At 71.4% G+C, this 56,409-nt stretch carries 49 protein-coding genes and 2 pseudogenes (1 of these 51 only partly in view); 18 read left to right on the forward strand and 33 right to left on the reverse strand.

Features of this window, described 5'->3' with window-relative positions:
• Positions 1–349: 349 nt before the first annotated feature.
• A complete protein-coding gene (locus ACF1BN_RS20745; protein WP_392333037.1) occupies positions 350–664 on the reverse strand; it encodes a glycosyltransferase in 315 nt (104 codons plus the stop codon).
• Positions 665–944: 280 nt separating this feature from the next.
• On the opposite strand from ACF1BN_RS20745, the gene ACF1BN_RS20750 reads away from it, so the two are divergent.
• The gene (locus ACF1BN_RS20750; protein WP_392333038.1) at positions 945–1,295 is read left to right on the forward strand and encodes a hypothetical protein; all 351 of its coding nucleotides are present in this window, start codon (positions 945–947) and stop codon (positions 1,293–1,295) included.
• 432 nt (positions 1,296–1,727) lie between these two features.
• Entirely contained in the window at positions 1,728–2,849 is a 1,122-nt protein-coding gene (locus ACF1BN_RS20755; protein ID WP_392333039.1) for a hypothetical protein, read from the forward strand.
• A gap of 4 nt (positions 2,850–2,853) precedes the next feature.
• Here ACF1BN_RS20755 and ACF1BN_RS20760 read toward each other — a convergent pair whose 3' ends face one another.
• The 6 genes from ACF1BN_RS20760 to ACF1BN_RS20785 all read right to left on the reverse strand — a co-directional run bounded on the left by ACF1BN_RS20760 (position 2,854) and on the right by ACF1BN_RS20785 (position 8,089).
• Positions 2,854–3,069: a hypothetical protein gene (locus tag ACF1BN_RS20760; RefSeq protein ID WP_392333040.1), complete on the reverse strand. Its 216-nt coding sequence runs from the start codon at positions 3,067–3,069 to the stop codon at positions 2,854–2,856.
• Complete coding sequence (locus ACF1BN_RS20765) at positions 3,066–4,559, reverse strand: glycosyltransferase (protein ID WP_392333041.1); 1,494 nt, start codon at positions 4,557–4,559, stop codon at positions 3,066–3,068. Before ACF1BN_RS20765 ends, ACF1BN_RS20760 begins: the two co-directional genes overlap by 4 nt.
• Positions 4,547–5,320, reverse strand: coding sequence for a PHP domain-containing protein (locus ACF1BN_RS20770; RefSeq protein WP_392333042.1), 774 nt, complete (start codon positions 5,318–5,320; stop codon positions 4,547–4,549). Before ACF1BN_RS20770 ends, ACF1BN_RS20765 begins: the two co-directional genes overlap by 13 nt.
• The gene (locus ACF1BN_RS20775) at positions 5,317–6,390 is read right to left on the reverse strand and encodes an ATP-grasp domain-containing protein (protein ID WP_392333043.1); all 1,074 of its coding nucleotides are present in this window, start codon (positions 6,388–6,390) and stop codon (positions 5,317–5,319) included. Before ACF1BN_RS20775 ends, ACF1BN_RS20770 begins: the two co-directional genes overlap by 4 nt.
• Positions 6,365–7,438 carry a PIG-L family deacetylase gene (locus ACF1BN_RS20780; RefSeq protein WP_392333044.1) on the reverse strand — a complete coding sequence of 358 codons (1,074 nt, stop codon included), beginning with the start codon at positions 7,436–7,438 and terminating at the stop codon, positions 6,365–6,367. The genes ACF1BN_RS20775 and ACF1BN_RS20780 overlap by 26 nt, the downstream gene beginning before the upstream one ends.
• A gap of 330 nt (positions 7,439–7,768) precedes the next feature.
• Positions 7,769–8,089 carry a YkvA family protein gene (locus ACF1BN_RS20785; protein ID WP_392333045.1) on the reverse strand — a complete coding sequence of 107 codons (321 nt, stop codon included), beginning with the start codon at positions 8,087–8,089 and terminating at the stop codon, positions 7,769–7,771.
• 221 nt (positions 8,090–8,310) lie between these two features.
• Here ACF1BN_RS20785 and ACF1BN_RS20790 point away from each other — a divergent pair, with 221 nt between their 5' ends.
• Genes ACF1BN_RS20790 through ACF1BN_RS20805 form a run of 4 tightly spaced genes read left to right on the forward strand, consistent with a single transcriptional unit; the run spans position 8,311 to position 10,968 of the window.
• Positions 8,311–8,817, forward strand: a complete 507-nt coding sequence (locus ACF1BN_RS20790; protein ID WP_392333046.1) for a hypothetical protein — start codon at positions 8,311–8,313, stop codon at positions 8,815–8,817.
• Positions 8,814–9,158 carry a transcriptional regulator gene (locus ACF1BN_RS20795; RefSeq protein ID WP_387269897.1) on the forward strand — a complete coding sequence of 115 codons (345 nt, stop codon included), beginning with the start codon at positions 8,814–8,816 and terminating at the stop codon, positions 9,156–9,158. Before ACF1BN_RS20790 ends, ACF1BN_RS20795 begins: the two co-directional genes overlap by 4 nt.
• A complete protein-coding gene (locus tag ACF1BN_RS20800; RefSeq protein WP_392333047.1) occupies positions 9,155–10,111 on the forward strand; it encodes an ABC transporter ATP-binding protein in 957 nt (318 codons plus the stop codon). The genes ACF1BN_RS20795 and ACF1BN_RS20800 overlap by 4 nt, the downstream gene beginning before the upstream one ends.
• Positions 10,108–10,968, forward strand: coding sequence for an ABC transporter permease (locus ACF1BN_RS20805; RefSeq protein ID WP_392333048.1), 861 nt, complete (start codon positions 10,108–10,110; stop codon positions 10,966–10,968). Before ACF1BN_RS20800 ends, ACF1BN_RS20805 begins: the two co-directional genes overlap by 4 nt.
• Before the next feature lie 121 nt (positions 10,969–11,089).
• Here ACF1BN_RS20805 and ACF1BN_RS20810 read toward each other — a convergent pair whose 3' ends face one another.
• The 11 genes from ACF1BN_RS20810 to ACF1BN_RS20860 all read right to left on the reverse strand — a co-directional run bounded on the left by ACF1BN_RS20810 (position 11,090) and on the right by ACF1BN_RS20860 (position 23,179).
• Positions 11,090–11,758, reverse strand: coding sequence for a DUF6445 family protein (locus tag ACF1BN_RS20810; protein ID WP_392333049.1), 669 nt, complete (start codon positions 11,756–11,758; stop codon positions 11,090–11,092).
• Positions 11,755–13,581, reverse strand: a complete 1,827-nt coding sequence (locus ACF1BN_RS20815) for an alpha/beta hydrolase family protein (RefSeq protein WP_392333050.1) — start codon at positions 13,579–13,581, stop codon at positions 11,755–11,757. Before ACF1BN_RS20815 ends, ACF1BN_RS20810 begins: the two co-directional genes overlap by 4 nt.
• Positions 13,582–13,586: 5 nt before the next feature.
• Positions 13,587–14,342: an ABC transporter permease gene (locus ACF1BN_RS20820; protein ID WP_392333051.1), complete on the reverse strand. Its 756-nt coding sequence runs from the start codon at positions 14,340–14,342 to the stop codon at positions 13,587–13,589.
• Positions 14,339–15,262 (reverse strand): ABC transporter ATP-binding protein, encoded by a 924-nt coding sequence (locus ACF1BN_RS20825; protein ID WP_392333052.1) that lies wholly within the window; start codon positions 15,260–15,262, stop codon positions 14,339–14,341. Before ACF1BN_RS20825 ends, ACF1BN_RS20820 begins: the two co-directional genes overlap by 4 nt.
• Entirely contained in the window at positions 15,255–16,136 is an 882-nt protein-coding gene (locus tag ACF1BN_RS20830; RefSeq protein WP_392333053.1) for a hypothetical protein, read from the reverse strand. The genes ACF1BN_RS20825 and ACF1BN_RS20830 overlap by 8 nt, the downstream gene beginning before the upstream one ends.
• Positions 16,126–16,953 (reverse strand): hypothetical protein, encoded by an 828-nt coding sequence (locus ACF1BN_RS20835; protein ID WP_392333054.1) that lies wholly within the window; start codon positions 16,951–16,953, stop codon positions 16,126–16,128. Before ACF1BN_RS20835 ends, ACF1BN_RS20830 begins: the two co-directional genes overlap by 11 nt.
• A complete protein-coding gene (locus ACF1BN_RS20840) occupies positions 16,946–18,499 on the reverse strand; it encodes a B12-binding domain-containing radical SAM protein (RefSeq protein ID WP_392333055.1) in 1,554 nt (517 codons plus the stop codon). The genes ACF1BN_RS20835 and ACF1BN_RS20840 overlap by 8 nt, the downstream gene beginning before the upstream one ends.
• Positions 18,500–18,605: 106 nt before the next feature.
• Complete coding sequence (locus ACF1BN_RS20845; RefSeq protein ID WP_262414099.1) at positions 18,606–18,731, reverse strand: hypothetical protein; 126 nt, start codon at positions 18,729–18,731, stop codon at positions 18,606–18,608.
• Between the two features lie 5 nt (positions 18,732–18,736).
• Complete coding sequence (locus ACF1BN_RS20850; RefSeq protein WP_392333056.1) at positions 18,737–21,127, reverse strand: B12-binding domain-containing radical SAM protein; 2,391 nt, start codon at positions 21,125–21,127, stop codon at positions 18,737–18,739.
• 56 nt (positions 21,128–21,183) lie between these two features.
• Positions 21,184–21,957 carry a hypothetical protein gene (locus ACF1BN_RS20855; RefSeq protein WP_392333057.1) on the reverse strand — a complete coding sequence of 258 codons (774 nt, stop codon included), beginning with the start codon at positions 21,955–21,957 and terminating at the stop codon, positions 21,184–21,186.
• Between the two features lie 574 nt (positions 21,958–22,531).
• Positions 22,532–23,179: a helix-turn-helix domain-containing protein gene (locus ACF1BN_RS20860; RefSeq protein ID WP_392333058.1), complete on the reverse strand. Its 648-nt coding sequence runs from the start codon at positions 23,177–23,179 to the stop codon at positions 22,532–22,534.
• A 144-nt stretch (positions 23,180–23,323) separates the two neighbouring features.
• Between ACF1BN_RS20860 and ACF1BN_RS20865 the strand changes: the two genes are divergently transcribed.
• Positions 23,324–24,310 carry an alpha/beta fold hydrolase gene (locus ACF1BN_RS20865; RefSeq protein WP_392333059.1) on the forward strand — a complete coding sequence of 329 codons (987 nt, stop codon included), beginning with the start codon at positions 23,324–23,326 and terminating at the stop codon, positions 24,308–24,310.
• Between the two features lie 45 nt (positions 24,311–24,355).
• On the opposite strand, the gene ACF1BN_RS20870 is transcribed toward ACF1BN_RS20865, so the two are convergent.
• Complete coding sequence (locus tag ACF1BN_RS20870) at positions 24,356–25,678, reverse strand: MFS transporter (RefSeq protein WP_392333060.1); 1,323 nt, start codon at positions 25,676–25,678, stop codon at positions 24,356–24,358.
• Positions 25,675–26,262, reverse strand: coding sequence for a helix-turn-helix domain-containing protein (locus tag ACF1BN_RS20875; RefSeq protein ID WP_392333061.1), 588 nt, complete (start codon positions 26,260–26,262; stop codon positions 25,675–25,677). Before ACF1BN_RS20875 ends, ACF1BN_RS20870 begins: the two co-directional genes overlap by 4 nt.
• Positions 26,263–26,567: 305 nt before the next feature.
• Between ACF1BN_RS20875 and ACF1BN_RS20880 the strand changes: the two genes are divergently transcribed.
• Complete coding sequence (locus ACF1BN_RS20880; RefSeq protein WP_319007504.1) at positions 26,568–26,738, forward strand: hypothetical protein; 171 nt, start codon at positions 26,568–26,570, stop codon at positions 26,736–26,738.
• Positions 26,739–26,764: 26 nt separating this feature from the next.
• Positions 26,765–27,211 carry a hypothetical protein gene (locus tag ACF1BN_RS20885; protein WP_392333062.1) on the forward strand — a complete coding sequence of 149 codons (447 nt, stop codon included), beginning with the start codon at positions 26,765–26,767 and terminating at the stop codon, positions 27,209–27,211.
• A gap of 131 nt (positions 27,212–27,342) precedes the next feature.
• On the opposite strand, the gene ACF1BN_RS20890 is transcribed toward ACF1BN_RS20885, so the two are convergent.
• Entirely contained in the window at positions 27,343–31,248 is a 3,906-nt protein-coding gene (locus ACF1BN_RS20890; protein ID WP_392333063.1) for a hypothetical protein, read from the reverse strand.
• A gap of 102 nt (positions 31,249–31,350) precedes the next feature.
• On the opposite strand from ACF1BN_RS20890, the gene ACF1BN_RS20895 reads away from it, so the two are divergent.
• Positions 31,351–31,668 carry a hypothetical protein gene (locus tag ACF1BN_RS20895; protein WP_392333064.1) on the forward strand — a complete coding sequence of 106 codons (318 nt, stop codon included), beginning with the start codon at positions 31,351–31,353 and terminating at the stop codon, positions 31,666–31,668.
• Positions 31,669–32,608: 940 nt separating this feature from the next.
• Positions 32,609–33,202 carry a DUF6879 family protein gene (locus tag ACF1BN_RS20900; RefSeq protein WP_392333065.1) on the forward strand — a complete coding sequence of 198 codons (594 nt, stop codon included), beginning with the start codon at positions 32,609–32,611 and terminating at the stop codon, positions 33,200–33,202.
• Between the two features lie 280 nt (positions 33,203–33,482).
• On the opposite strand, the gene ACF1BN_RS20905 is transcribed toward ACF1BN_RS20900, so the two are convergent.
• On the reverse strand, positions 33,483–34,523 hold the full coding sequence (locus ACF1BN_RS20905) for an NAD(P)-dependent alcohol dehydrogenase (protein ID WP_392333066.1): 1,041 nt from the start codon (positions 34,521–34,523) through the stop codon (positions 33,483–33,485).
• A 181-nt stretch (positions 34,524–34,704) separates the two neighbouring features.
• Here ACF1BN_RS20905 and ACF1BN_RS20910 point away from each other — a divergent pair, with 181 nt between their 5' ends.
• Positions 34,705–35,619 (forward strand): helix-turn-helix domain-containing protein, encoded by a 915-nt coding sequence (locus ACF1BN_RS20910; RefSeq protein ID WP_392333067.1) that lies wholly within the window; start codon positions 34,705–34,707, stop codon positions 35,617–35,619.
• Positions 35,620–36,363: 744 nt separating this feature from the next.
• Entirely contained in the window at positions 36,364–36,678 is a 315-nt protein-coding gene (locus tag ACF1BN_RS20915; RefSeq protein ID WP_392333099.1) for a hypothetical protein, read from the forward strand.
• Between the two features lie 100 nt (positions 36,679–36,778).
• Here ACF1BN_RS20915 and ACF1BN_RS20920 read toward each other — a convergent pair.
• A pseudogene (locus ACF1BN_RS20920) lies at positions 36,779–37,253 on the reverse strand (transposase); the annotation flags it as partial.
• 99 nt (positions 37,254–37,352) lie between these two features.
• On the reverse strand, positions 37,353–37,859 hold the full coding sequence (locus ACF1BN_RS20925; RefSeq protein WP_392333068.1) for a hypothetical protein: 507 nt from the start codon (positions 37,857–37,859) through the stop codon (positions 37,353–37,355).
• Between the two features lie 182 nt (positions 37,860–38,041).
• Here ACF1BN_RS20925 and ACF1BN_RS20930 point away from each other — a divergent pair, with 182 nt between their 5' ends.
• Positions 38,042–38,575 (forward strand): hypothetical protein, encoded by a 534-nt coding sequence (locus ACF1BN_RS20930; RefSeq protein ID WP_392333069.1) that lies wholly within the window; start codon positions 38,042–38,044, stop codon positions 38,573–38,575.
• A gap of 442 nt (positions 38,576–39,017) precedes the next feature.
• Here the strand turns inward: ACF1BN_RS20930 and ACF1BN_RS20935 are convergent, their stop codons facing one another.
• On the reverse strand, positions 39,018–39,482 hold the full coding sequence (locus tag ACF1BN_RS20935; RefSeq protein WP_392333070.1) for a hypothetical protein: 465 nt from the start codon (positions 39,480–39,482) through the stop codon (positions 39,018–39,020).
• A 124-nt stretch (positions 39,483–39,606) separates the two neighbouring features.
• Here ACF1BN_RS20935 and ACF1BN_RS20940 point away from each other — a divergent pair, with 124 nt between their 5' ends.
• Positions 39,607–41,109: a helix-turn-helix domain-containing protein gene (locus ACF1BN_RS20940; RefSeq protein ID WP_392333071.1), complete on the forward strand. Its 1,503-nt coding sequence runs from the start codon at positions 39,607–39,609 to the stop codon at positions 41,107–41,109.
• A gap of 206 nt (positions 41,110–41,315) precedes the next feature.
• On the opposite strand, the gene ACF1BN_RS20945 is transcribed toward ACF1BN_RS20940, so the two are convergent.
• On the reverse strand, positions 41,316–42,236 hold the full coding sequence (locus ACF1BN_RS20945; protein WP_392333072.1) for a LysR family transcriptional regulator: 921 nt from the start codon (positions 42,234–42,236) through the stop codon (positions 41,316–41,318).
• Between the two features lie 244 nt (positions 42,237–42,480).
• On the reverse strand, positions 42,481–42,915 hold the full coding sequence (locus tag ACF1BN_RS20950) for a MarR family transcriptional regulator (RefSeq protein ID WP_392333073.1): 435 nt from the start codon (positions 42,913–42,915) through the stop codon (positions 42,481–42,483).
• A 461-nt stretch (positions 42,916–43,376) separates the two neighbouring features.
• Between ACF1BN_RS20950 and ACF1BN_RS20955 the strand changes: the two genes are divergently transcribed.
• On the forward strand, positions 43,377–43,973 hold the full coding sequence (locus tag ACF1BN_RS20955; protein WP_392333074.1) for a hypothetical protein: 597 nt from the start codon (positions 43,377–43,379) through the stop codon (positions 43,971–43,973).
• A gap of 237 nt (positions 43,974–44,210) precedes the next feature.
• Here ACF1BN_RS20955 and ACF1BN_RS20960 read toward each other — a convergent pair whose 3' ends face one another.
• Together ACF1BN_RS20960 and ACF1BN_RS20965 are read right to left on the reverse strand one after the other, a co-directional pair.
• A complete protein-coding gene (locus ACF1BN_RS20960) occupies positions 44,211–45,689 on the reverse strand; it encodes an insulinase family protein (protein WP_392333075.1) in 1,479 nt (492 codons plus the stop codon).
• 315 nt (positions 45,690–46,004) lie between these two features.
• Entirely contained in the window at positions 46,005–46,382 is a 378-nt protein-coding gene (locus ACF1BN_RS20965; RefSeq protein ID WP_392333076.1) for a hypothetical protein, read from the reverse strand.
• A gap of 636 nt (positions 46,383–47,018) precedes the next feature.
• On the opposite strand from ACF1BN_RS20965, the pseudogene ACF1BN_RS20970 reads away from it, so the two are divergent.
• Together ACF1BN_RS20970 and ACF1BN_RS20975 are read left to right on the forward strand one after the other, a co-directional pair.
• Positions 47,019–47,258: pseudogene (locus tag ACF1BN_RS20970) on the forward strand (aldo/keto reductase); the annotation flags it as partial.
• A gap of 749 nt (positions 47,259–48,007) precedes the next feature.
• The gene (locus ACF1BN_RS20975; protein WP_392333077.1) at positions 48,008–51,835 is read left to right on the forward strand and encodes an FG-GAP-like repeat-containing protein; all 3,828 of its coding nucleotides are present in this window, start codon (positions 48,008–48,010) and stop codon (positions 51,833–51,835) included.
• Between the two features lie 231 nt (positions 51,836–52,066).
• Here the strand turns inward: ACF1BN_RS20975 and ACF1BN_RS20980 are convergent, their stop codons facing one another.
• The 4 genes from ACF1BN_RS20980 to ACF1BN_RS20995 all read right to left on the reverse strand — a co-directional run.
• A complete protein-coding gene (locus ACF1BN_RS20980) occupies positions 52,067–53,152 on the reverse strand; it encodes a glycoside hydrolase family 19 protein (protein ID WP_392333078.1) in 1,086 nt (361 codons plus the stop codon).
• Positions 53,153–53,285: 133 nt separating this feature from the next.
• Positions 53,286–54,140 carry an SGNH/GDSL hydrolase family protein gene (locus ACF1BN_RS20985; RefSeq protein WP_392333079.1) on the reverse strand — a complete coding sequence of 285 codons (855 nt, stop codon included), beginning with the start codon at positions 54,138–54,140 and terminating at the stop codon, positions 53,286–53,288.
• A 424-nt stretch (positions 54,141–54,564) separates the two neighbouring features.
• Complete coding sequence (locus ACF1BN_RS20990) at positions 54,565–55,749, reverse strand: PucR family transcriptional regulator (RefSeq protein ID WP_392333080.1); 1,185 nt, start codon at positions 55,747–55,749, stop codon at positions 54,565–54,567.
• A gap of 92 nt (positions 55,750–55,841) precedes the next feature.
• Positions 55,842–56,409, reverse strand: the 3' portion of a protein-coding gene (locus ACF1BN_RS20995) for an MFS transporter (RefSeq protein ID WP_392333081.1). It continues 752 nt past the right edge of the window; 568 of the gene's 1,320 nt are visible here — the last part of the coding sequence; the start codon falls outside the window, past its right edge — the gene reads right to left on this strand; its stop codon occupies positions 55,842–55,844.

Consider the following 56,409-nt stretch of genomic DNA (forward strand, 5'->3'; position numbering starts at 1 on the left):
GTGACGGCGTCGGGGAGATCGCGGCCCAGCCACAGGAACCGGCGACCGGCGCCGTGGCGTCTTCCGGATCCTGCTACGCGGGCTCTCCGAGGTGCCGCCGACCGCCCCGGCCGGTCGCGAGGAACCCGAAGAGGGACGGGCGCCACCACGACCGGGCGCCGCTCTTCACCGACCACGTCACCGCCGACGACGGAACCGGCTGACGGTGCCACCACGTCGGGCGACAGCGCGGTGGCCCGGTCCGGCGCGGGCGCGGACCGTGAAGCGCGGGCGCTGCCGCCTCGCCGTGGCGACCGGGCCGGGGTTGCAGCACAGTGGCGGCACCCGGACCCGGTGCCACGCGGATGCGTCAGATCTGGACGACGGCCTCGACCCGCATCCAGCCCCGGCGGTCGGCGGCCGCGTCGGTGGTGACCAGGACGTAGCCGTACTCGTTGTAGCCGGCGCCCTCGCAGGTCGACGCGCCCACTATGTCCCCGGCGTGCTTGATCTTGACGACCACGCTGTTCGGGTTCGGGTTCTCGTACACACCGGCGGTCGGCCACACGACTTTGTACTGGCAGCCGGACGTGGCGGCGGCCCCGGCCGTGGGACCGGCGGCCAGGACACCGGCGCAGCCGAGCGCGGTGGCCAGGAGTGTGGTGGTGAGACGGTTCATGCGCATGAGCGGTGATGCCCTTCAAAGTCCGACGATCTGTCAGCGCACAGAATCGCAGGACCCTCGCCAGGTTGTCGCCCGCCCCTCGTCCTCACCGGGTGCACACCGGCCCCCGGCCTGACGCGCTCCGCCCACCCCGGGTGGCCCGGCCGCCCGCTGCGGTACGGGCAGTGGAGCCTTCGGACCCTGGAACGTTATAGGCACGCAGGCGCAGCGGGGCTCTCCATACTGGGTGCACGTGCCACGAAACGAGTACGGACGCTCGTACCGAAACGGGGAGTTGCATATGACAGCGGTAAAGCGCATTGCTGCTGTGGCGGGGACCATCGTCCTGGCCACGACCGGTCTGACCGCGCTGACCGCCACGTCGGCCACCGCGGCAGGCATCTGTGTGAAAGCCCTGACGAAGGAAGTCCCCGGCGCAAAGATCACGTACAGCAGGTGCGTCAACGGAGACGGTGAAACCCTGGTTCGAGGAGCCCTCACCGACACCAACAGCAAGGACAGGAAGGCAGCCTACGGCTCGATCAAGATCGGATCTTGGACATCCCCGACGCTGGGAACGCCCAGCAGTGAGACCTACTCCACTGGATGGCACAAGTCCGGCACGGTCAGCGCAGCCGTCTGGGCCGGGTAGGCGTTTCTGAGCGTGGAAGGGGCTGACTCTCCAGAGTCAGCCCCTTTCGTGTTCGAGCCGCGGTCCCACGAGCCGACGAGCCGATCGGAAGGGCCGTGACGCCCGTACGGTCTCCGCGTCGGCGCTCCCGACGGCGGTATCGGTTCCGGCGCGCGTTGCTCTGTGGGCGCGGGCGTTCCCGGCGCCACCCGACCGGCTGCGGGCTTCCTCCGGGCCCGCCCCGCGATCGGCACCTGCCGCATGTCCCGCGTGTCCGTGCTCAGGAAGGGAACAGAATGGCTTATGTGGTGATCCATGTACTTTTCGAAGAATCGGCGCGGAGCGGTGAGCCGGCGCGTGTTCACGGCGGCGGTCATGGGTGGCGCGGCGGCGGCGATGCTCGGTGGCTGCTCGTCGGGCGCGGCGGGGCCGTCGGGGACGGAGGGTGGCGGCGTGGATGAGAAGGAGGCGTCGGCACGCGCGTACACCTTCCTCGACCGCCGGGTCGACGAGGCCGCGGGCGGCATCCGGCAGGGGCTGCCGCGCAGTTACACCGGGGGCTGGATGGAGACCCACCACTCCACCGTGGCCTTCACCTACGACGTGGCGCTCACCGTGATCGCCTACTGCGCGCGCGGGACGGACGCCGACCTGGAGCGGGCCGGCGCCCTCGCGGGGACCCTGCTCGCCCTCCAGGAGGGCGATGCCGCCGGCGACGGCCGGATCCGCCAGTCGTACGCCTCGGGGAAGGTCACCGCGGCGGACGGGCTGCCGGCCGTCGCCGCCGCCGACTCCTTCACGGGCGCTCAGGCGTGGGCCGGACTGGCCCTCCTGCACGTCCACCGGGTGACGAACGGCACCGCCTACCGGGCCGGCGCGCTGCGGCTCGCCGAGTGGATCCAGGACCACGCGGCCTCGACGACCGGTACCCCGGGGTACACCGGCGGCATCCCCGCCTCCGGGGCCCCGCTCGGCTGGAAGTCCACCGAGCACAACATCGACGTCGCCGCCTTCTTCCGCGGTCTCGCGGACGTCACCGGCGACCGGGGGTGGGCCGACCGCTCGGCGGTGGCGACCGGGTTCCTCGACGCCCTGTGGGACGCGGACGGCGGCGCCTTCTGGACCGGCACCGGCACCGACGGCTCCACCGTCAACCGCTCGCCGATCCCGGAGGACCCGCAGAGCTGGTCCTTCCTGGCGACCGGCGACGCCCGGCACGCCGGGTCCCTGGACTGGGCTCTCAGCCGTCTGGCCGCGGAGGACGGCGGGTTCAGCGGGGTGTCGGTCAGCGACGCCGACACCTCCAAGGTGTGGTTCGAGGGCACCGCCCACATGGCCGCGGCCCTCCGCCGCCGCGGCGGCGACGATGACGCCGAGCGGGCCGACGCGTTCCTCGCCACCCTTCGCGAGGCTCAGGCCCACGCCCCGAACGCCGACGGGTACGGCATCGTCGCCGCTTCCTCGGACGGGCTGCGCACCGGTGAGGGCGACACCCTGTACGCCAGTCTCCACACCGGTACGACGGCGTGGTTCGCACTCGCCGCCCTGGAGGCCGACCCGTTCCTCCTGCACTGAGGGGTCAGGTCAACCAGAGCTCACGGGCCGCGAGGGCGGCGGCCACGAGCAGGACCACCAGCAGTTCGGTCCAGAAGAGGCGCCGGTCGCGGCGCCGGTCGTCGCCGGTCAGCTCCTCGACGTACCGACGCAGCTCCTCGTCGGGACCGGAACCGGAACCGGGACCGGAACCGGGACCGGGACCGGAACCGGCCGGCGGGGCAGGGTCCCTGTGCGTCATCGTCCCGCCGCCACCTTCCCGGTCTTCTCGGTCTTGTCCCACTTCAGCTCCTTCTTCCTGCGCTCCTGGACCCAGGCCGCGACCAGGCAGGCGGCGAGCAGCGAGCCGTACCCGACCAGGTGCAGCAGCACGGGGGCGAGGAAGCGGAGCCGGGTGCCGGTGAGGAGCTTGGCGAGCCAGGCGAGCGGGAGGGACAGCCCCAGCCAGGCGTAGACCACGATCATCAGCAGGTGGGGCGAGCCGTCCTCGGCGAGCCACCCCTGCCGTTCGAGGAGCGGCAGGAAGCGGCCGGGGAGGGCGGTGAACACGAGGATCAGGGTGGAGACGATCCCGGGGTAGATCAGCGCCTCGCGCCAGCAGCGCCGGAAGGTGCTTCCGTCGACGGCCGCCGCCATCAGGATGATCAGGAGGTAGCACACGAGGTTGATGACCCACAGCCAGCGGAAGAGCTCCCACGAGCGGTCCGAGTCGGTGAAGTACAGGTAGAGCAAGGACGCCGAACAGGCCGTCAGCAGCACCGGCGTCGCGAGCAGCGAGTACCAGATCAGGCCGAAGAGGACCGAGCCGAGCCGGTCTCCCTCCCGTCGCTTCCAGGGGCGGAACCACAGGTGGCGGTAGCGGCGGGTCACCTGGAGGTTGCCGCGCGCCCAGCGCAGCCGCTGCTTCCACAGCCCGGCCAGGTCGCCCGGCTCCTCGGCGAGCACGGTGGCGTACCCGTCGAAGACGACCCGGCGGCCGGCCAGCTGCGTCTCGAAGGTGGTGACGGTGTCCTCGGCCAGCGTCGAGGTGTCGATCCGGCCGCCGATCGCCTCCAGGCTCGCCCGGGTGTGCAGCTGGGCCCCGCCCGCCAGACAGGCGACGACGCCGAGGACGTTCTGCGCGCGCCGGGCGGCGGCCTGGGCGGTGATGTACTCGAAGGCGATGTAGCGGGTCAGGTAGTTGCCCTGCTTCCCGCTGCCCTCCTTGATGTACGCGGTGACGGCGCCGACCCCGGGGTCGGCGAGGTGACGGGTCATCCGCAGCAGGGCGTCACGGTCGAAGACGACATCGGCGTCCATCACCAGCACGGCCTCGGCCCAGTCGTCGCCGAGGACGTGCGCGAGGCCGTGGTTGAGGGTGTGGGCCTTGCCCTGGCCGCCGTCCTCCCGGCGCAGGTGCGTCACCTGCCCGGGGTGGCGGGCCATCAGCTCCCGCATCACTTCCGGTGTCGCGTCGGTGCTGGCGTCGTCGACGACCACGACGCGGATGCGGTCCGGCGGGTAGCGCATGGCGAGCAGGCCCTCGACGGACGAGGTGAGCACCGGTGCCTCGTTCCAGGCCGGGATCAGGACGGCGGTGCGGGGCAGGCACGGCGGCCGGTCCTCGTACAGGTGCCGGAAGCGCTGGAGGCCGACCAGCAGGAACTGGAGGACGGCGGCGACCAGCGGCACCGCCCCGAGGAGGACGACGACGGTCGCCACGACGTGCAGGATCTGGTTCAGGACGTGCACCGTTCCTCCGTCGTCGCGTCGGCCAGCGCCTCCGTGACCCAGGGGAAGCGGCCCACGTCCTGTGCCCGGTGGGCGTCGCTGCCGGCCCCGAGCCGGACCCCGGCGCGGTGCAGCAGCCGGGCCGTGCGCACGGAGGGGCAGCGCCACTTCTCGTTCAGCTCGACCGCCGCGTCCCGCTCCCGGCAGGCCCGTGCCAGCGGCTCCAGCAGCGCCGCGTCGACGCCCTCCTCGTCGAGCCCGGCCTTGGGCAGCACGCTGAACAGGTGCGCCACATGGGTGGTGAGGCCCTCCGGGACCCGTTCCACCGCCCGTGCCGTGGCGAGCACGAGAAGCCTCAGCGCCTCGTCCGGCGCGAGCCGTCCCTCGTCGAGCAGGGCCCGTACGGAGTCGGGGTGGGCGGGCCCGTCGGGCAGCGGGAACCGGTGGTCGGCCAGGGCGACGTGCTCGATGCCCGGGAGGTCCGCCGGGAGGTCGATCCGGCCCTCGGTGTCGAGGATCTTCGCCTCCACCCCGCAGACGAGGTCGAGCGGCGTGTCGGCGCGGGCCGCACGGACGGCGTCGGCGTAGCCCGGCAGGTAGGTGGTGTCCACGCGCACGTGGTCGGTGAGCACGAGCGTACGGAGTCCGGCGTCGTCCGCCGCCGCGACGACGGCACCGAGGGAGTCGTGCCCGTCGGAAGAGAAGTCGGTGTGGGTGTGCAGGTCGGTACGGAGCGGGTCGCGGCCCGGGAGCGGCCGGTCCCGGGCCGCCTCGCCGGTCACGCCGCGGCCTCCCGGGTCCCCGCGGCGTCCGGCGGGGCGGCCTCGGTGGCGTCGCCCATGGCGCCGAGCTCGCGCGGCGCGAGGACGACGTCCTGCCAGTGGCGTACGACCGCGGTCTCGCGGTGTGCGATCCGGTCGGGCAGTTCCGTGCCGAGGAGCGAGGCGACCGCCCACCTCGGCATGTCCACCCCGGCTGCCACCGTGAGCGACATGCCGCCCGGCGGGCGGGGGTTGACCTCCAGGAGGGCGGCCTTTCCGGCCCGGTCCTCGCGGACCTGGACGTTGAGGACGCCGCGCAGCCCGAGGGTGCGGACGGTGTCCTCGGCGATCCCGGACAGTTCCGGCAGGTCGAGGACGCGGCCGGCCACGACGATGCCCGAGTCCGTCTTGTCCCGCGCCCGGGGTACGGCGGCCACCACTCGCCCGGCGGCGTCCGTGAGCACGTCGACCGAGTACTCGGTGCCGGGCAGGAACTCCTGGAGCAGGTAGGAGCCGTCCGCGGGCAGTCCGGCCAGCTCCTCGGCGGAGCGGACGAGGACGATGCCCCGGGAGCCGGAGCCGGTACGCGGCTTGGCGATCGCCGGGAAGCCGCCGCCGGCCTCCGCCGTGCCCGGGGGTCCGACGAGCCGGGTGTCCGGCAGCCGCACCGCGCCCTGGCAGGCCTCGGCGAGCCGCCACTTGTCCAGGCAGGTCTCCAGCGCCTCGGCGGAGGAGACCAGCAGCCGGACTCCCGCGGCGGCGAAGGCGTCGGCCGCGCGGGCGAGCGCCACCAGTTCGGCGTCGACGGTCGGCACCAGGACGTCGATCTCGTGCCGCGCGCACAGCCGCAGCAGCGCCTCGGCGTAGCCGGGGGCCGCGCCGGGCGGCACCAGCATCCGGTAGGCGCGAGGGACGAGGTAGAGGCCGGCGCCGTTGGGGTCGACGTCCGCCGCGTACCGCTCGGCCGCGCCGTCCAGGGCGCGCAGGAAGCACACTCCGGAGGGCCCGCCCGCGCCGGTGACCAGGACCCGGGGCGGTCTGCCGAGGGGCAGTGAGAGGTCGGGCTCAGAGGAGGAGGGGGTTGCGCTCATGGACGAGCTCCAGGGGTTCGGCGTAGCGGGTCTGGGAGAAGCGGCCCCAGTAGCGGGCGGTGGAGCGCAGCAGGTCCTCGTCGAGGTACCAGCGGTTCGCGGCCTGCGAGTGGTGCGCGGCGATCGCGGCGAGCTTGGCCTGCACGTCGACCTCGCTGAGTTCGATGAAGCGGTTCGGCCGGTAGGCCGCGGTAGCGGAGGGGGACTGGTAGCAGGCGAGCCGCGCCACCTTGCGGCAGGCCACGAGTGTGGCGCGGTGCACGGCCCGGTGGTCCTGGTGGGTGTCGCTCTCGGAGTGGACGACGACGACGTCCGGCGAGGCCTCGGCGACCGCCCGTTCGACGGCCTCCACGGTGATCCGGTCGTCAGCCATGGAACCGTCGGGAAGGTCCTCCATGACGAGGCGGGCGCCCAGCACCTCGGCGGCGCGGTGCGCTTCCTCCCGGCGCCGCACGGGGTCGCCGCCGTTCCCTCCGCCGGACATGGTGAGGACGGTGACGTCCCAGCCGCTGTGCGCGCGGCGGTGGATGGTGCCGCCCATGCCGATCTCGACGTCGTCGGGGTGGGCGCCGACGACCAGCATGCGCAGCGATCCCTGTCCGGCTCCCTCGACGCCGAGCGGGTCCGCCCGTTCCGCGACGGCCCGGGCGACGGCCGCCGCGAGCCCCTCCGGGTCGGAGCGCTCGACCAGGTCGGCGGCACGGCCGCGCAGCGCGGCGACCGCCAGCCGGGCGCTGGGCGCGTCGTCGGTCACGACCACGGGGATCCCCGGGTGCTGTGCCCGCCATTTCTCCAGGAACCGGCCCAGCGAGCCGTCGTCCCCGCCGAACCCGGTGTGCCACACGGCCGCGTCCCAGAACCGTACGGGGGCGGGCGGGGCGGCGCCGGCGTGCAGGAACGCCTCCGGCGAGTCGACGGCGAGCACCGAGGACGCGCCGTGCTCGCGCAGGGCCCGGGTGGAGCGGGCGGCGGTCTCCGCGTCCCGTTCGCCGAGGAGGATGTGCGTTCCGGCGAGGGGGGAGGGCCCTGCGCCGCTGCGGTCGGCCACATCCGAAGGATCGATTATTTCGGACATATGGTGCACATTACCGTGTGAGATCGATCTCTCCACCGGGACGAGAGCCCTGACCGGCGCGAGCCGCCGGCGCCTGGCTGCGCGACGGCGACCGCGCCCGCCCCTTCGACGGCGGTGCGGGTGGGGATACCGACCGGGCCCCACGGCGCCTCGACGACCCGGGGCGCTTACCGCAACCCGTCACCCACCGCCCACCTGGAATCCGGCGCCGCGGATGGATCCGGCGCCGCGAAGCACGTCGGCGGCCGGGAGAACAGGCCGCCTCCCCCGCCCCAGGACGACTGGCGCCCCTCCGGCAGGCCGTCAGCGACGCCGCTTGCCGAGGAGGTCCGTCTCCGTCGGGGCGTCCGGCAGCGCACCGCTCCTCGCGGCGGCCGTGTGCAGTGCCCGCAGGGCGACCAGGAGGACGCCGATGTCGTCCAGGTAGACCGGGTCAGGAACGAGGTCGAGCGGAGAGATCGTGTAGACCACCGCCGCCCAGAACAGCGCCTTGGACCTCAGCGGGACACCGGCGTCCAGGAGCATCTTGCGGGCGCGGAACACGCGTACGAGCAGAACGGCCGCGATGCCCGCCGCCGCCACCGCGAGCACCACCGCCACGGTGAGCCAGAGGGAGTTGTCCATCCCCCTCTCCTACCCCGTGAGGTGCGGCCCGCGCCGATCCGCGGCCGCCGAAAGCCCTGCGGCCGCACGGAGGGCCGGACCCGAAGAGTCGCGGGGGTCCGCCGCATCCGCCGGCCGACCGTGCCCGCCTCGCCGCATCCTGCCCCCCATTGACTTGCCTACTGGGAAAGTCGGAGTTACTTTCCTTGCAGGAAAGTGATCGGGGACGGAAGGGTGGGATCGTGAACGCGTCAGTGGACGCCGAGCAGGCGTGGAAGGACCTCCAGCGCATCCGGGTGCCGCAGGAGCGGGTGTACGACGAGTTCGAACGCTCCGCGGTCGGCAGGCGCGGTACGACGTACGCCACGGCCGGCCTCATGTGGGTCTTCCTCGCCGGTGTCGGCATGGATCTGCCCCGGTGGGGCGTCGGCCTGTTCGTGGCAGCCTACGTCGGCCTGCTGGGCGGGGTGATCGCGGTGAACAGCCGCAGGAGCCGTATGCAACTCCACCACACCCGCTTCCCCGGGCGCATGTGGGCCGCGTTCGGCGCCATGGCGGTCCTCGTCGCCGGCACGATCGTGCTGGCGGACCGTCTCACCGCGTCGCTCGCACCCGTGTACTCCGGCCTCGTGCAGGCCACGGCCGGAGTGGCCGTGTACCTGGCCTTCATGGCGGCGGCCGACCGCTGGACGGCCGACTCCGTGCGGAGCGGCGGCGGGTCCCCGGCCGGCGAGGAGGGCGGCCGATGAGCACTCCCGCCGGCTTCGACGAGCTGATCCACCCCGCCACCCGCCTGTCGGTGGTCGCGCTGCTCGCCGTCACCGAGTGGGCGGACTTCTCGTTCGTCCGCGACAGCCTCTCGCTGAGCGACTCAGCACTCTCCAAGCAGCTGCACACCCTTGAGGGAGCGGGGTATCTGGAGATCCACAAGGAGGGCGGCGGCCGCAACCGCCGGACGAAGGTGCGGCTGACGGATCGCGGGCGCGCCGCGTTCGAAGGCCATGTGGCGGCCCTGCGGGCCATCGTGGACAGCGCCGCACCCGTCACCGGGGCGGCACGGCAGCCGTCCCACGCGGAGCCGGGCCGATGACGGGCGCCGGCCGCACCGACGCCGCCCCCGTCGTCCTGGCACGCGGTCTGACCATGGCGTACGGCGAGGTCGACGTCCTGCGCGGCGTGGACCTGGACGTCCGTCGCGGCGAGGTCTTCGCCCTGCTCGGCCCCAACGGCGCCGGAAAGACCACCACCGTCGAGATCCTGGAGGGATTCCGGAGGCGCTCCGGCGGGGAGGTGAGCGTCCTCGGGACGGACCCCGGACGCGGCGGGGAGGCGTGGCGAGCCCGGATCGGCCTGGTGCTGCAGTCCTGGCGCGACCACCGCCGCTGGCGGGTCGCCGAACTGCTGACCCATTTCGCGACCTACTACCCCGACCCGCGCGACCCCGTCGAACTGCTCTCCCTGGTCGGCCTCACCGAGCAGGCAGGCCGCCAGGTGGACAGGCTGTCCGGCGGCCAGCGCCGGCGCCTCGACGTCGCGCTCGGCATCGTCGGCCGCCCCGAACTCCTCTTCCTGGACGAGCCCACCACCGGCTTCGACCCCCAGGCCCGGCACGACTTCCACGTCCTGGTCGAACGGCTGGCCCGCGACGAGGGAGTCACCGTCCTGCTCACCACCCACGACCTGGCGGAGGCCGAGCGGCTCGCCGACCGGATCGCCGTGCTGGTCGGGGGCCGGATCCGGGCCTGCGGAACACCGGCGGAGCTGGCTCGGCGAGCCGCCGCCCAGGCCGAGGTCCGCTGGACGTCCGACGACGGGACGCCCCGCCGCGAACGCACGGACGACCCCTCGCGGCTGGTCTGGGAGCTCCACCGGCGGGCGGACGGCCCGATCGCCGACCTGGAGGTCCGCCGCCCGACGCTGGAGGACACCTACCTGCACATGGTGCACCGACAGGCCGACGGGACCCGGACCATCGGCACCGAGAACAGCGCGGACGCGCACCCGGGCGGGAAGACACCGGCTGCACGAGGGGGGCACCTGTGACGAACGGGACGAACAGCTGGCGTGCCGGACTCCAGCGCGGCGGGATCGAGCTCCGACACCTCCTGCGCAACGGCAAGGAGATGTCCGGTCACCTGACCAACGTGGCGGTCGCGTTGCTCGTCGCCTCCTATCTCGGGGACGACGTGCCGGGGACCGGGACGCCGATGACCCATCTGGTGCTGGCGGGCTTCGCCGCCTACCTGCTGTTCCAGGTCGGACTGATCAACCTCCCGCAGATCCTCGTGACCGAGCGGGAGGAGGGCACCCTGCTCCGGCTGCGTGCCACGCCCGGCGGCATCACGGCCTACCTCGTCGCCAAGAGCCTGCTGGTGGTCGTCCTGGCGGTCGGCACCCTGGCCCTGCTCCTGGCCGCCGGGGCGCTGCTGGTGGACGGGCCGGTGCCGCAGGGGCCGGCGAACTGGCTGACGCTGCTGTGGGTCACCGCCCTCGGACTGCTGGCCGTCGTGCCTCTCGGCGCGGCCATCGGCGCCGTCCTGCCCAACCCCCGCGAGGCCCTGGCACTGATCATGCTGCCGACGATGGGGCTCCTCATCATCTCGGGGACGGTGTTCCCGATCACCTCGCTGCCCGTGCCGGTCCAGCAGATCGCCGCTGTCTTCCCGCTCAAGTGGATGGCGCAGGGGCTGCGTTCGGCCCTGCTCCCCGACTCGGCGCGGGCCGCCGAGGCGGCCGGCTCCTGGGAACTCCCCACGGTCGCCCTGGTCCTCACGGCCTGGGCGGTCCTCGGGTTCCTCCTCGCGGTACCGCTCCTGCGCCGCGCCGCCCGCCGTGAGTCCGGTTCACGGCTGACCGCCCGCCAGCGCGAGGCGGCCCGCAGCGGCGCGCCGGCCACGTAGGCGGTCTCGGAAACCGCCGAGGCTCGGGCGGCGCGGGGCAGCCCCACCTGGGGAGTCCGGAAAACGGGTTCTTCAGAGGGGGCGGCGGGCTCCGGCCTGTGGCGCCCGCCCGCCGGAGACGTCACCCGTCCACGGTTCGGCCTCTCGCACCCGCCGCGTCGGCGCCGTCCCGGTCGGGGTCGAAGTGGGCCGGGATGTGCCGGAAGAAGAAGTTGTGGATCAGCCGGGCCGAGGTTTTGCTGTCCCCGAAGTACTCCTGGGCCTGGTGGAACTGGCCGGGGTCGAACAGCACGAGCCGGTTCGGCACCATCGCCAGCGACACCAGCTCCTGCCAATGGGCGACATCACCGCCGTCCGCGAGGATCTCCTGGGCGTCGGGGCGGCCCCGCAGCTCGAAGAAGTGCCGGACGCCTGTGCGCCGGTGGGCGTAGAGGGAGGTGCCGCCGCGGCACTGCTCCGCCGTGTTGAGATACAGCACTCCGGCCCAGCGGGCCTCGTCCACGTGAATGCGGGCGCCTCGGTGCAGGTTGACCTTCCAGTCCATGGCCGAGGACATGTGCAGGTGGTTGGCGATCAGTTCCTCCCGGGTCCCGGGGCCGAGCACGTCGCAGATCCGGCCGATGGCCTCCTCCTCCATCCAGCGGGGTGCCGAGGCGGTGCGGTAGGCGAAGGCGCTGTCCGTACGGGGGGTGAAGGCGCGGCCCAGTGCGGCGGCCCGGGCGCGTTCGAAGTCGGCGTACACGTCGTCCACGACGACGAGGGAGGCGTGGTCGATGCCGGTGACGGTCACTGCGAGGCTCCTTCCAGGTCACGGACGACGGCCGGGCAACCGCGGATGAAGGCCGTGACCTCCGCCACGGCCCGGCGGGAGGCGGCCTGGCAGAACCGCTCCACATGGCCGACCGGGTAACTGCTGTGGGTCACGGGCGCCCGCTCGCGCAGCCGCTCGGCCAGCCGCGTGCCGTGCCGGGCGTCGGCCCGGGTGTCGTACGTTCCGGTCTGGATGAGGACGGGCGGCAACGGGCCGGCGGGCAGCGGCATGTGCAGGGGGGACAGTGCGGTCAGGGCCTTCAGCTGGTCGGCGCGGGACGGGTCTCCGAGCATCCCCGTCCAGTGCCGGCCGATACCCAGCCGGGGAAAGCCGACCAGATCGGTGACCGGGAAGCGCAGGATCCAGCCGTCGAAGAGTCCTGGCTCCAGCAGCACCGCGCGGGCGGCGCCGACCGCTCCCATGCTGTGCCCGAGGACCAGGAGCGGGCGCTGCGGGCCCAGCTCCCCGCGCAGCAGGCGGGCCGCGTGGAGGAGGTCGTTGTAGCCGCGTTCCCCGCCGGGCACGCGGTGGGCGGGCACGAGCGACCGCGTCACCGCCCGGGCGAGCGTCAGTTGCCCGGCACGGGCCAGTTCCTCCAGGGCGCGTTCCAGGGGCGCGTTGGCGAGCGCGGTCAGCCCGCCGTGCTCCAGCAGCACGACGGGGCCCGCGGTGCCGGCCAGCTGTACGGGGAGCCGGTTGCCGTCGCCCGCCGTGGCGTACCGGGTGGTGCGGGGCAGGTGAGCGGGCCAGGCGGTCGCGCTCAGCGGGCGCGGGCGGTGCTCGCCGTCCAGCAGCAGCTCCATCCGGCCGGTCGAGGTGCCGTCCGGCCGCCGGGAGACGCGCAGCCACAGGGCGCTGTCCGCGGCGGGCGAGGCGGTCACCTCCGGGAACGAGTCGCCGGGCCCTCCCCCGGCCACGAGACGCGCCTCGGCCGTGTCGCCGTCGACCCGGTACAGGGCCTCGGCGCTGTTCGCCCCGCGCCCGGCGACCGTACGGACCAGCAGTCCGCGCCGCGTGCCCCAGGCCCAGGCCAGTGCCGTCCCTTCGGGAAAGACGACGGTCGTGCCGGCGTCCCCGTCCCCGCCCCCAGGCGGCCCGACGCGCAGTACGGCCCTGGGTGTGCCCAGCGCCTCCGCGTGCCACCAGTGGTCCGTGCCCGGCAGCAGGCGGTCACGCGGGGTCTTCGCCGCCGGCAGCGCGGTGAGGTCGGGGCGGCCCGTCGCCGGGTCCAGGCGCAGCAGGCGCTGGGTGGTGAGGCCGTGGGCGGTCGAGCGGACCAGTACGGCTCCAGGATCGCCCGTCGCTTCCACGATCACCAGGGCGAGAGGGTCGTCGTCCAGGTCCACGGCGCGGTCGTACGCGAAGGGTTCACCGCAGCGGTGCACCGCCACCCTGAGCCCGTCGGCCGGAGGGTCGTCCAGCCGGGCCTCCGGCGCGAAGCCCGTGTACACGAACCCGGGCCCGGCCGTGCCGCCGGTCGCCGACGGCACACACGTCAGGTGGACGACGCTGGGGCGGCGCACGAGCACGGCGTCCGGGGCGCCGGGCTCCGAGAGGTAGCCGTAGTCGCCGCCGGGACGGCCGTACGTGACGACCGGTCGGCCCGCGTCGGTCGGGTGGACGGTGAGCGGGGTCAGGCCGTCGGGCCCGTCGGGCAGGGGGACGGCGTGGACTCCGGTGGCGTCCCCGCGCAGCAGGCGGGCACCCGACTCCGCGTCCTGCCACCAGTAGCCCGCTGTGCCGACGGTCACCAGGCCGTGCACGGCCACCAGTTGGTCGGAACTCTCGACGGTCGCCCGCATCCCGGTCAGCCCTGCTCGTTCGAGGCCAGCTCGTGCCGGCCGGAGGCCAGATGGAGGGCGCCCGCGACGAGCAGCGCGGCCACCAGGCACCCGGCGACGGCCTGCAGCGGGAAGCTGTCGGTGGCGGGCGAGCGGACCAGCAGCACGCAGTACGTGAACGGGTTCACCGCCGCCAGCACCCGCATGAAGGCCGGCAGGTCGTCGAGGGAGTAGAAGAGCGGCGCCGTCATGACCAGGGGCAGGCTGAACAACGACGTCATGAGGTCGCGCTTGCTGTAGCTGTTGATGCCGAACCCCAAGGCGCAGCCCGTCAGCACGGTCAGCAGACACACCAGCACGGCCAGGCCGGCCATCCGCAGATCCTGGACGGGGCTGCCCTGCCCGAGCAGCTGCTTCAGCACGAGGATGGCCGCGATCTGCACCGTGGCGACCAGGGTGTTCGCGGCCAGGATCGAGCCGATGTACTGCGGGAAGGACACGTCGGTGGTCCGGGCGACGGCGTACACGCCCCACTTGCGGTCGTTGGCCACGTCGCCCATGCACCAGAACAGGGCGCGGATGGCGATCACGACGAGCACGCCCGCGTAGGCGAAGTCGTCGTACGGCATGCCTTCGATGCGGGCGCCCGCCACGAGCGTGTCGAGGCCGGTGACCATGAACAGGAAGTAGGCGGGGGCCTCGATGACCCGGCTGAGATGGCTGGTGCGCCAGTTCCACACGCTGAGCAGGTGGAAGCGGGCCAGCGTCAGGGACGTCTTCACTGCTGCACCATCACACTCTCGGAGGTCCGTTCGGCGTAGCGCGCGAGGTAGACGTCGCGCAGGGACTGCTTCTCGGCGCTGAGGTCCTGCACCCGCAGTTCCGGCGGCAGCCAGGCGAGGACCGGGCGCAGTCCGGTGGCCAACGGCACCCGCACCGACAGGCCGGCCCGGTCCGCGTCGGTCTCCAGGGCCCACTCGGGGGGCAGGGCGGTGGCGAGCCGGTCCGGATACGGCTCGGGCATCGGCTCGGCGAACACGACGCTCACCTTCATGGTGGCGCCCGCCCGCCGGACGAACTCCTGGATCGGCAGGTGGGCGCGGAGCCGGCCCTCGTCCAGCAGCACGAGGTGGGACGCGGTCCGCTCGACGGCGTCCAGGTCGTGTGAGGAGACCAGCACCGTGGCACCCGCGGCGGCGCGCTCGCGCAGATGCTCCATGACGAGTTCACCGGCCGCCGGGTCCAGTCCCGCGGTCGGCTCGTCGAGCACGTAGATCGCCGCGTCGGCCACGAGGGCGCGGCCGATCTGCACGCGCTGCAACTGTCCGCCGGAGATGTACTCGGCCTGCTGGGAGCGGACCTTGTCCAGGTCGAGCAGTTCCAGCACGCGGTCGACGGACGACATCGGCGTGCCGGTCAGTCGCGCGACCAGCTCGATGTTCTGGCGTACCGTCAGGGACCAGTCGACCATGGTGCGCTGCGGTGCCCACATCAGCCTCCCGCGCCCCGTGTCGGTGGTGACCGTGCCGGACGTGGGACGGATCAGCCCCGAGACGATGTTCAGCAGGGTCGACTTCCCCGCCCCGTTGTGGCCCACCACGGCGAGCAGGGTGCCGGGTTCCACGGCGAAGGAGACACCGGAGAGGGCCTCCGTCCCCGTGCGGTAGAGCTTGGTGATCTGATCGACGGTCAGGCTATGCACCGAAATACCCCTCCACGAGATCCGCTCCCGCCTGTTCGCCGCCCTCGGCGGGCAGTGTCAGCAGGCTCTGTGCCCGGTCGGCGGCGAGTTCGCCGGTCAGCCAGGACCGGGCCCCGACCGGCCATACGCGCGGGGCGGGCCCGTCGGCCGTGAGCGTCGGCGCCGCCGTGGGCGAGCGCCGTACCGCGACCAGGCGTACCGGCCCGAGCCGGCGTCCGACCGGCACGACCGCGCCCAGGCTCTCGGGCCGGGCGAGCACCACTTCGCCGCTCACCGTGCAGAAGGAGCGTCGCTGTTCCAGGCCGGCCAGACTCCCCTCGCGCATCGCGGCCAGCGTACGGCCCCGCACTCCGGTCGGGGTGAGATACGGCCGTGCCGCTCCCGTGGCGCGCTCCACGACGAGCAGCTGGTCCGAGGCGAGGGCCCATCCGCGGGCCAGGAGTGCCAGCCCAAGGCTGGTCTTGCCACTGTGCGGATCGCCGTGGAAGGCCAGACAGCACCCCTCGCGCTCCAGCACCGTGGCCTGGACGACGGCGACGTCCTCGCTCATGGCCCGGAACGGCGGCAGTGGTGAGGGCACGGACGACCAGCGGGTGAACCGCCGCTCCTCGATCAGCTCGCCGCCCGGCTCGGAGCTCAGCCGGAACGACTTGGGCGCGTCGTCCTTGGCCAGCAGCGACCGCAGGAAGCCGTGTTCGCCGGCGTGGAGTTCGACCCGGTATCGCGGTCGCGCACCGGGCTCGGCCCGATGCGGGCCGAAGAAGAAGTCGAGGTCGGTGGCGTCCGTCGGGGTGCAGCGGACGCGCACCACGGTGCCGAAGAAGTCGAGCAGCCGCTCGGCGCCCCGAGGGATCCGCGGCGGATCAGGCGGCATGGGCGTCTCCTCCTCCGGCCGGCCGTGGACACACGGCCAGGAGCTCTTCCAGGTGCAGCTGGGGATCCCAGGCGACGTGCGAGGTGGGGCCGTCGGTCCGCACCTCGAAGCGGGCTCCGCGGGTCAGATGCAGACGCCAGGCCAGGCGGAGCGGCTGGTCGGCCGGGGCGCACCGGCCGAGGCGCTGGGGCCGCACCATCCAGGTCCGGCCCCAGCGGGTGGGCAGGAGCGGGGCGTCCTCCAGCAGGGTGGCGTCCAGCCACGGGAGCAGCGGCAGGCTGCGCTCGCGGATGCCGACCGGACGGCCGTAGTAGTGGAGGCGCCCCTTGTCCTGCCGGTCCGTGACGAGCAGGTCGTCCGAGACGAACCCCCAGCCCTGGCGCAGGAGGTGCAGGAGGAGCACCGACTTGCCGGCCCCGCTGTCCCCGGTGACCGCGAGCGCCCGGGCGCTGCCGTCGGGTGCGGCGGCCGCGGCTCCGTGCCGGATGCGCACGAGGTCGCGCAGCGGGGGCAGGCCGAAGGGCGGAACGGGCGAGGGCAGCCGGGCGCGCGTGCTCCACTCCTCGTAGAGCCACCACGGCCCGGCGGGGGTGCGCCACCGGACGCGCTTGGTGGCGGCCGTGCCGAGTGCCGCCGTGAAGGAGCCGCCGTCCTCCGTCTCCAGACGGACCGCGAGGTCGACCGGCGAGCCTTCCGGTACGAGGTGGTCGCTGAGGTAGTAGCGCAGGTGGGCGGTGTCGGCGGGGTCCGGGCAGAGGAATTCCACGGTGACGTCCCGGAAGCGGGCGGCCACGGCCGTTTCGCCGGGGTCAGGCATCGAGGCCGGCCTCCATTCCCTGCTCACGCTGCCAGGCGATGAGTTCCTCGCTGATCTCCCGCCGGTCGGCCCGGTACCGCGGCTCCTCGGCGGGCATGCCGCGGACCCTGCTGGGGATCAGGGAGCAGGCGTGTTCCTGCGGGCTGAGGACGCTGTCGAACATCCGCCACGGGAACTCGACGCTCAGTCCCAGCTCTTCGCGCTCGTCCCACAGACCGCTGCCGGGGCGCAGCTCGCACTCGGTGAGGTACTTGGGCGCCGGAAGCCCCGCCCTACGGTGGGTGCGGATCTCGCCGAGCAGGCGCCGGCGGTGGTCGGGGGTCTCCTTCGGGTGGCCGATCATCACGCCCCACACGCTGTGCATCCCGAACTCCCGGGCCGCGTACAGCATGCGCACGCCCTCCTCGACGGTCTGCCGCTTGTTCATCAGGTCGAGGTGGTCGTCGAGCAGCGTCTCGATGCCGAGCTGGACGGTCACACGGCCCAGGGCGGCGAGCCGGCCCAGCCGCTCCCGGCCGAAGTCGGGCCTGATCTCGCAGAACACGCGGTAGTCGTGCCGCTCGCCGGAGTCGGTCAGCGCCTCGACCAGTCGCGGGGGCAGCGCGGTGTCGAGGAACTGGAACCGGTGCTGCCCGTAGGTCCGCGCGAGATGGGCCATCTCCGCCAGGACGCGCCGCGGGTCGTGCATCTTGAACCGGGCGTCGTAGGAGTCGTTGAAGTTGCAGAAGTCGCAGCGGTCCCAGTAGCAGCCGCGGGACACCTCCATGCTCACCACCAGCCTGTCGCGCAGCCACGGCCGGCGCAGACCCGCCTCCACCAGGGCGGACTGCTCCGCGTAGGCCTCCTTGAAGGTGTGCGCCCGGCCGGTGACGAGCCGGCGCCGGCCGGCCAGGGCGTGGTGCATGGCGTCACCGAGGACGTCCTCCGCCTCGCCGTACACCACGACGTCCACCTCCTCGTGCAGCGCGAGGACGTCGCGGGCGACCTGGAGGGAGCCGAGGTAGCCACCGAGCACCACGCGGGGCCGGGGCACGCCCCTTTCCCGTGCGACGCGCGCGACGCGGCGGGCCAGCAGCAGGCTGGGGAGCAACTGGAAGTGGGTGCTGGTCAGGCAGAGCACTTCGGTGCCGACGACGCGCTCGGCCAGCCGGTCGAGATAGGCGTCGAACAGCTCGCGCAGCCGCGCCTCCTCCTCGACCGTGGCGAGGAACTCGGTGCGGGCCAGTTCCTCGCGTTCCGCCCGGTGTGCGTCGGTCGGTGCCGACCACAGCGGCAGCAGCGCGACGTCGGCGGCGAAGTGCCGGTTGGTGAACAGCTTGTACGCGCTCTCGGTCAGGCCCCGGCCCCGGGCGTGGGCGTAGAACTCCATGTGCGCGGGCAGGAACCGGGCCCGGCAGCCGAGTCGGCGCAGCCGCCGGGTGATGAGGACGGCCGGGTAGCAGGTCGCGAAGGGGGTGAAGAAGGGCATCGAGACCACGGCCACGGTCGCCGCGGGTGCCGTGCGGGCTACCGGCGTCAGCGGCAGGAGTGCGGGGCTCTGCGTCATCGGTGTCCTTCCGTGCGCCCTGTGGGGACCGGGTGTGCGCGATGATGGGTGCGGGTCCGGTGCACCGGCTTGGCCCCGGTGCGCCGGACCCGGCCGTGGGGGCGGGTCAGTCCACGACGAACTGCTTGTGCAGGCCGGAGGCCATGATGGCCTCCTCGATGGTGGGCTCGAAGAATCCGTCGTCCTCGAACTCCACCTCCGCCTCGGCGGTGTTGAGCTGCTCCTCTGCCATGTGGTTCACCTCCTCTCGGCCAGTGGGTGGGGTGACCTGTCCGGCGTCTCGACGGACAGGAGCCGGTTGACCAGCAGCCGCCACACGAAGGCGCGCAGCCGCGGTACGGATCCGGGGGCGCAGCGCGCGGCCAGGTCGGCCCAGGAGCTGCCCTCGTCGGCGGCGACGAGGCGGGCCGCGGCGGCGCCCGACGCGGACAGCCGCAGCCGTTGCCCGGTGATCCGCGAGGTGAGGAAGACGTCGGCGGCCTCGGTGACCAGCTGGGTGCCGGGGCCGAGGCGCAGCAGCAGGTCTCCGGTCAGCTGGGCCGGGGAGGTCAGCCGGCCGGCGTCCGGCTCGGCGGGTTCCAGGCACCGGTGATGCAGCGCGGCCCGCACCAGTGCGCGCTCGGAGGGGTCGCGGCACAACTCGGCGGCGGTCGCGGGCAGGCCGTCCAGCAGTCTGCTGGGGAGGCTGAACAGGGCGCCTTCCCGGGGCTCGTACAGCAGGGTCCGCTCGCCCTCGCGAAGCCGGACGGTCCACCCCCCTGCGGGGCGCAGGAGCGTGTGCTCCCAGTGCGGTCCGGGACAGGGGACGCCCTGCGGGCCCTCGTCGCACGGCTCGCCCGGGCGCCGGGCGGCCGCGCGCAGGAAGACGACCTCCTCGGCGGGCCGGTCCTGGTCGCCGAAGGTGCCGCCCAGGATGCGGTCGGCGCGGGCGGCGATGTCCCGGTCCTCCGCGCCAGCGGGTTCGGGCAGCGGGCCCACGTAGTCGTAGCGCAGTGCCATCTGCAGGTCGTCGCCCGGGTCCTGGTGGAGCACCCGTACCTGGAACCGGTCGGGCGCGGCGGCGACCGGGGACAGGGCGTCGAGGACGAAGGGGCCGATCCCGAAGGTGCTGTCCGGGACCGCGTACCGCTCGCGCGAGCGGGCCAGCGTGGCCGCCGCGAACTCGACCGTGCGTGCCGTCTGCCAGCGTGCCTCGCCCGGGAACCCGGCGATCCCGAACAGGTGCACGCTGATGCCGGAGGCCAGCAGCGCGTCCAGGTTGGGTGCGATCCAGGACGCCTTGATGTCCTTGCGCATGCGGTCCAGGACGTCCTGGTTGTACGACTCGAGCCCCAGGTCGAGGCGGCGGCAGCCGGCCGTGTACAGCGCGTCCGTCAGCCGGCGGTCGATCGTCGGGGAGAACCGGGTCTCGCCGTACCACCGGTAGCCGCGGTCGGCGAGTCCGTGCGCCAGGGCCCGCATGCTTCGGACGGTCAGGATCTCGTCGACGAACTGGAAGTGGCGGGTGCCGTGGCGCCGGTGCAGCTCGTCCATCTCGGCGACGACGGCCTCCGGGGCGCGGATGCGGAACTTGTCGGAGGCGAAGGGGATGGCGCAGAAGGCGCACTTCCAGGCGCAGCTGCGGGAGGCGATCACCGGGAGCACCGGGCCCGGCGCCAGATAGCCGTCGTCCAGCGGGTGGTCGGTGAAGTCGGGCACGGGCAGCTCGGTCAGCGAGGCGGTCGCGGACGGGCACCGGTGCAGTTCGTCACCGTCCGGTACGACGATGCCGGGCACTCCGTGCAGGGAGCGGCCGGACAGCAGCCGTCCGACGAGGTCGACGATCGACTCCTCGCCCTCATAGCACACCAGGGAGTCGACCAGCGTGAAGAACGGGTGGCCCGGCCGGAGCCGGTCGGCGATCCGGGTGACGAAGTTCCCCCCGACGGTGATGTGGACCTCGGGCCGCTCTCGTCTGACGATACGCGCGGCGGTCAGCGCGGGGATCAGCTGGGAGTCGGCGGACACGGAGAGACCGACGACCTCCAGGTCCGGCAGGGCGCGCAGCCGGGGCACGAGGACGCGCTCGAAGACGTGCACGTACGGGTTGTGCACGGCGTCGGCCACGGCGCGCATGACCTGTCGGCTGGAGACGGGACGGTGGCGCAGGTCGAACCGGTCGAAGCTCAGCTCCGCGCCCGGGGTCAGGGCCGCGATGCCGTCCAGGACGGCCTGGCAGACGGCCGTCGCGGCTCGGTGGCCGTCGACGTCGGTGATGCTCTCCGGTGAGCGCAGGAAGGCCGCGGCGCGGTCGACCGCCGAGCGGGCCGCCTCGAACTGGTCGCGGGCCCGGGTGCCGAGCGTCCGGTCGCGTTCGGCGGCGTAGTCGCCGGCCCCGTCGGGACTGAGCAGATGGCGCATCGTCTCGGCCGACAGGTCCAGCGCGGACGCCGCCACGTGGTGCCGCCGCAACACCGCCAGGAGCAGGGGCACGGCGAGGTGAGGGGCGTACGGGTTCCACAGCGGCGGGTTGATCAGGAGCGCCCGGGACGAGCCGGGCCGGTCGTGCGGGGGTGCGGGCATGTGCGCGGGCTGCGGGGGTGCGGGCATGTGCGCGGGCTGCGGGGGTGTGGGCATGTGCGCGGGCATGGGCTCACCTCGCCCCCTCGCGGGGGAATCGGCCGGTGGGGGCGCGGTACGGGCTCTCAGGAACGGTCGGTGTAGGTGCCTTCGCCGTTCCAGCGGGCGATACGGCGGGGAAGGAAGGTTTCCCGCACGGATTTCTCGTCCGGTGTCCAGGGCCCGCCCAGAAGACGGCGCGTCAATTCTTCGAGAGGGCTTTTCCCCTCCGGGCCGTCCGTGAGATTCATGGGCTCGGCCAGGGCGACCACCGGATTCGAGATGAATCTGGGTCGACCTCGGGGATTGGGTGTCGACCGGTGCGCGGTCAGTGGATGCAGGATCCAGGCGTCACCCGCCTTTCCGGTCAGAGACAGGTGATCCCCCGGTCTGCCGACATAGTCCCTGGTGGGAATCTGTCCGCTGGTCAGTCCGGCCGGATGACGGGCCAGGTGGCGGAGGATGTCCGCCGTGGCCGAGGGCGCGGCCAGGGTGGCGCCCTCGCCCTCGCCGACGTCGGACCAGAGGACGAACAGCAGCAGTGCCTGTTCGGGGCTGTCGGGATGGTGTACGAAGAAGTCACCGTCCACATGCCAGCTCTCGGCCAGCTTTGTGGTGCCGAAGTTGCAGATCAGGGCGTTGCTGAGCCGGGCGGGCCGTCTGATCCGGCCGGCGCCGCCGAGCAGTGCGCACACGGCCGACCAGAGCACCGGGGCCATGTCCGCGAGGTCCGCGACGCGGTTCGGTGGCAGCGAGGTGAGACCCGCCGGCACCGTGGGCCGGCCGTCCGTGGACAGCCCCTCGCGCCGGAGCGTGGTCTCGAAGAGCGTCCGCAGGCGGGATCCAGGCGTGAGGTCCACGGCATTCCTCAGGCGGACATGGCCGTCCCGGAGGAATGCAGAGGCGATATTCCCGGACGAAATAGCTGAGGCGCACGCACTCTCGGAGGGATGAGAAAGCGATTCATGGGAGGGCGTAGAGATATTCGCCAACGGAACTCCCGTTGCTCGTTCAACCGAACGCCGCGAGGCTAGCAATGGCGCATTCGCATCGTCAATGACCGCGACGAGGACCACCTGCGCCATAAAAAACGCAAAACTGGACGTCACGATCCCAAACACAGAATTCCCGCCGTCCCTGCGGGCCGATCGGCGCGCCGCCGATCGGGGCGGCCGGTGGGTCGCCGGCGTGTGTACCACCGACTCCCACGAAAGGACCCCGCACCCTCACGCTCAGCAACCATCGAGATCAAGCCAGATCTGCGCCATTCTCTTCGCCACCCGGCTTGAACGGGCCGGGTGGCGAGCTGCCGCCAACGGGAGCACGACGCCTGAGCCGTACTCACGACAGATCGACCGCGGCGGCGGTCGCGCGGGGCCGACGGCGCGGGAGCGGGCCCCGGGCTGCCGGCCCCCGCGCGACCACCGCCCGTGCCTACGGCTGCTGTTCCTCCCGGCCGACCTGTGCGCGATCCGGTCGGCGGGTCCCGCCACCAGCAGATGGAGGGGTGCGCGGCCGTAGCCGCTCGCCCTGCGGTCCGAACATGACGAGGTACTCGACCGGACCGCCGGGGCCGGCGTTCGCCACCCCGTGCGGGGTGCGGGTGTCGAACTCGACGACGTCCCCGGCGGCCAGGACGAGGTCCTGATCGCCGAGCGCGAGCCACAGGCGCCCGTACAGGACGCACAGCCACTCGTGGCCGTCGTGGGAGACCTGCCGCGGCCGCGCGGACGAACCCCCGGCGCCGGGCAGGACGTGCTTGTGGGCGTGCAGGCCACCGACGTACCGGGTGAGCGGCACCACCGCCTTGTCGTCGCCGAAGCTCAACGGCACCGTGGTGCGCGGCTCGGCCGCGGGCGCGGTGCCGGCCAGCTCGTCCAGCGAGACCCCGTACTCCTTCGCCAGCCGCAGCACCACCTCCAGGGTGGGTCTGCGCCGTCCGGTCTCGATCCGCGACAGCGTGCTCGGCGAGATCCCGGTCGCACGGCTGACACCGGTGAGCGTGGCGCCGCGGCGCTCACGTGCGGCCCGCAGCCGGGGCCCCATCGCCGCCAGTGTGCCGGCCACCTCGTCGACTGCCACCGCCCGAGCTCCCTCCGTCCGCACCGTTCCCTCATCACCCTGCCCTGCGAGTTTGCCGGACTGGCAACGCCCGTCGCGTCGGAAGGCCGTCGCGCCGCATGATCGATGCGTAACCGCGTCCGCCCGCGAACCGTGGAGAAGCCCATGCCGTCCGAGCCGTCCGCCCCGCTGCGCCACCGCACCGTCGACTGCCCGGCCGGGCGCCTGCATCTGGTCGAGCAGGGTGCCGGCCCGCTGGTCCTGCTCGTGCACGGGTTCCCCGAGTCCTGGTACTCCTGGCGCCGCCAGCTGCCCGCCCTCGCCGCGGCCGGATACCGGGCGGTGGCCATCGACGTGCGCGGCTACGGCCGCTCTTCCAAGCCGGAGACGGCCGACGCCTACCGGATCCTCGACCTGGTGGAGGACAACGTCGCCGTCGTGCGTGCCCTCGGCGAGCGGACGGCGGTGGTCGTCGGCCACGACTGGGGCTCCAACATCGCCGCCGCCTCGGCCCTGCTCCACCCCGAGGTCTTCCGCGCCGTCGGCCTGCTGAGCGTCCCCTACGCGCCGCCCGGCGGCCCCCGCCCCACCGATGTCCTCGGCCGGATCGGCGGCCCCGACCAGGAGTTCTACGTCTCCTACTTCCAGGAGCCCGGCCGCGCCGAAGCGGAGATCGAGCCCGACGTCCGAGGCTGGCTCGCCGGCTTCTACGCGGCCCTGTCGGCCGACACCATGCCCGCCCGGGGCGAGCCCGACCCGCACTTCGTCGCCCACGGTGGCCGGCTGAGCGACCGCTTCCCCACCGGCGCCCTTCCCGGCTGGCTGAGCGAGGGCGACCTCGACGTCTACGCCGGGGAGTTCGAGCGCACCGGCCTGACCGGCGCGCTGAACCGCTACCGCAACATGGACCGCGACTGGGAGGACCTCGCCCCGCACCACGGTGCCCCGATCAAGCAGCCCTCCCTGTTCATCGGCGGCGCCCTGGACGCCTCCACCACCTGGTTGGCCGACGCCATCGAGGCGTACCCCACCACGCTTCCCGCCCTGTCCGCCGCTCACCTCCTGGACGACTGCGGCCACTGGATCCAGCAGGAACGCCCCGAGGAGGTCAACCGTCTGCTGACCGACTGGCTCGCCACCCTCCAGGGCTGAACCAGACGGGCTATCGGGAGGGGTCGTCGCCTGTGCCGGTGTCAGTCATCCACCTGGACCTGGACACGCGGTCTTCGTCGGTGGGGTCGCCGTCTCCTTCGGATCGGCCGGGCTCTCGGCACGGGCCTCCTGGCGTCCCGGGAGTTCGGCGCGGCGGACCGCGCGGACGCCGAGGGCGTAGACGCCGGAGAGGGCGCAGACAGCCGCGCTGACGGCGAAGACCGGGCCGGGGCCCCAGGCGCCGATCGCGGCGCCGGTCACCGGATAGCCCAGCGGGGCGATGCCGAGGCTGCCGAGCGCGGCGACGGCGCTCACGCGGCCGAGGTACGCGGGGTCGCACTCCGTCTGGACGAGGGCGTTGCACAGGGCTCCGGACAGGCCGGCGAGCAGGCCGATGGAGAGGGCCACGAGGACGGCGGAGGCAAGCTGGGGAACGTGGGCGAGCGCTCCGATGGACACGGCCCCGAGCACCATGGTCCAGCCCATGACGAGGCCGGTCCGGCCGACTCGGCCCTTGACGGTGAGGAGCAGGGAGGCGCCGCCCGCCCCGGCGCCGAAGCCGGCGAGGACCCAGCCGACGCCGGAGGCGCCCCAGCCGCGCTGCTCGGAGAGGAGGGCGAGGCCGACGTTGAGCGGGCCGACGAAACCGAGGTCGCTGAGGAGCACGACGATCATCAGCGGGCCGAGCACCGGATGGCCGCGGAGGTAGCGCAGGCCGTCGGCGAGGTCACGCCGGGCCGGGCCGGCGCCGGCCCGGTTCTCCCGCGGCAGCGGGCGCAGCCGGAGCGCGGCGAGCAGGGGCAGGGAGAGAGCGAAGAGCACGCCGGCGACGCCGAAGGCGCTCGCGGTGCCGCCGAGGGCGACGACGAGCCCGCCCAGCGGAGCACCGAGCACGGATCCCATGCGGTGTGCGAGGCCGCGCATGCCCTGTACGCGGGCGAGTTGGTCGCGCTCGGCGATCCGGGGCGGCAGGGCACCGACGGCCGGGAGGAAGACGGCGTCGACCGCGCCGAAGACGACAGCGACGGCAGCGAGAGCCCACAGGTTCGGCGTGGTGAGGAGCAGCAGCGCGGCGAGGCCGAAGGTGAGCAGGCAGCGGACGGCGTCGGAGGCGATGACGACCCGGCGCGGGCCGAGGCGGTCGGCGATCACTCCCCCGAAGAGCATGAGCAGTGCGCGGGGCACGGCGGCGGCGGCCATGACGAGCCCGGCCTGGGCGGGGGTGCCGCTGGTGACGGCGAGCCAGGAGAGGGCCAGGTAGTAGACGCTGTCGCCGAGGGTGGAGGCGGTGTAGGCACCGAGCCAGCGCAGGAGCTGGGGGCTGCGGTGGGCCGGGCGCGCGGGGGCCGCCTCGTCGACCGCGGTCACGGGCGGTAGGGGAAGCCGTGGAGGTGGAGAGCGACGTTCTCCCGTCCCTCGGTGTCTCCGGCGGCCTCGGCGGCACGGGCGGCCTGGTCGTGCTTCTGGAGGACGGCCTCCAGCTCCGCACCGAGGGCGGCGAGTTCGGCGGCGGTGAGCCGAGGCAGCCATTCGGAGCTGATCGAGGCGGAGCGCCACGCCTCGGACCAGGTGAGGCGCTCGTCGAGGAAGCGGGCGTGCATCTCGGCCCGCTGCTCGCTGAGGGTACGGCCGAAGGCGGCGCTGACCGCGGCGAGTTCGGGGGCGTCCTTGACGTCGGCCTCGTCGATGCGGAAGCCGTAGGAGCTGGGCTGCCACCAGCGTTCGCGTCCGTCGGCGGACTGCGTCTCCGCCTCTTCGATGAGCCCGCCGTCGGCGAGCTTGCGCAGGTGGTAGCTGACCAGGGACACGGCCTCGTCGACCTGATCGGCGAGCTGCGAGGCGGTCGCGGTGCGGGCGACGAAGAGGGCCCGGTAGAGGCGCGTGCGCAGCGGGTGCGCGATGGCCTTGAGGGTGCCGAGCTCGGTGATCCGGTGGGTCTCGGAGGAGGTCATGCCCACGACCGTAGATAGGAAGGAAAAGTTGCGCAATATACTTTGCGCACATGATCCGCGCCCGCTGGTGGCCGAGGTTCGCGCCGCGGCTGCCGTCCTTCGCGAGCGGGCGGCCGCCTTCCGACCGGCCGGAGTGCCGGTGGCGGTCGCCGACGCCCTGCGGGGCGAGGTTCCACCCGGCTCAGACACCGGGATCGGCTGCGGGCGATTGATTCGTCGCCCGCTCCGGGCTGCGCAACAACCCCTCACCAGCCGAGTCTTGAAGCACGCGGGCCGGTGAGGCCCTGGAGGGAAGGGACGGCAGCATGCCCCTGAGCGACGACGAACTGCGGGACATCGAGGAGAACCGCCGGCGCAGCGAGCGGGAGCACGCGGAGTTCCTGGCCAGGCAGGAGGCCGAGCGTCAGGCTCGGTACGCGGAGGAGGAGGCGCGGCGGCGGGCGGAGGAGCGGCCGCACTCCGGACCCACGTGGTAGCGGTGCCCGTGGAGGAAGGAGGAGTGATGACGGTGAAGCGACGGCGCGGTGCCGCTCCGGTGAGAGCCCTGGTCCGGCTGATCGTCCCCGGGGTGGCGGCTCTGATCGTCGCGGTGTGCGGGGCGGTCCCGGCGTCCGCCTCTGCCGGGACCGCCGCGGCGCAGGCGGGCAGCCCCACCGGCGGTGCTTCTGTCGCCGTCCGCGCCGGGGCGGCGAGCGGCGCGGTCGGTGTCGGGGCGGCGAGCGGCGCGGTCGGTGTCGCCGCTTCCGCGGCTCGCGCCGGCGGCTACGCCTGGCGGACGTACACCGTCGGCGTGTACCCGTGGGCCTACTGCCACCATCTCGGCGCGTACTACCAGGCGTACTACACGGCACGCGGGTATCGGGCGTCCTACCAGTGCCTCTACTGGGGCGGGGTTCCGCCACTGCAGCAGGGCCTTCTGCGGGTGACGCTCGGCATCCGCGCCGGCTGACGGTCGCACCCGGGCGGAGCATTCCACGGGGGGTGCTCCGCCCGCCTGCGCAGAGCCTTCTCGTGCTGGGCCGAAGGGCCGTACCCGCCGGACGGCGGGTACGGCCCTGGGGTCGTGAAAGGTGGCGGTCGTCAGTGCTGGTAGGACTTCACGAAGAGGGAGTCACCGCCGTCCTGGCGGCTGTTGTTGACGCCCCGTCCCGAGGCGTAGTTCCTGTTCTCCTCGCCGGCCCAGTCGAGGATGGGGTTGTCGCCGCTGCCGTAGTCGAGGTGTCTGAAGGATTGCGGGGAGTCTTCCGCGGAGCCGAACTGATAGACACGGCCGCGGGTGGAGTAGGGCTGATAGGGCTGGTACGGGCCGTTCTTGACGGTCTGCTTCGCCAGGTCGTTGTTGAAGAAGACGTTCTGGGGGCCGCTGGAACCGGACCAGCTGACGGCCTTGGAACCGGCGCTCCAGTAGATCGGCCACCAGGTGCCCTTGTCGCCCACGCCTCCCTCTCCGCCGCAGTTGGCGGTGCAGCTTCCGGAGGAGTGGTTGTAGGGGACGTGGACGGTGTTGTTGTCGAAGAGGTTGCGGCGTTCCCAGCCCCCGTGGAGGTTAAGGTCGGAGTCGAAGTCGTTGGCGAAGGCGACGTTTCCGGAGGAGGACCACTGGAAGGTGAAGTGGCGCAGGTTGCGGGTGGTGTTGAAGGCGTAGAGGGAGTCCCAGACGCGGGAGCCGCGCAGGTATCCGTTGCCTCCCTTGCCCTTGTTCCAGGCGCCGTCGAAGTGGTTGTTCTGGATCTGGAGGTTCTTGGCGACCTCGGTGACGATCGGATGGGAGCCGGCCATCTCGCCCCTGACCCCCTTGACCCAGGAGTTGGCCGCCCACTTGAAGACGATGCCGTGCATGGCGGCCTCGGGAGCGAGGTTGCCGTAGTTGTGCGTGGCGCAGTTCGGGGCGGGATCGGTGCAGGCGGCGGTCAGACCGTCACTCTGCTGGGTGAAGGTGAAGTCCTCGAACCCGACGTCCGTGATCATCTTGAGCGGGGTGACCTTGCTGGCGTAGACGGTGCCGCCGATCGCGGGTGAGCCGTCGGAGACGGAGGTGACGGGGACGTCGAACTCCAGCGGCTTGTCGATGGTGACGGTGCGCCCGGCGCTGTCCACCGACGAGATGACGAAGACCTGCTGACGCATGTGGAGGTTGTCCAGCTTCCCCACCTGGCCGACGGTGTCCACGCCCTGACTGTCGTAGAAGGCGAGGCTGTTCGCCGCCCCGACCCACAGGTAGCCGCCCGGCTTGAAAACGGACATGTCGGCGGAGCCGTTGAGCGGGATCGTGGTGGCGCCCTCACGTGCGGCGTAGCCGGGGGTGGCGGTGTTCTCGACGAGGGTGACGCCCGACTCCCAATGCTGGTTGACCGATCCCTCGAACAGGTCCCGGCGGTTCTCCGGGATCGCGGAGATGTCACCGCACATGCGCTGATGCTTGGCCGACACCTCGCGGGTCTGTACGCGGAACAGGCCGCGTCCGGGCCAGATCCACCCGCCGGTGCCGATGATCGAGCCCAGCTTGCCGGGGCATTCGTGACGCATCGCGTCCTGGTCCCAGCGACTGCCCTGGTAGAGGGTGTCGTACCTGGTCGCGGCGTCCGGCCGGAACACGATCTTGGTGCCGCTGCCAGGCTTCGTACCCTGGCCGCGGATGACCAGGTAGGAGGCGTCGACCGACAGCTGCTTGCTGACCTCGACGGTGCCCCTGGGCAGTTCGATCGAGGAGAGCCTGCCGGGCGAGGCGTCGGGGGTGCAGGTGGTGCGGATGTCGTCGATGGCCTTCTGGATCCCGGCGGTGTCGTCCTGGCCGTCGCCGGGCTTCACGGCGTAGTGCTCGGCCAGTTCCTCAGGGGTGATCGCGCAGCGTGGATCGCCCGAGAGGGACGAGGCGTCCGGCAGCGGCTCGCCGCCCCGGTACCCGGCCTCGCTCCAGTCCGGCAGACCGGCGCCCGGGCCGCTGCGGCGGTTGTTCCCGGCGAGGATCCGGTCGGCGGTCTCGTCGGTGTCGTACTCCACCGTCTGGACGGAGGGCTGCGCGGAGCCGGCCGTGGACGTGCAGCGGAACTCCCGGCCGCCGTTGTCGATCTGGCCGCTGGCCTGGGTCAGACAGCTGCTGAGCGCCTTCTGCCCGTAGGCGTTCGGGTGGACGGCTTCCTGCTTGTCGCCCTGGGAACCCCACGGCAGCAGGAGGTAGGGAACCCAGCGCACCCACTCGGCCTTCGCCGCGGGCAGCGGGGAGCCCAGGGTGTTGGCCGCGGTGGCCTGCTCGGCACCGCTGTGGCACAGTTCGTGCCCGGTGAGCGCGTCCTGCACGTCGAGGAAGAAGGCGTCCCCCCGCCGGGCGGCGCTCCTGATCATCGAGCTGATGGACGGGATGACCTCGTTACGGGCCCAGGAGGCGTCCTCGTTGTAGAACGGGCAGCCGCCCGACGTGTAGCGCTCGTAGCTCTCCGTCGGGTACCGGATGTGGGCGCTGTCGGCGATCGGGCCCGCGTAGGACTGGGCCACCAGACGGTAGTACCTGCTGTCGTACCCCTGCGAGCGCATGGCGGCGTGGATGCTGTTCATCGTCTCCACCACCTTGTCCTCGACCCCGTCGAGTTTGCCCCGGAAGGCGCTGTCCTGCCCGCTCTTGCAGGCTCCGGTACCGGACATGAAGCGCTGTGCGCAGCCCGACACGATCCCGGTGAAGTCCAGGTCGTTGCCGCCGACCGAGAGGACGATCGTCTTGACCCGGTAGTACCTCGCCAGGTCCCTCAACTGCTCGACCTGCGGCCGTTCCCCCTTGAACCCGCTGCTGACCACGTGGTCCGTGGTCGCCCCCGAGCAGGCCAGGTTGAACCGTCGCGCGGACGGGATGCCGTCGATCTCGGCGCCGGCGATCTCCGACATGTCGGAGCGGTCGCAGCCACTGCCCCCGTCGTAGGAGGTGTCCCCGTAGACCCCTTGCAGGTCGTGCAGGCAGCTGCTCTCGTCGGCGTTGCAGGCGGACGCGGCCCGGTCCGTACCCCAGGCGGAACCGCCGTTGCCGGTGTTCGCGTTCCCGGCCCACCGCCCGGCCTCGCCCGAGATGTAGCTGTCGCCCATCGCCACCACGGCCGTCGGCTTCTGCCGCGCGGTCCAGATCACGGTGGTGTTGTTCCCGACGCCGCCCTGCCGCTCGACCCTGAAGGTGGAGAAGTCGCTGCCGTTCTCGTCGTAGCTGTTGGACCCGATGAACGGGTTGTTCCAGTGCAGCTGCACCTGGCGGTTGTTGTCGCTCGTCCCCAAGCAGTTCCGGGTGACGTACCGGACGCTCCCCTCCGTCCCCGTCGCGAGCCCCGAACTCTCCGAACCCCACGCCGCGCCCTGTTCCCTGGAGATGAGACCGGGCGGTGCGGCGGTCCAGACGCCGTGCGACAGGACGTGCCGTTCCAGGGTCAGGTCGCAACCGGTGAGGTTCACGAAACTCACCCCGGTGCTGCGCGCGGCCCCGGTGGACGGCGGCACGCACGGGGCGTTCGCTCCCGTCACACCGAAGCCCGCGCACGCGGTCACCGGCTCGAACTCCACCGTGCAGTGATCGGAAGGGGAGTTCGAGGTGCCCGGATTCGCCGTCGCCGTCAGCGGGGCCGGGTCGTCGGTGACCATGTAGTCGTACTCGTTACGCCGCTGCCCTCCCACGCCACAGTGGTAGGTGGGGGTCCCGCTGGTCACGAAGCGGGCGCCCTGCGGGAGTTGGTTGTTCCACGTCGGGTTGGTGTTGAAGTCGCCCATCACCGCCCACCGCAGGCCCTCGGCGGACGCGAGGGCCGACGCGGCGTCGACCAGGCGGCCGACATCGCCACCGCCGTTGAGGGCGTGAGCGCTGAAGAAGATCCCCTCATGACCGGCGGCGTCGGGGATGACCGCGCCCAGCATGGCCTTGGACGCCACGTCGTTCGCGACCGGCGGCACCGGGAAGAAGTCCTGCGGCGGTATCGGCGCGTGGACTATCAGAGCCACCGCACGCTGCTGCCTCATGTTCGTCAGCTTGTACACGTAGACCTGCTGCCCACCGGGTGGATTCCAGGTGTACGAGAACAGGCGCAGCATATCTGTCGGCCCCGGTCCGTACGGCCACGAGTGGAGCACCTGCTCGTTCTCGAAACCGCTGATCCCGTTGGCCGGATCCCCGAGATATACGGCGTCTCGCACCTCCTGGAGCGCCACGACGTCATTGCGCGCAACCAGCCCGGCTATCTCTCCCCAACGGTGGGGTTGGTTCGAGTTCCGGATGTTGTAGGTTGCCGAGTCGAAATGACTGACGCTCCATGCGCCGATCTCGTCGGCGGCTGCCGGCTTGGCACCGACCCCCACGAAGAGCCCGCCGAACAGCGCGAGAACGAGGACGAGGAGCAAAGCTCTCGGCCGTCTCGCTCGTTTCTTACTCATGCGATGTGATCTTCCGTGTGCGTTCTGAACGGGTAAGGGAAACATGCTCTGGATTCCGGTCGGTTTTGTTCACCGCCCGGACGGGCAGTGGAAATGGGGTGTCGTGAGTGCGGGCGTGCGTGCATGCGCGCGTATGCGATGCGATGGATCCACCGGGATCCCGAATCTGTAGGCGGTCTGACAGATCGCCGACTCCATCGAACCGACGGCATCAAGACACTTCGAGCGAAGATCGCATGCGTCGCTATCGGTTCGCTAACGAGCAGCTGGCGTGGACCGGAATTTCGATTCGCACCGGAACAGACAGAGAACGTCGGGCGTCCGGAGAACCACCTGTGGAGCACACCTTGGTGAGTTGCCACTCCCCCGCTCCCCCCATGCACCGGACAGCAACCCCGCAAGGAACCGTCCCCGCGCACGCAGGAACGGTCCGGGCCGCCCGGACCCCCAGACCGCTCCGGTCGGGCGGTCACCCGGCCGGAGCCGTCTATAGGGAGAACCTTGAATCCTCAGGGCGTGGTGCGGGTGAGTTCATCCGGGTCGTCGCGGCTGCCTCTGGCCCACTCGGGGGGGGAGGAAGGAGGGGTCGGTGCGCGAACTGGCCGGGACCGTGCGGGGCTTCCGCACTCAGGCACGCTCAGGGGGCGCTCGTGGGCGAGACGGGAGGTTGGTGCGGCCGGCGGATCCGGGGTGCAGGCCCTTGCTGAGGCACGGGCAGTGGCAGCGACGCGCCTTGACGATGACGATCCCTTGGACGACGACCTCGGCCGTGCGGCAGGAGCCGTGGACCCCGTATCGACAGTCAGGTCAGGTCGCAGCAGGTCTGTCTCGGCGACACCGGCTCGGAGGATGCGAAGCCCCTGCCGCGAGCGGCAGGGGGGCCGACGATGCCCCTACGATTCATCGGCGTGAACCCGAGCCCGGCCAGACCGGCAGCCCCACCGTCTGGGTGGATGAACGGACCGGCGACCTCATCGCCCAGAACCACAGCGCCGACGTGCCGACCCTCGCCGAGTGCGTCGAGAACAACGCGGCCGGCCACGACAAGATCATCCCCGCCGATGAGACCGTGGTCCGCATCCCCGCCCGCATGATCCCGATCCCGAAGGAGACGATCGAGGCAGCAGAGCGGGCCGCCGTGTTCGATGAACTACTCGCCCGCGCCCGCCACTCGGCCGTCCGCCTGGAACTGCGGGGCGGCTACGCGGTCGCCGACGAGGGCGTCGACTACCGGCGCTGGCGTGAGACTGGCGAGCGGGACACCGACACCGCGTCACCGTGCTGGGCACCGTGGGTCGGCGTGGTCCGCGTCGCTGCCCGCCGCGACGTCGCCATGCGGGTGCGCGTCGCCCCGGAACCGGTCAGCGATTGCATCCGGTACGAGCACGTCGGCACAGCAGTGAACACGGCCGCCGGCAAGGACGTGCGGTGGCTACCGCGCGGCCAGGCGGTGGGGCTTCTGCTGCCCTTCGTCGACGGCGACGGGCCGCCGGGCCACCCCGCCGGCGGAGCTGCGGACGGAAGCCGGCCTGGTGCGGCCTAGGCCGAGGCGGTCGAGACGCTGTGGGGCCGTGCCGTTCCGCACGACCAGTACAAGATCAGGTAGCAGGAGTACGCCATGCCCCTCCTCCCCCCTCGTCCCCGGCGCACACCGCCCGCCAGGGCACCGCGGGCCAGCTGCGCGAGCTCCGCCAGGACGCGAGGCTGACGCTCGTGCGGCTGGCCACCGCCTGGGCCGGGTTCCTGGCTACCGGGCCGGGCCGGGCTGCCGGGCTGCGGCGGGCTCCCGGGGGGGGGAGGCGGGCTGCCGGGCCGGGGCGGGATCAGATCGTGGACGTGTCGATCACGAAGCGGTACCGGACATCGCTGGCGAGGACGCGCTCGTACGCCTCGTTGATCCGGTCGGCGCTGATCACCTCGATCTCGGAGCCGAGGCCTCGCTCGGCACAGAAGTCGAGCATCTCCTGCGTCTCGCGGATGCCACCGATGCTGGACCCGGCGAGGGTCTTGCGGCCGCCGATCACCGAGAACAGGTTCAGGGAGACGGGCTCCTCGGGGGCGCCGACGTTCACCAGTGCGCCGTCGGTCCGCAGCAGCGCGAGGTAGGCGCCGAAGTCGAGCGGTGCCGAGACGGTCGAGATGATGAGGTCGAAGGTGCCGGCCAGTTCCTCGAAGGTCTTCGGGTCGCTGGTCGCGTAGTAGTGGTCGGCGCCGAGCCTCAGGCCGTCGTCCTTCTTCCGCAGCGACTGGGAGAGGACCGTGACCTCGGCGCCCAGGGCGTGGGCGAGCTTGACGGCCATGTGGCCGAGGCCCCCCATGCCGAGCACGGCGACCTTCTTGCCGGGGCCGGCGTTCCAGTGCTTGAGCGGGGAGTAGGTGGTGATGCCGGCGCACAGCAGGGGCGCGGCCTCGTCGAGCCCGATGCCCTCGGGGATGCGGACGACGAAGTTCTCGTCGACGACGATCGTCTGCGCGTAGCCGCCGTAGGTGGGCTGCCCGTCCTTGCCGACCGCGTTGTAGGTCATCGTGCTGCCGGGGATGCAGTACTGCTCCAGGCCGGCCCGGCAGTTCTCGCAGGTGCGGCAGGAGTCGACCATGCAGCCGACTCCTACCCGGTCGCCGACGGCGAAGCGGGTCACGCCGGGGCCGACCTCGGTGACGACACCCGCGATCTCGTGACCAGGCACCATCGGGAAGATGGCCTCGCCCCAGCCCTCGCGGACCTGGTGGATGTCGGAGTGGCAGATGCCGGCGAATTTGATGTCGATCAGGACGTCGTTCTCGCGGACCGCCCGGCGCTCGATGGTGGTGCGCTCCAGGGGGGCCTTGGCCGCGGGGGCGGCGTATGCGGCGACGGTGGTCATACCGGGTTCTCCTCCAGAAAGAGTGCCTCACGCCCGGCTCTCGCTGCCGGGCATGCTTCCAGCCTGCCTCGTCTCGTCGAGTTCACCCAGGTCACAGCTTTGCGTACGACTGCTGTTCCTACCACTCGCGGGGTCAGGATCAGGACCGGCCGCAGCGCGGGCCACCGCCCATACTGGGTGTATGGACGCGAGGGACGAACGGATCCGTTCGGTGCGGGAGGCCGAAGGCGGTGCTCTGGACCGTCGGGCAGAGCTGAGCGAGTTCCTGCGGACCCGGCGGGCCCGGGTGAAACCCGGGGACGTGGGACTGCCCGATCTCGGCCGACGCCGGGTGCCGGGGCTGCGGCGCGAGGAGCTGGCGCTGCTGGCGGGGGTGTCGGTCGCCTACTACACGCGCCTGGAGCAGGGCAACGGACGGAACGTGTCCACGGAGGTACTCGGCGCGATCGCGCGGGCCCTGCGCCTCACCGACGACGAGCACGCCCACCTGACGCACCTGGCCCGGCCCCTGCCCCGCGGAACCAGGGGACCGGGTCCGGCGCGGGCCCAGCACGTGCGGCCGGCACTGCGCCAGCTGCTGGACTCCTTCGACGGCGTCCCGGCATACATCTCGGGGCGGTACTGCGACATCCTCGCCTGGAACCGGATGGCCGCCTCGCTGTTCGGCGACTGGGGCCGGCTGCCCGAGCAGGAACGGAACTGGGCGCGGCTGGTTTTTCTGCGGTCCGACTGCCGCGACCTGTTCGTCGACCTGGAGCAGAAGGCCATCGACATCGTCTGCATGCTCCGCATGGAGGCGGGCCGCAGTCCGGACGATCCCCGGCTGTCCGCGCTGGTCGGCGAGCTGTCGGTCAAGAGCGACGAGTTCCGCCGCCTGTGGGCACGGTACGACGTCAAGGAGAAGACACACGGCCTGAAGCGGATGCGACATCCGCTGGTCGGTGAACTGGCCCTCCAGTACGAGTCGTTCCGGATCGCCGGCGACGAGAGCCAGGCACTGGTCACCTACCACGCCGAGCCGGGTTCGGCGTCCGCCGAGTCACTGCGGCTGCTGGCCAGCTGGGGCACAGACACGGTCCCGGCACCTTCGCCCTGACCACAGGGGCGGACTCCGTCCGGCGTCCCGTCGCGACTCGACGCGCAGCCGCCCCACGTCGCGAGTCAGCACTCCCGAAGGGCGAAGTCACAGACGGCGACCAGGGCAGATCTTGAAGTTTCAGAGCCGGCTCAGGCGGAGTACCAGCCGGGCTCTGTTCGAACACAATCGGAGGGGGATCGCCGGGGAACGGTGGCCTGAGGGGTCCGCCGCTGATTCGGGGGCGGCGCGACAACGCCATGTCCCTGACCAGAACCCGGGCCATCCCCGCGAGCACGGGGAGGCGGTGACTACGCGCGCGCTGCCCGGACTCGGGGTCGCACCCATCTCTTCGAACGCGGGGTAACAGCTCTCTGACCTGCAGATCTCCTGAATTTTCGCCTCCTATCATGGAGGTAGGAGCGACTGCGGGCGCCTATGCGGCGGCCCACCCGGCTGTATTGGAGGAGTACTCGAAACTGTAGCGGGTGCTGCGGTCCCATTCGTCACCGGTGCGCTGCTTGTATGCGTTGTCGGATACGTCAACAGGCCGTTGCCGCATTCCTTGCGGTCCAGCCTGTACAGGGCCCAGGAGAGCTGCTCGGCGAACCCGACCACGTCAGATACAGGGCCGCTCGTCAGACGGGCGGTCAGGGCAGCGGCATCAGCGGCAAGCTCATCGCCCTCGGGGCTGGGGACAGACAGGCTGCACGCTTCAATGAGCTGCCAGAAGGCGTTCTCGTTCAAGGCGGAGAGGTGATCGAAATGTTCGTGGGAAGAACGGCGCGGCTAGTGGTCGGCAACGACAACGAGGTGCCGTTGGATCTGAGGCTGGAGCCCTGGGGTGACGTCCATCGGATCTTGCCGAAGGAGGAGTGCGTCGTTGTCACTCATTCCTCTGCGGGAGATGGATCGTGGCCCGGGACACAGCTTGGGGACGAGCCGTTCCAGGTTGACCACCGGCGTGACGCGGTCACCGTGTGGGCCAACGGTCACTGCTTCCACCTTTTTGACAGGAGGGGCAACGAAATCGACCCGTACATCTACGGGGGATGTCCTGCCCAGAGCCCGGCCGTCTGAAGGACTGCCTGACCTGGTGAAGCAGTCGTTCTCAGTGCCTCGCGAGTGCCCGACGAACTGGCAGTGATGCAGCATCGCATGGTCAGGTGTCGCGCCAGGTAAGGCGGCGGCGGTTCATCAGCCACCCGAAGGTGCGCTCGACGACCAGCGGGCGCGGGATGACCTTGGAGCCCTTCTGGCCCGGGTCTCGGCGGGTGACCTCGACGTCGGTGCCGAGAGTGGCGCCGTGGTCGATGGTCTTGGTTCGATAACCGGTGTCGGCACATGCCTTGGTGATTCTGGGGTGGGCCTTGGCGATGTGTGAGAGCAGGTGGATACCGCCGCCATTGTCGGAAATGCTGACCGCGGTGAACCAGACAGGGAGGAGGAGGCCGAGAGTGTCGATGTCGATGTGGCGCCTGCCGCCTCCGATCCTCTCCTCTGACCTGCGTCGATTCCCTGGCCGGCGGCCGAGATGTCGGCGGACGTCTTGATGCTCCGGGCGTCCAGCACGCACGCGCTCGGTTCGGCGTCCCGGCCTGCGGCTCGCGGACCCGTCCGCGGAGCACGCCATTGAGCTGGTCTAATGCGCCGTCTGGAAAGAGAGGCGGAGGGCCGCGACGGCGAGCCGAGTGCGTGCGTGCTGGACGCACAGAGCCACCCTGAACTGGCGTGATGCCTGAACACCGACCGCGTCAATGCAACGGGTGGGACCGCTGGCGCGGACCGAGAGGGTTGAAGTGCACCCCGTTCTCGTCGAGTGCGTTGAAGACGGTAACGCGACCCGAATCGAAGGCGAGGCTGATGTCGACGTGTCCCTGAGCGACATCCCTGCCTGTCCATTCGAGCAGTTCGGCCCCCTTGAGGGGCAGTCCCAGCAGAGCGTGCAGCCCGGGGAAAGGTTCGGGGCGCCACTGCAGGTCGAAGCCAGGCCACCGGACTGGTCGGGTGGGGTCGATCATGTTCCAGGTGAGCGAGAGATCGCCGAGCTTTTGATGGTTGATCTCGAGCTGCTCGCCATCGAAGTCGAACAGCACCGGGCAGTCGCAGAACCACACGTCATCCCTCAGGTCCCAGACCATCCAGACTCTCGTGAGCGTCCGACCGGCAAGACCACGCAGACGATCTCCATGTTCCTGCACGACGTCACCACGGCTGTCCAACCATGCTGGCTGGTAGTCCGCGATGCCGAAGTCAAACATGACGTCATCCTGTCAGAAGTGTCCCACTCGGGGCAGAACAGTCCCGAATGGCGACCAGCCCGTCAACTTCTCCAGCACCTTTGCGGGGACAGATTGCTCTTTCAGACGTCGCTTCTTACGGCGTCCTTGCGGATATCGTGCCTGAGGGGCCATCGCTGAGTTTGGGCAGGGGGCGGGGGATCGTGGACGACGCATTTGACGCTGCGGGAACGGCGCTGTGTTGCGCCGCAGCCATCCGGCTGGGCGGAGCCGTGGAGGTCCTGACCGCGCGATCCGGCCTGCTGGACCACTGCAGCCCGATCATGGCAGGGCTGGAGAACATCACAGCGTTTCTCTACGGTCGAGCGCTCGATGACGACTTGCTCGGGTCTGCGTTCGCCGAGAGCTGGTCCCTGGATGCCAGGTATCCGGCAGAGCTCCCCAGCCACACCTTTGTCAAGAAATGGTCATACCTCGTCTTCGGCACCGTGGTGCTGACCAGGCTGAAGCAACAGAACTTTACGTCGGCGCAGACCCTGGAGTTCGCCTCGAAGGCGGCGGCATCCTGGCCGATCGCCGTCTGTCTCGGCTCCTTCGACAGCCTGCTCCGCTTCGAGGCAGCGTGTCAGCAAGAGGCGGAAGCCCGGATGCGGGAGGGCGGTCTTCCCGCTCTGTGGAAACTGACGGAAGATCGATCCAAGCAGTATCGCCAGACGGCGGAACAGCTCATCGGGTGACCGACCTCTCAGCCTGCCGGCCCCCGGAAGCTGATGGGGGCTGCGGATATGCCGACGAAGGCGAGGAAGTGCTCAGCTCTGCGCTCGTAGCGGCGATGGAGACGACGGCAGTGCAGGACACGGTTCTCTTGACCCGCCCACTGATGTCGGCCCAGCCGCTGTGAGGACGCGACGCCTCTGCGCTTGATGCGAGGACGAGTGCCTCTCTGGCGCAGCCATCTTGCCCCACCCACGAGACCGCCCCCACGGGGGCAGGGCAGCCAGGGGCGGCCGGTGGGCGCGGAGCCGGGTACGTCACCGTGGACGCAGGAGCAGGCTGCGGACCTCCGCGCCCGGTACACGGCTCGGGTCCGTTCCCGGGGCCGGGGAATTGAGGCAAGCCCGTGTCGCAGCGGGTCGTCGGGGTGAGGCGTTCGATGGGGCGCCTCACCCAGGCGGTGGTTCAGGCGATGGCGAGGGTGATGGTGATGGTGATGGCCTGGCCGAGGGTGGTGACGGCGAGGAAGCCGGTCCAGCCGTGCCAGATCGCTGCGCGGGTCGAGGTGTTGTCGGCGTGGTGGGCGAGGGCGTAGCCGATGCCGGCACAGGCGGCGAGGAGGAGGACGAGGACGGTGTGCTGGTGGTTGTTGGCGACCAGGGTGGCGAGGAGGGGCGGGGCGGAGGTGAGGGCGGTGTTGGCGCCGCGGATGATCGCGGCGGCGACGCTGTGGCGCCGGGGGGCCAGTGGTGGGGTGATGGGGAGGTGGTCGCCGCGGTGCAGGATGCCGGCGCCGAGCCCTGCGATGGCGGCGAGTGTGAGGCCGATCAGGACGAGGGTGACGGAGGGGGTGATGACCGATGCCGCGGTGACAGGGGGCTCGTTCTCGGTGATTCCGGTCCCGAGGGCTGCGGCGAGGTGCATAATCATGTTCGGCTTCCCAAGCTTTCAGAGCTTCTTACGCACCCGGGGCCCCAGGATTTCGCGTACGGATATGCGGTTGCCCATCCGGCCGGAGTCGCGGTGCGATCCGGTCTGAGCAGGACCCTGGATCTTGGGCGGAGCTTCGGAGAAGTCCAAGTTTCGAGGCTGTTTTCCTGATGGTCCTTCTGAGGTTCTTGGAGGAGTCCAGAAATTGGTTTCTGAGGGGGAGCTTTCCTCGGCGGTGCCGAGCGAGAGTGATCTGGAGCGCGCCAAGTACGCCTTCGCGGAAAGGCTGGGTTCGCTGCGGAGGCAGTTGGGGCTGAGCCGCCGGGAGCTGGCGGCGAAGCTGAACGTCAAAGAGGCCAGCATCGTCGACTACGAGAATCTGAATCCCAGGAGGCGTACGCCCGTGCCCGGGCACACTCTGGTGCTCCGGCTCGTCGACGAGGTGAAGAGGTCGACGCGCGAGAGTGACGTGAGTCCGGTCGCGATCGAGGACACGCTGGTCATGTACCGGAAGCTGCTGGAGCTGAGGGTCCAGGTGGACCGGAACAGCAGTTACGCGAAGGGGGTGCTGGAGGCTCTGGAGTCCGAGCTGAGGCTGCGGTCCAACGCCGAGCAGCTCCAGGCCGCGAAGACCGCGCTCGACACACTGCGTCGCCTGCGCAGGCAGGGCACCGCTGTTCCCGAGGAGACCGTCCAGAGGCAGCAGCGAGAGATCACCCGCCTCGAGGAGGAACAGCCGGGCCTGGTGACCGAGGTGATGCGGGCGGAGCAGAGGCTGGCCCTCATACCTGGCGCCGGGCCCGACCCCGATCCTGGTCCCGGTCCCGAAGCTCCTGCCCCTCCCCCACCTCCCTCTCCTCCGTTCCGGTCGCGGACTCCCGGCAGGCCGGTGGGCGTTCTTGGACCTGTCCAAGGCACCCCGCCCGCGAGCGGCCGGCCGCCGTCCTGGCGGTACCTGATCGTGGGCGCGCTGGTGATCATCCTCCTCGGCGGATTCGCGATCTTCCGCCTGACCGAGGACCACTCCCCCACGAGCAACCGCGCCGACGACGAGCCACAGCGGACGACCACGACTCCCCCGCCGGTACGGCAGACCACGACACCTGCCGTGACCACGACGGCAGCCCCCGCCCCGAAGACGACCACCTCGCCGCCTCCCACCACCCGGACGCCCTCACCGTCCCCCGAACCTCCGGAACGGAAGGTGTTCGTCTACCAGACGGCGCGGGACGTCTACGTGGGATACGGGCGCCGGTCGGTCGACTTCGACGCGAAGCCGCCCCTGCAGGTCGGTGACGAGAACTCGACGTTCGACCTGGAGACGCTGGAGAGCGAGGGGAACGCCGTCATCCTCAGCAGGCACTACGACAGAACGCAGCTGGTGAAAACCCCTGCCGGATTCAATCCCTCGTACGAGAACTGCGTCGCCCTTCTGGTGCGTGAGGTCGGACAGGACAACCTCCCCGCACGCGCGGGCGACAGTTTCTGCCTCACGACCGTGAAATACCGGATGGTGCATTTCACGGTGACCGAGGCTCGACCGTCTTCCTCGAACAGGGAAACCCAGGTCGCCGTCAACGCGACCGTCTGGGAAAACCCCGACACACTGGACCCCGACGCCGGATAGAGAACAGATTTCCTCATTTCCGGATCCCCCCGTACCGCGCCACCGGTACAGGGTCCGCACTCGATACCGACCGTTCATGCCGACCAGCCCGCACGCACGGCGCGGCCCAGCTCTGCGGAACCCACCGTGAGGCGGGCGTGGGTGTCACCGCGGCGCAGGTTGCGCGAGGGCGAGCGCGGCCCGCCGTATGCTCCGCCGGGCAGGACCTACCCTCCGGTGGGATGGTCGCTCGCGGGCGCGATCTCATCGATCACAGCGAGAAACGGGGCCACGAGGGGGTTCTTGCCGGCTGTCGGCCACATCAGGCCGTAGTCGATGGTCGAGGCGTCGTGGAACGGCACGAAGACGATTCCCGGTCTGCTGTGAAACTGCTCGGCTCGGGCGGCAACCGTGCTGACCCCCACCCCGGAGGCGACGAGGACGAGAACCTCCGACCAGTAGTTCGTCGCCGGTCCCTGGGGGATCGGGCGACCTGAGGGTGTCCGTCTGGGGAAGTACCGGTCCATCCAGTACGCGGGGATGTCCGCATCCGCGATCGTGATCAGGCACGTGTCCGCGAGGTCTTCGAGCGAGACGGACCGTCTGTGGGCGAAGGGGTGGTCCGACGGGACCAGGAGCGACCGCGGTTCGGCGAACATGCGCCGTCCGGTGGTGATGTCGGGCTCGTGCACCGGAAACTCGGTCATCTGCAGGTCCACCGTGCCGGCACGCATGGCGCCGAGCGGGTCGCGGAGCTGGATCTCCTGGACCTCGACCGCGCAGTCCGGATTTCGGGTACGGAAGAGGTCGGCGGCCTGGACCACCAGATTCCCGCACCACGCTCCGGACCAGCCGACCCGGACCACATCCTTGGTCCGTTCACCGCGGCCGGTCGCGATGGCCTGGGCGAGCCCGTTGGTCATCTGCCGGTACGCGGGCAACAGGTCGTCGCGCAGTTGCCGCCCCAGCCCGGTGAGCTCCACCCTGCGACTGCTGCGCACGAACAAGGGTGCGCCGACGCGGCGTTCCAGCCTCCTGATGATCTGGCTGACCCGACTCGTGGTCACACACAGACGCTCGCCGGCCCGCCCGAAATGAAGCTCCTCCGCCAGCATGAGGAAGGCTTCGAGCTCGAAGCGTTCCAGCATGTACCCACCTCGTGTCTTCGTGTGTCTTCGTGCTCACGCTCAACAAGCCAGTTGTGGAACGGACTTGCCGTGTGCCGGCTCAAGCACCCCGCCGCAAGCGGCCTCGTCACATCAGCGCGCGAACGCGGACTCCGCGAGGGATCGTACGGTCCGGGCAGGGAGGTCGCGTGGTCTGCGAGGTGGAAGGGATCGGGCCGCTCGGACCTGGGCAGTCCGAGACGGGTCACACCGGACGGGCTTCGAGTCAGGCAGCCGCGAGCGCCCTGTTCAGCTGCTCGGTGACCTGAGCCAGCACCCGCCCGGCAGTGGCCATGTCCTGGACGGGGATGTCCGCGTAGGCGATCCGCATCGCGGCGTCCACCTGACCGCGGATGTCCCGGAACCGCTCCTGGCCGCTCTCGGTCACACGCAGGGTGTCCGCGGTGGCCGCCCCCAGCAGGCCGTTCGCTGCGAGATCGGCGACGACGACACCGGTGGTGACGGGGTCGGTCTTGAGCGCCCCGCCCATGCGGCCGACGAGCTCCTCTCGGAGGAGCTCGCCGCCGGCCCCGGACGCCAGGGTCAGACCGACCCACTGCTGGTACGTCATGCCCGGGTAGGCGCCGAGGATCTTGTCGAGCATCGCGCGGTGCGCGTTCTCGGCCTGGCCGAGGATCTGCGGGTTCAGAACGGACGTCATGGGTGGCTCCTCCGGGACGACTCGAGTCGGCCTTCGAAGGGCCGCCTCCATGGAGATAATGTACATAGCTATTAAGTACATGGCTACTACTTTGAGCTCACGTCATCGGAGCGTGGCACGTGGGCGTGTGACGCTCCGCTGCGCCCCGGCCGGGTCGGTGCGCACGGCACCTGTCCTGCGCGCCCTTGTCCGGGCTCGACATCAAGACAGGCCGGTGATTCGTCAGCCATGCGATCGATCGGCGGGACAGGGCCTCGACGTCGCCGGGCATCCGCAAAGCCACAGACCTGACCCCGGATGCGCCCCCGCGCTCGACACCCGGATCAGAAGGGCGTGCTTCTCAGGTATCTCCTCGCCTCCGCCGAGCGAGGTAGGTGGAGAAGACCGCAGGTGGACGCGTCAGGGAGGCATCGGAATGAGGATGGCCGCACCGGAGTCACCGGGATGGAAGGAAGACCGCCATGAGACCGATCCGCCCTCGCCCCGACGTGCCGCGCGGCATCAAGTGGGCCGCGTACGCCATCCCCTTGTGCGCTCTGCCGTCAGGAATGTGGCGCATCATGCTGGTCGTCGGCCGGCCCGACTGGTACGCCGGGCACGACTGGCTGCCGGGCGAACGGTCGTACGTTCTCTCGCTCTCACTGGTCGCCGAGTGCCTGGCGCTGCTCGCCCTTGGCCTCGTCCAACCCTGGGGCGAACGCCTGCCCACGTGGGTTCCGCTCCTCGGTGGACGCGCGCTGCCGGTACGTGCGGTCGTCGTCCCGGCCTCCATCGGCGCCATTCTGGCTACCGCCCTCGCTGTGTACGCCGTCCTGAACTACGCGTTCCACATCGTTCCCCCACTGAACGACACCGGCGAGACCTTCCCCACCGGCGGCCCGGGCGCGTGGGCCCTCTGGGCCTGCTACGTGCCGATCCTCGCCTGGGGGCCGCTGCTGGCGGTCGTCACGCGCGCCTACCACCTGCGCCGGACCCGGAGCGGGGTTCATGCCCTCAGGTGCGCGGCGCGAGCCGCAGCACCCCGTCCGGCAGGGTCGACGAGCGAGTCGGCGGCATAGAGCCTTCCGAGCACCGGCCGGTGCCCCTCCGAGGCGGAAGCTGGACGCGGCGGGGGCTCGGACGAGGAGCCCCAGCACGGCGTCCACGGCCCCATGGAGAGCAGGTCGCGGGTGCGCCCTGAGGCTCCCCGGCCGACGCCCGGCACTGATGGCGCTCCCGGCGGCCGCTGCGGCCGGAGTCTGGGCAAGGGCTCGGCCTGATGGCCATGCTGCCGGCCACGTTCTACGGCGGCGCGGTCAGTCCGTGACTCGCAGGCCGGACACCGGGTAGCGCAGCGCCTCGGGGACGGCGGCGTCGATGGCGGCGATGGCCGGTCCGAGGTTCGCGAACAGCTCCGGCACCACCGGTACGACGCAGTTCCGCCGGCCGAAGACGACCCTTCCGGGGCCGTCCGTCTCCACCCCGACCACCTCGTCGAACGGCACGTGGATCACTTCGCCGTCACCGTCGCGGATCCACACGCCCTCGGCCGTGACGGCCAGGCGGGCCCTGCGGGCCGCGGACGAGAGGAGCCTGTCGGACAGCGACGGCTTGCACACCAGCCCCTGGGACGGCAGCTCGTGCTCGCTCCGGCCGCTGCCGAACGGCAAGGCCGCGCCATCGGGCTGCAGCAGCTCGACCTCCGTCTCGCCCGGCACGACGAGCAGCGCGGTGCCGAGCGCGGCGGCGAACGCCTGCCTGGCCTGTTCCGGCGTGGTCTTGGCGAGCGCGTTCAGCCGTGCCTGCGCGTCCTGGTATTCCACGCCGAACAGCGAGGACGCCGCCGCCTCGCCGAGTTCGGCGGACGTGGCACGCGGATCGAGCCAGGCCTCGCGCAGTGCGGCGAGTTCCTCCGCGAGCTCCGCCTCGGTGACGCCCTCGCGCGCCAGCCGGAGCGACTCCTGCCACAACAGCTCGGCCACCCGCCGCTCCTGGCCCTCCCGGGCGTCCAGGCGGACGAAGAAGTCGTCCTGGCCCGGCCCGGCGTACCGTCGGGAGCCGTCGATGTCGTACGTCAGCCCCTCCTGGTGCCGTACGAGCTTCCTCAGCCGCTCTTGCAGTACGGCGTGCGCCAGGATCAGCGCGGCGTCGTCGAGGTCGCCGCGCAGGGCCAGCCCGGGTCCCGGAACCTCGGCCTGGAACCACAGCGGGCCGGGCTGCAACACCGGCTGCGCCGTGCCGCGGTCCGGTCGTTCGCCGGCCGGCAGCGGCAGCCTCAGCCCGGCGGGCGGCGGCCCGGTCAGCACCAGGACGGCGTTGCCGGAGTGGAAGTAACGGGCGGCCGTGTCCCGGACGGCCTCGACCGGGATGCGGTCGGGCCCGGGACCGTCCCAGGAGGCGAGTCCGGCGCCCTGGGTGCCGTAGCGGAAGGACAGCAGCTCCGCGCTGGTCGGGTCGGTGGCACCGCTGCCCTCGGCGGCCAGTACGCCGGCCTCGCGCTCGATCCGGTCGAGCGGCAGCGAGGAGAGCGCCTCGCACACCCGGGCCAGGAAGTCGGTCACCTGCTCGGGCCTGCCGGAGGCGGTGAACTCGGTGAGCGACAGCGTCACGGAGGCGTTGTGGTCGTAGTGCAGCCGCGGCAGCGTGCTCATCGCGAGATGCTCGACGAGGTGGGTGACGCCCAGGGTGCGGAACGTCTCGTCGCTGACGCCACAGCCGAAGACGAGTGCGGCTTCCAGCGGGCCCGGGGCCTCCGCCCACAGGACCGGCACTCCGTCGATCAGATCACGATGCATGGCGCGATCATATGACCGCCCCCCACCTGCACCGCATGCCGGATTCGTGCGATCCCTCACGGCCGATCTTCGAGACCCCGTCCTGGTGCCGTGACCGGTTCCGGAACCTTGCGCTTCAGGGTGTTCGCGCATCGCGAAGCGCCGTCCGAGCCGCAGGCCGCCCGCACGCCCCGCAGACGCACGGGCGGTCCCGAGGGGGCGAGGTCCCGGTCGGAGTACCTTTACGGCGGCGCAGACCGACGAGCAACTCGCCGCCACCCTGTGGGCCTGCCTCGCCGAGGCCCGGCGATGCACCGGGTGACATGGTGTTCCGGTTCAGACCAGGGAAACTCTCCATTTGTCCGGACTGGAGATGGTGACGTACCCGTGGTGAGGTAGCGGCAGTGTTCCCTTGGGACGGGGCGGATAGTGGGGGATCTCCACCGGTCTGCCGCCGGTCGCGAGGTGGTAGGTCACGCTGCCCTGGCTCTCGAACTCGTAACGAAGGACGCGTGTGTCCTCGTAGTAGCGCTTGGGCTGGAAGTAGCCGAACGTTTCGGTGAACTTCCCCTCGCGCTCCTTCGAGGTGAGCGCGGGCAGGGCCTCCGCGCCGACGATCCGCGCGTGCCAGCGCTGGAATCCGCTCGCTCCGTCACTCACCGCGATCCGTTCCACGGTGAAGCCCGACGCGTCGGCGGGAAGAACGACACGCATCCGCCGTCCGCGGACGGTGGTCACCAGAGTGTCGCCCGTGGAACGGCCACCGGTCGCCGGGTAGAAGCGGAAACGCGATGTGAGGCCGCCCCGCACCTCCAGCAGAGTCGGTCCGCTCGCACGGTCGGCGGGAACCTCCACGGTTCGGCCCGCCCAGCCGGACCAGCTTTCCGGACCTTCCACGCTCACTCTGTTCTCCCCTCCGGCGGGCGACCGCGCCCTCTCCCTGTGATGGTCGCACGGCGGTCCGTGCCCCGGAGAAGACCCGGCGGGGAGAGCGCCGGGACCCGGTAGGCCCGACATTCGGCCGCGCCGACATCGCCCTCCTGCTCAGCTTCGAGGGGACCCGTTCATCATCGGCCCGAGGTGCGGCCGCGGATCTGGCCGGGGCTGTCGACCGCCTCGGCGCCGACGGGCGGTCGGCCTCGCGGATGAATCGGCGTCATGGCCAACTGCGCTGTCAGCGTGGCCCCTTGAGCGAGGGGAATGTGACAGCGGATGGAATCGACAACTTTTCGCATCGGCGGGGATCTGGGTGTACAGCGGCTCGGGTTCGGAGCCATGCGCCTGCCGACCGAGCCCGCATCCGACCGTGAGGCGTCCCTCGCGGTCGCCCGGCGGGCTGTCGAGCTGGGGGTGTGGCGGCCCGTCGCGGCCGGGGCCTCGGGCGCGCGGGCCGAGATCGCCTCCGTGGCGGCGGAGAGCGGTGCCACCCCCACTCAGGTCGCGCTCGCCTGGCTCCTCGGCCACTCGCCGGTCATCCTCCCGATCCCGGGCACCGCGCGGATCGACCACCTGGAGGAGAACCTTGCCGCGGCGGACCTCCGCCTCGCTCCGGCCCAGCGCGAGCGCCTCGACCGGCTGTCTGTACAGGCACAGGCACAGGCACAGGCACACACAGGGCTGTCGCGTACGAGCCCGGCGGCGCACAGCTCCGGTCCCCCAACCGGCCGGCCCGGACTCGGGCAGCTTCCGGACTCGTATGATCCAGCGGTGAGGATCTGGACGGAGCACCCCGCCGAGGCGGACGTCGAAGCGGTCGTTCGCTGCTATTTCGGCCTGCTGCGGGCCGGCAGGATCTCCGAGGCCGAACAGCTCGTCGACCACAGCGCCGTCCCTCATGTGCTCACGTCGCTGTGGACGGGGTCCGTCGACGCAGGCGCCGACGGGGAGGAAGCGGGCACAGACCCTGCCGGCGACGGCTGGGAGCGGGATCTTTCCTGGCTCGGTGACCTCGATCTCGCAGATTTCCACTGGGGCGAGACCGGGAGCCATTGCTATGTGGAGATCAGATACCGCGCGCGGATCATCGAGGTGGCATTGAGCTTCTGGGTCAAGCCTGTCGAGGCCGGCTGGGTCATCGCGGGACCGGGCACGCTCTGGTAGGACGCGGGCGAGACCGCGCGCCCGCAACCTCGACCGGTCGCGGCTCGTCCGTACAACTGTCGTCAGAACGAGGTCCCATGACGCCTCACCAGGGAGGCCTCCGGCGGTGCGATCCGAAGAGGCCCGTCTGTCGGCCCGTCGTTAGCAGGGCATGAGTGGAACGTCAGCGGAGGTCATGAGACTGGGCGCCGCTCGCGCTCGACGGCGCGGGATTCGCCTCCCAGAAGAAGGACCCCGACATGCGACGCTTCCGGCACGCCTGGGGCGAGGCACATGCCTCACCTCCCGCCGGCCCCGTGACGGCACTCGCCGGCCCACGACGCCCTCGCCGTCACCGCCTGCGTGCGGCCGTCCGGGCCACGGCCCTGTCCCTGGCGGGGGCGCTGCTCGTCAGTGGTGTGGCGGCCTCCGTCGCTCCCGCACCCGCGGTCGCCGCGCTCCCCGTGGACGGGCCGCCGACGAACACGACCGTGGTGCTCCAGAGCGTCGGTGACGACAACCTGGGCCAGGGTGGTGGCGGCCGGCAGATATCCGGTTCGGAACTCCTGTTCCGTGTCGCGCCGCCCAAGGGCGACGAGTCGGACCAGTGGTGGTACCTCCAGGAGTCTCCCGCCGGAGACGGCACGTACAAGGTGAAGAGCCGTACCAGCGGCGACCGTTGTATGGGCCGGGACTCCAACAGCGAGGGCGAGGCGCGACTCGCCTTCCGGGACTGTGCCGGGTCGGGCACGGACTGGGTGTTCGAGAAGGTCAAGGGGGAGCGGTACCGGATCCGTCCTTCCGGCTACCAGGAGTTCCTTCAGACGCCCCGGGACCGTTCCGTCAGCAGCGACGTCACGTTCGCCACGGCCCGGAGCGAGGGCGAAGGGCAGCTCTGGTACGTCTCCCCGGTGGAGGCCCCTCGCCGGGCGATGCCCGCGGATCCGACGTTCGACCAGATGACGTTCCTGACCGCGCACAACGCGTTCAACAACAACATCGACATGGGACTCCCCCAGCCCTTCCCGAGCCAGAACCAGCTGTTGCCGATCTCCGCGCAGCTGAGGCAGGGGGTCCGGGGTCTGATGGTGGACACCTACCAGCGCAACGGCAGGGTCCGGGTGTGTCATCCGCTGGGCCAGGACGCGGATCTGTGTCCTCCGACGTCCCAGCCGTTGTCGGAGATCTTCACCACGATCGCCGAGTTCCTCAAGGCCGAGGAGAACAGGCGGGAGGTCGTCACCGTCTTCTTCGAGGACTATGCCTCGGAGGCTGACATGATCGCCGAGGTCGGCGACGATCTCGGTCCGGGCGGGCAGCTCGACGGTCTGGTCTTCGACCCGTCGTCGCCCGTCTGGAACGTCAAGGAGAAGGGCTGGCCCAAGCTGTCCGAACTGGTCGCCAAGAACAACCGGCTGCTCCTGCTGTCCGACCGGGACGACAAGAAGAGCCTGGGGATCGGCTTCCAGCAGGAGTGGACCGTCGAGAACTACTGGTCGATGGGCGCGCCGACCGGGAACTCGGACTGGACGTGCCGGACCCGGTGGGACAGGTACCCGCTCTCGTACGAGGAGCCGAAGTACCGCCGGCTCTTCGTGATGAACCACTTCCGGGACGCCCCCATCGGCGTGACGCCCGGCAACGACAACGCCAAGATCCTCAACCGTGCCCAGCGCTTCTGTGCGCCGGCCGCCCGCAAGAAGCCGAACTTCGTGGCGGTCGACGCCACCACCGCGGGCGACCCGAAGAGCGCGGTCGACGCGCTCAACCAGTACGAGGACCACCGGGACACGCCCGGCTTCGGCGGCACCCCGGACACCCAGACCGAGAACTGGCATGTCCCGAACCTGACCGTCATGCCGCTGGGCGACTCCATCACCCAGGGCGCCGGCAGCAGCACCCGCTCCAGCTACCGGGCGGCTCTGTGGCCGCAGTTGGTCCCGCGTGCGGACCAGCTCGACTTCGTCGGCTCGCAGAAGCACGGCGTCCTGCCCGACACCGATCACGAAGGCCACTCCGGCTGGCTGATCGACGGCATCGCCGCGAACATCGACGCGTGGATGGAGGCGGCGAAGCCGAACGTGGTGCTGCTGCACATCGGCACCAACGACATGGACCGCGGCCACCAGGTGTCCACCGCCCCGGCACGGCTGGCCGCTCTCATCGACCAGATACTCGCCGCGTCACCGCAGACCACGGTCGTCGTCGCCTCCCTCGTCCCGTCGACCTCCTCCGTGGTGCAGGCCAGGATCGACGCGTACAACGCGCAGATCCCGGGCATCGTCGCGGCCCGGCAGGCGCAGGGGCACAAGGTCGCCCACGTCAGCATGGGTGCGCTCACCACCGGTGACCTGCGCGACCGGCTGCATCCGAACGACGCCGGTTACGTGAAGATGGCCGGTGTCTTCGCCGAGGGCATCGCGCGTGTCGCGCGCGGCGGCTGGATCAGCACGCATGTGACGGTGCGGCCGGCCCCGCCCCGCGCCGGCCTGGGCGACTACCAGGTCGACCTGAACGCGGACGGGCGGGCGGACTACCTGACCGTCGATGCCGGGGGTGCGGTGCGGGCCTGGCTGAACAAGGGCGGCGACGGCCGCGGGGGCTGGACCGACGCGGGGCAGGTCGCCTCCGGGGTGCCGCTCGCCGGCGGACAGGTGCGGTTCGCCGACATCAACGCCGACGGGTACGCGGACTATCTGGTCGTCGACCCGAACAGTGCGGTACGGGCCTGGCTGAACAAGGGAGGCACCGGAACAGCCGGCTGGACCTCGGCCGGACAGATCGCCTCCGGAGTGACGCTGGCGGGTGGACAGGTACGGTTCGCCGACGTCGACGGGGACCGGTACGCGGACTACGTGGTGGTCGACGCGAACGGCGCGCTGCGCGTCTGGCTGAACAAGGGCGGCACCGGTACCGCCGGCTGGAGCGAGGCCGGCCAGATCGCCTCCGGTGTCGGTGTCCCCGCCGACCAGGTGCGCCTGGCGGACGTCAACGCCGACGGATACGCGGACTACCTGGCCGTCGACGCGAACGGCGCGGTACGGGCCTGGCTGAACAAGGGAGGCACCGGAACAGCCGGCTGGACCTCGGCCGGACAGATCGCCTCCGGTGCGGGCGCGCCCGGCTCCTCGGTGCGGTTCGCGGACCTCGACGCCGACCGCCGCGCCGACTACGTCGTGGTCGACGCGAACGGCGCGGTCCGCGCTTGGCTCAACAAGGGAGGAGACGGCGGCGGCGTAGGTGGCGGCGGCTGGACGTCCCTCGGGACGTACGCCACCGGTGCCGGGGTCCCGGCCTCGCAGGTCCGGTTCGCCGACATCAACGCGGACCGCAAGGACGACTATCTGGTGGTGGCCTCGGACGGATCGGTGAGGGCCTGGCTCGGCACGGGAACCGCCGGGCAGTGGACGTCGCTCGGCCAGGTCATCGCGGCGACGGGCGCACCCGGGGACCAGGTGCGCTTCGCGGACCTCGACGCCGACGGCCGGGCCGACTACCTCGCCGTTGCCGCCGACGGCTCGGTACGTGCCTGGATCAACAACGGCACCGGTACGGCCTGGACCTCCGTGGGGACCTACGCCTCCGGCACGGGCGCCCCCGGCGACCAGGTCCGGCTCGCCGACCTCGACGCGGACGGTCGCGCGGACTACCTGACCGTCGCCGCCGACGGGTCGGTCAAGGCCTGGATCAACCAGGGCGGCAACGGGAACGGCGGCTGGAGTGCCGCCGGGCAGATCGCCACCGGAACGGGCGCACCGGGCGCGACGGTCCGGTTCGCGGACCTCGACGCCGACGGCCGGGCCGACTATCTGGCCGTCGCGGCCGACGGGTCGGTCAAGGCATGGGCCAACAAGGGCCTCGGCAGTTGGACGGCGCTCGGCGGGTACGCACCCGCCCTGGCACCGCCCGGCACGACCGTCCTGTTCGCCGAGGCCAACGGCGACGGGCGCGCGGACTACCTGACGGTCGCGGCCGACGGCTCCGTCCAGGCGTGGCTCAACAGCGGGGCGGCGCTCAGCGGCGGCTGGTCGGCGCTGGGGACGATCGCCACCGGCGGGGGAGTGCCGGGCAGCCAGGTCCACATCTGACCGCTCGGAGAGGGGAGGGGGCGGTCCTGATCGGACCGCTCCCTCCCCTGCTCCGCCGGGACGCCCGCCGCACGGCACGGTGGTGGAGGCGGGCCGGCCGGCGGTCGAGCCGTACCGGGAGAGCCTTCTGCTCCTTGCCCGCTTCCTCCTCGCACTGTCCGGCGCCGAGGAGCGGGCCGCGCGCGGCTTGTTCGTGGTGCCGCACGCGGCCCGGGGCGAAGGGGGGTGTGATCAGCAGCTGAGGTTGTTGCCGGTGGGGACTCCGAGGATCTGCGTGAACTGCTGGTACTTGGTGATCCGGCTCTGGACCTGGGCGGGGTTCCTGCCGCCGCACTCCAGGGAGCCGTTGATGGAGCGGATGGACTCGCCGAAGCCGACTCCGTTGACGATGGCGTTGTGGCCGGTCATGGTGCCGGGGCCGGTCTGGGTGTTCCAGTACCACAGCCCGGTCTTCCAGGCGATCGCCGGGTCGTTCTGCACGAGGCTGGGGTTGTTGAGCAGGTCGATGCCCAGGGCGTCACCGGCCGCCTTGTAGTTGAAGTTCCAGCTCAGCTGAATGGGACCGCGTCCGTAGTAGGCGGACTGGCCGGCCGGGCAACCGTAGGGGCGGCCGGTGTCGCAGTAGTGCGAGTAGTTGGCGGTGTTCTGCTCGACGACGTGGAAGAGACCGCCTGTCTCGTGGCTGACATTGGCGAGGAAGGCCGCGGCCTCCTGCTTCTTCACGGTGTCGCCGCCGGTGTTGGCGAAGCCGGGGTAGGCGGCGAGCGCGGCGGTCAGGCCGCTGTAGGTGTAGAAGGAGCTGCGGCTCGGGAACATCTGGTTGAACTGCGCCTCGCTCACGACGAACGACCCGTCCGGCGGCGTCGTGCCGCCGCCACCGCCGCAGGTGTAGGGGTCCCAGTACCAGGTGCTGATCACCGGGTCGTATCCCGGGTTGTCGTGGGACGCCTTGTAGTAGTTGCCGTTGGTGTACTTCACGATGTCACCGGCGGTGTACGTGCGGCCGGCGGTCCAGGCGGGGTGGTCGCAGCCGGTCGTCCCGCCGTCGCCTCCACCGCCGGTGCCGCCGGTGCACGAACCCTGGTCGGCCCAGACTCCGGACCCCGCGGTCGAAGGCGTCTCGCCCTGCGTCCACCACTTGGCCTGCCAGTTGCGCCCGCCGTACGAGGCCGCCATCCCGCCGGTGTAGACGGCCGACGAACTCCAGCTCGTCGCGCAGGCCGCGGCCGACGCGGTGGCTGACATGGGCCCCAGGACGGCGGCTCCCACGGCGACTGCCAGCGCCGCGAGGAACGCCGAGATTCTTCGTCCGGGCATGTGATCACTCCTTCGATGGGGTGGTCGATTCGCTCTGACTGAAACTCATTGGTCTGGACCTGTCAAGGTCTAGACCAACTCTTGTTGCGGTGTCGCCGGTGTGCGCCCCCGTCCGGTCGGAGGGGCGGCGGCCTCAGTCGTCGGCCACGACTGAGGCGATGGCCCGCGCGAAGGCGGCGGAGCCGGCCGACGTGGGGTGCAGCGGCGCGCCGTCCGCCAGGGAAAGGGCGCTCTGTATGTGCCGGTCGGCCGCCGGGGCGCACGCGTCGTGGCCCGCGCTGATCGCGGCGGTGTCGACGTAGTGCGCGCCGTGCCGGGCCGCGGCGCCGCTGAGGACGCCGTTGAGCCGGCCGATCCGCGCCTGGATGTAGTCGGCGTCCTGGCTCCAGTACGGCTGCGAGGGGAAGCAGCCGCCGGGACGGAGGTAGGTGCCGTAGCCGACGACGACGATCTTCGCGTGGGGTGCTTCGGCTCGGACGGTGCGCAGGGTGTCGTCGAAGGTGGGGGCCCACGCGTCGATGGCCCGCGCGTACCGGTCGGTTCCCCAGAGGATGGACGTGGCGGCGCAGCTGGTGCCGAACGGCGGGGGCAGGGTGTTGACGCAGGCTCGGGGCAGCCGGAACAGCTCGGCGTCGTTGGCCCCGATGGTCACGGTGACGAGGTCGGTGTCGGCCGTCAGCGCCTCGAACTGGGGCGGTGTCCCGAGCTTGGAGCCGGTGAAGTCGTCGGCGGTGGCACCGGAACAGGTGACGTCGGTCAGGTCGGCGCCGAGGAGCTGTGCGGTCACGTGCGGGTAGTTGGCCAGCGAGCGCAGGCAGCCGACATTGGAGGGGTCGAGGGGCCGTACGAGGGGGGCGGCCGCGTAGGAGTCGCCGAGGGCGACGTACCGCAGCGGCTCGTCGGTGGCGAAGGCGTGCGTGGGTGGCGCCAGGAGCGCCGTGATCGTGAGCAGGGCGGTGGTGAGCCAGGTGTGCTTCGGCTTCTTCACGGGGTGATGCCTTTCCGGTGGGTCGGCGGGGCGGTCCTGGACGCGCCGGCGAGGGCTGTGTGCCGTGGCCATGAACGCGATACGCGACCGCACGGCGGTTCTTCGACGCTTCACAGGACGACGTGGTGGGACCGCCCCAGCTTCGGTCGCCGCGCCGGACGGCGACCATGTGCAGACGCCCAGACGACACGTCCGCGTCATGGGCGCCGGCCCCTGCGCGTCGGCGCCCATGACGCGGACGCCCTACCAGGACCCTCGGCCCCCACCACCGGCACTGGGCCCCCCGCGCCCACAGGCCGTCAGGCACAGGATGACGACGCACCCGAGCGCCCCGCCGACCAAGATCGGTAGGGACAGGGACCGCGGCTCGGCTCAGCTCCAGCCACGCTCGGACGACCGGCTGCCTGGCGGCCGACTCCTGGGGCTATCCGTCCAGTTCGAGGCCCCGCAGCGCGAGCGCCCACCCCAGACGTGCCTCGCCCGAGTCGGACGGCCACCCCGTCAACTCGGAGACGCGCGCCACGCGGTTGAGGACCGTGTTGCGATGGCAGTACATCCGGGCGGCCGCCTCCGACGCCGAGCAGCCCGAGTCCAGCCAGGTACGCAAGGTGGTGAGAAGGACCTCGCGCTCCGTCCCGTTGCTCAGCACACCGTCGAGGTAGCGTGCCGTGAGGCGGTCCGCGATCTCGGGCTCGGCACCGAGCGCGGCGTGCACGAGGCGGTCGTCGAGCGAAGCGACCTCGCCGCTGCTGCGCGGCAGCGTGTCCAAGGCTCGCCGCGCCAGACGCAGGCCCTGAGCGGCCCCGGCCAGTTCCGCGAACGGGGGTGAGATGCCCGCCCTGCCGACCCGGTGGGCGCGTAGCGACGCCGCGAGATCCGCGGGGTCCGCCGTGCGAAGCCGGACCAACCCCGCCACCGTGTCGGCGCGCGGACGCCAGAACGACCACATCCCCCAGGCCTTCAGCGCCGGCGCGGGATCGGGCGGCGAGCCCACGTCGTGCGCGTCCTGCGCGATGACGACCACCGCGAAGCGGTCCTGGCGGGGAACACCCAGGGCCGCGGCGGCCGCACCGGCGACCGCGGGGTCCCCGGCCCGACCGTCCAACAGCGCCTCGAACAACGCTCCTCGCCGGGACGACTCCTGATGCTGCAGCTCCAGCATCCGCAGTCGGTAGGCGTCCGCCATGGCGGAGGAGAAGCGGTCGATGGTCTCCCACACGGCGCCGGCCATGTCACCCACCAGGGCCTGGTGCGCCGGGGAACGGTCGCGCATCCAGTCGGCCATCGCCTGCCACAGCACCCGCCCGCCACGCCGATAGGCCTGCAGGACCGTCGCCAGCGGGACGTCCTGCTCCGCCCGCAGCCGCCCGTTCTCCGCCGCCACCGCCTCGAAGGACTGCTGCCCGGCGGGGAGGCGGCCGAACTCCTGCAGGGCGATCTCCATGTTGCCCCGCAGCGTGCGCTGCAGATCCTCCCGGGAGACAGGGCTCCCGCTGGCGTAGGTGGAGCTGTGCGCGTAGATGTCCTCCGCGAGGCGGCCGATCAGCTCGTCGATGTTCCCGAGCAGCGTCAGCGCCAGCTCTCGGCGTAGCTCCAGCCCCTCGTCCATGGATGCACCATAGGCCCCGGCACGGCCCGCGGAACGCGCGGTGCCACCCGCGCGTTCCGCAGGGCCGTGTCCGTCCGGCGGGCGCACGGCCGTCACACTCCCGCCAGCACCTGCGGCTGTGCGGGAGCACGGTCCTGCGCGCGCACCAGATACCGCAGCAGTGTCGCCAGTGCCGCGCCGACCGTCCCGGCCAGGACGACGAACACGAACGGAGCACTCTCGCTTCCGGCGCTCTCCTCGAGCATGCCGAAGACGAAGGGTCCGAAGAACCCGCCCAGGAGTCCGACGGTGTTGATGAACGCGAGCCCCACGGCGGCCATCAGTCCCGACATCCTCGACATGGCGACCGACCAGAACATCGGCAGTGTGCCCATGAGGAAGAAGTTCGCCACGAACAGGAGCGTGAACCGCGCCGCGACGGCATCGGTGAACAAGAACCCGGCCAGGGCCGCCGTCCCGGCGACGGCGCACAGGACGATCAGACCGGTGTCGTTGCCGATCCGCCCGTGCAGCCACGGAAAGAACAGCACACCGGCCAGGACCGCCACACCGATGCTGCCGGTGACCAGGCCGATGTTCGTCGGCCCTTCCACGCCCAGCCCCTCCACGATGGCCGGCAGATTGAAGCCCACCGCGGACGCCACGAGCTGGTTCACGAAG

The organism is Streptomyces sp. NPDC014861 (assembly GCF_043081625.1).
Classification (GTDB): domain Bacteria; phylum Actinomycetota; class Actinomycetes; order Streptomycetales; family Streptomycetaceae; genus Streptomyces.

Excerpts from the sequence above, each read along its gene's own strand:
- ACF1BN_RS20775 (WP_392333043.1), bottom strand. The coding sequence starts at position 6,390 with ATGAGCGCAACCCCCTCCTCCTCTGAGCCCGACCTCTCACTGCCCCTC.
- ACF1BN_RS20975 (WP_392333077.1), top strand. The coding sequence starts at position 48,008 with ATGCGACGCTTCCGGCACGCCTGGGGCGAGGCACATGCCTCACCTCCC.
- ACF1BN_RS20950 (WP_392333073.1), bottom strand. The coding sequence starts at position 42,915 with ATGACGTCCGTTCTGAACCCGCAGATCCTCGGCCAGGCCGAGAACGCG.
- ACF1BN_RS20865 (WP_392333059.1), top strand. The coding sequence starts at position 23,324 with ATGCCGTCCGAGCCGTCCGCCCCGCTGCGCCACCGCACCGTCGACTGC.
- ACF1BN_RS20885 (WP_392333062.1), top strand. The coding sequence starts at position 26,765 with ATGACGGTGAAGCGACGGCGCGGTGCCGCTCCGGTGAGAGCCCTGGTC.
- ACF1BN_RS20875 (WP_392333061.1), bottom strand. The coding sequence starts at position 26,262 with ATGACCTCCTCCGAGACCCACCGGATCACCGAGCTCGGCACCCTCAAG.
- ACF1BN_RS20980 (WP_392333078.1), bottom strand. The coding sequence starts at position 53,152 with ATGCCCGGACGAAGAATCTCGGCGTTCCTCGCGGCGCTGGCAGTCGCC.
- ACF1BN_RS20960 (WP_392333075.1), bottom strand. The coding sequence starts at position 45,689 with ATGCATCGTGATCTGATCGACGGAGTGCCGGTCCTGTGGGCGGAGGCC.
- ACF1BN_RS20830 (WP_392333053.1), bottom strand. The coding sequence starts at position 16,136 with ATGCCGCCTGATCCGCCGCGGATCCCTCGGGGCGCCGAGCGGCTGCTC.
- ACF1BN_RS20955 (WP_392333074.1), top strand. The coding sequence starts at position 43,377 with ATGAGACCGATCCGCCCTCGCCCCGACGTGCCGCGCGGCATCAAGTGG.
- ACF1BN_RS20935 (WP_392333070.1), bottom strand. The coding sequence starts at position 39,482 with ATGATTATGCACCTCGCCGCAGCCCTCGGGACCGGAATCACCGAGAAC.
- ACF1BN_RS20845 (WP_262414099.1), bottom strand. The coding sequence starts at position 18,731 with ATGGCAGAGGAGCAGCTCAACACCGCCGAGGCGGAGGTGGAGTTCGAG.
- ACF1BN_RS20880 (WP_319007504.1), top strand. The coding sequence starts at position 26,568 with ATGCCCCTGAGCGACGACGAACTGCGGGACATCGAGGAGAACCGCCGG.
- ACF1BN_RS20750 (WP_392333038.1), top strand. The coding sequence starts at position 945 with ATGACAGCGGTAAAGCGCATTGCTGCTGTGGCGGGGACCATCGTCCTG.
- ACF1BN_RS20835 (WP_392333054.1), bottom strand. The coding sequence starts at position 16,953 with ATGCCTGACCCCGGCGAAACGGCCGTGGCCGCCCGCTTCCGGGACGTC.
- ACF1BN_RS20815 (WP_392333050.1), bottom strand. The coding sequence starts at position 13,581 with ATGCGGGCGACCGTCGAGAGTTCCGACCAACTGGTGGCCGTGCACGGC.
- ACF1BN_RS20800 (WP_392333047.1), top strand. The coding sequence starts at position 9,155 with ATGACGGGCGCCGGCCGCACCGACGCCGCCCCCGTCGTCCTGGCACGC.
- ACF1BN_RS20925 (WP_392333068.1), bottom strand. The coding sequence starts at position 37,859 with ATGTTTGACTTCGGCATCGCGGACTACCAGCCAGCATGGTTGGACAGC.
- ACF1BN_RS20795 (WP_387269897.1), top strand. The coding sequence starts at position 8,814 with ATGAGCACTCCCGCCGGCTTCGACGAGCTGATCCACCCCGCCACCCGC.
- ACF1BN_RS20890 (WP_392333063.1), bottom strand. The coding sequence starts at position 31,248 with ATGAGGCAGCAGCGTGCGGTGGCTCTGATAGTCCACGCGCCGATACCG.
- ACF1BN_RS20850 (WP_392333056.1), bottom strand. The coding sequence starts at position 21,127 with ATGCCCGCGCACATGCCCACACCCCCGCAGCCCGCGCACATGCCCGCA.
- ACF1BN_RS20745 (WP_392333037.1), bottom strand. The coding sequence starts at position 664 with ATGCGCATGAACCGTCTCACCACCACACTCCTGGCCACCGCGCTCGGC.
- ACF1BN_RS20990 (WP_392333080.1), bottom strand. The coding sequence starts at position 55,749 with ATGGACGAGGGGCTGGAGCTACGCCGAGAGCTGGCGCTGACGCTGCTC.
- ACF1BN_RS20905 (WP_392333066.1), bottom strand. The coding sequence starts at position 34,523 with ATGACCACCGTCGCCGCATACGCCGCCCCCGCGGCCAAGGCCCCCCTG.
- ACF1BN_RS20965 (WP_392333076.1), bottom strand. The coding sequence starts at position 46,382 with ATGCGTGTCGTTCTTCCCGCCGACGCGTCGGGCTTCACCGTGGAACGG.
- ACF1BN_RS20785 (WP_392333045.1), bottom strand. The coding sequence starts at position 8,089 with ATGGACAACTCCCTCTGGCTCACCGTGGCGGTGGTGCTCGCGGTGGCG.
- ACF1BN_RS20945 (WP_392333072.1), bottom strand. The coding sequence starts at position 42,236 with ATGCTGGAACGCTTCGAGCTCGAAGCCTTCCTCATGCTGGCGGAGGAG.
- ACF1BN_RS20840 (WP_392333055.1), bottom strand. The coding sequence starts at position 18,499 with ATGACGCAGAGCCCCGCACTCCTGCCGCTGACGCCGGTAGCCCGCACG.
- ACF1BN_RS20910 (WP_392333067.1), top strand. The coding sequence starts at position 34,705 with ATGGACGCGAGGGACGAACGGATCCGTTCGGTGCGGGAGGCCGAAGGC.
- ACF1BN_RS20760 (WP_392333040.1), bottom strand. The coding sequence starts at position 3,069 with ATGACGCACAGGGACCCTGCCCCGCCGGCCGGTTCCGGTCCCGGTCCC.
- ACF1BN_RS20915 (WP_392333099.1), top strand. The coding sequence starts at position 36,364 with ATGTTCGTGGGAAGAACGGCGCGGCTAGTGGTCGGCAACGACAACGAG.